General features: G+C 59.5%; 50 protein-coding genes, 4 tRNA genes and 1 riboswitch (2 of these 55 cut by a window edge). Of the genes, 22 read left to right on the top strand and 32 right to left on the bottom strand.

The annotated features are described in order from the left end of the window. From LOH53_RS05175 to LOH53_RS05155, 5 genes are all read right to left on the bottom strand, one after another. Nucleotides 1–226, bottom strand: partial view of a hypothetical protein gene (locus tag LOH53_RS05175; RefSeq protein WP_230066663.1) — the 5' portion only. The gene continues 260 nt to the left of window position 1, outside the view; the window shows 226 of its 486 coding nt (coding positions 1–226); the start codon lies at nt 224–226; the stop codon falls past the left edge of the window. Nucleotides 227–544: 318 nt separating this feature from the next. After that, complete coding sequence (locus tag LOH53_RS05170) at nt 545–3,391, bottom strand: ABC transporter permease family protein (protein WP_230066662.1); 2,847 nt, start codon at nt 3,389–3,391, stop codon at nt 545–547. 64 nt (nt 3,392–3,455) lie between these two features. Next, nucleotides 3,456–4,181: an ABC transporter ATP-binding protein gene (locus LOH53_RS05165; RefSeq protein ID WP_230066661.1), complete on the bottom strand. Its 726-nt coding sequence runs from the start codon at nt 4,179–4,181 to the stop codon at nt 3,456–3,458. Further along, a complete protein-coding gene (locus LOH53_RS05160) occupies nt 4,178–4,795 on the bottom strand; it encodes a PadR family transcriptional regulator (protein ID WP_230066660.1) in 618 nt (205 codons plus the stop codon). Before LOH53_RS05160 ends, LOH53_RS05165 begins: the two co-directional genes overlap by 4 nt. Before the next feature lie 175 nt (nt 4,796–4,970). Then, nucleotides 4,971–5,954 carry an NAD(P)H-quinone oxidoreductase gene (locus LOH53_RS05155; RefSeq protein WP_230066659.1) on the bottom strand — a complete coding sequence of 328 codons (984 nt, stop codon included), beginning with the start codon at nt 5,952–5,954 and terminating at the stop codon, nt 4,971–4,973. A gap of 97 nt (nt 5,955–6,051) precedes the next feature. On the opposite strand from LOH53_RS05155, the gene LOH53_RS05150 reads away from it, so the two are divergent. After that, nucleotides 6,052–6,139 (top strand) — tRNA-Ser (locus tag LOH53_RS05150). Nucleotides 6,140–6,277: 138 nt separating this feature from the next. Next, nucleotides 6,278–6,445: a hypothetical protein gene (locus LOH53_RS05145; protein ID WP_230066658.1), complete on the top strand. Its 168-nt coding sequence runs from the start codon at nt 6,278–6,280 to the stop codon at nt 6,443–6,445. Nucleotides 6,446–6,569: 124 nt separating this feature from the next. On the opposite strand, the gene LOH53_RS05140 is transcribed toward LOH53_RS05145, so the two are convergent. After that, a complete protein-coding gene (locus LOH53_RS05140; protein WP_230066657.1) occupies nt 6,570–8,540 on the bottom strand; it encodes an FAD/NAD(P)-binding protein in 1,971 nt (656 codons plus the stop codon). Between the two features lie 59 nt (nt 8,541–8,599). Between LOH53_RS05140 and LOH53_RS05135 the strand changes: the two genes are divergently transcribed. After that, entirely contained in the window at nt 8,600–10,699 is a 2,100-nt protein-coding gene (locus LOH53_RS05135; protein WP_230066656.1) for a prolyl oligopeptidase family serine peptidase, read from the top strand. 103 nt (nt 10,700–10,802) lie between these two features. Continuing rightward, nucleotides 10,803–10,890: transfer RNA gene (locus LOH53_RS05130), tRNA-Ser, on the top strand. Between the two features lie 357 nt (nt 10,891–11,247). On the opposite strand, the gene LOH53_RS05125 is transcribed toward LOH53_RS05130, so the two are convergent. After that, nucleotides 11,248–13,443, bottom strand: coding sequence for a RecQ family ATP-dependent DNA helicase (locus LOH53_RS05125; protein WP_230066655.1), 2,196 nt, complete (start codon nt 13,441–13,443; stop codon nt 11,248–11,250). 110 nt (nt 13,444–13,553) lie between these two features. Here LOH53_RS05125 and LOH53_RS05120 point away from each other — a divergent pair, with 110 nt between their 5' ends. The 4 genes from LOH53_RS05120 to LOH53_RS05105 all read left to right on the top strand — a co-directional run bounded on the left by LOH53_RS05120 (nt 13,554) and on the right by LOH53_RS05105 (nt 17,161). Continuing rightward, complete coding sequence (locus LOH53_RS05120; protein WP_230066654.1) at nt 13,554–14,966, top strand: phosphomannomutase/phosphoglucomutase; 1,413 nt, start codon at nt 13,554–13,556, stop codon at nt 14,964–14,966. Nucleotides 14,967–14,979: 13 nt separating this feature from the next. Beyond that, nucleotides 14,980–15,426 (top strand): hypothetical protein, encoded by a 447-nt coding sequence (locus LOH53_RS05115; protein WP_230066653.1) that lies wholly within the window; start codon nt 14,980–14,982, stop codon nt 15,424–15,426. A 3-nt stretch (nt 15,427–15,429) separates the two neighbouring features. Further along, nucleotides 15,430–15,879 (top strand): RrF2 family transcriptional regulator, encoded by a 450-nt coding sequence (locus LOH53_RS05110; RefSeq protein ID WP_230066652.1) that lies wholly within the window; start codon nt 15,430–15,432, stop codon nt 15,877–15,879. Nucleotides 15,880–15,988: 109 nt separating this feature from the next. Beyond that, the gene (locus tag LOH53_RS05105) at nt 15,989–17,161 is read left to right on the top strand and encodes a globin domain-containing protein (protein WP_230066651.1); all 1,173 of its coding nucleotides are present in this window, start codon (nt 15,989–15,991) and stop codon (nt 17,159–17,161) included. 130 nt (nt 17,162–17,291) lie between these two features. Here LOH53_RS05105 and LOH53_RS05100 read toward each other — a convergent pair whose 3' ends face one another. Then, complete coding sequence (locus tag LOH53_RS05100; RefSeq protein ID WP_230066650.1) at nt 17,292–19,136, bottom strand: phosphoenolpyruvate carboxykinase (GTP); 1,845 nt, start codon at nt 19,134–19,136, stop codon at nt 17,292–17,294. Between the two features lie 285 nt (nt 19,137–19,421). On the opposite strand from LOH53_RS05100, the gene LOH53_RS05095 reads away from it, so the two are divergent. Further along, nucleotides 19,422–19,494 (top strand) — tRNA-Arg (locus LOH53_RS05095). Nucleotides 19,495–19,709: 215 nt separating this feature from the next. On the opposite strand, the gene LOH53_RS05090 is transcribed toward LOH53_RS05095, so the two are convergent. From LOH53_RS05090 to LOH53_RS05080, 3 genes are all read right to left on the bottom strand, one after another. Next, entirely contained in the window at nt 19,710–21,113 is a 1,404-nt protein-coding gene (locus LOH53_RS05090) for an ice-binding family protein (RefSeq protein ID WP_230066649.1), read from the bottom strand. 10 nt (nt 21,114–21,123) lie between these two features. After that, nucleotides 21,124–21,765: a hypothetical protein gene (locus LOH53_RS05085; RefSeq protein ID WP_230066648.1), complete on the bottom strand. Its 642-nt coding sequence runs from the start codon at nt 21,763–21,765 to the stop codon at nt 21,124–21,126. A gap of 1,346 nt (nt 21,766–23,111) precedes the next feature. Beyond that, nucleotides 23,112–23,843: a FadR/GntR family transcriptional regulator gene (locus tag LOH53_RS05080; protein ID WP_230066647.1), complete on the bottom strand. Its 732-nt coding sequence runs from the start codon at nt 23,841–23,843 to the stop codon at nt 23,112–23,114. A gap of 457 nt (nt 23,844–24,300) precedes the next feature. Here LOH53_RS05080 and LOH53_RS05075 point away from each other — a divergent pair, with 457 nt between their 5' ends. Together LOH53_RS05075 and LOH53_RS05070 are read left to right on the top strand one after the other, a co-directional pair. Then, a complete protein-coding gene (locus LOH53_RS05075; protein ID WP_230066646.1) occupies nt 24,301–25,209 on the top strand; it encodes an ABC transporter ATP-binding protein in 909 nt (302 codons plus the stop codon). Then, the gene (locus LOH53_RS05070) at nt 25,206–27,242 is read left to right on the top strand and encodes a YhgE/Pip family protein (protein WP_230066645.1); all 2,037 of its coding nucleotides are present in this window, start codon (nt 25,206–25,208) and stop codon (nt 27,240–27,242) included. Before LOH53_RS05075 ends, LOH53_RS05070 begins: the two co-directional genes overlap by 4 nt. 19 nt (nt 27,243–27,261) lie before the next feature. Here LOH53_RS05070 and LOH53_RS05065 read toward each other — a convergent pair whose 3' ends face one another. From LOH53_RS05065 to LOH53_RS05050, 4 genes are all read right to left on the bottom strand, one after another. Further along, nucleotides 27,262–27,786 (bottom strand): SixA phosphatase family protein, encoded by a 525-nt coding sequence (locus LOH53_RS05065; RefSeq protein ID WP_230066644.1) that lies wholly within the window; start codon nt 27,784–27,786, stop codon nt 27,262–27,264. A 102-nt stretch (nt 27,787–27,888) separates the two neighbouring features. Continuing rightward, on the bottom strand, nt 27,889–28,743 hold the full coding sequence (locus tag LOH53_RS05060) for a winged helix-turn-helix domain-containing protein (RefSeq protein WP_230066643.1): 855 nt from the start codon (nt 28,741–28,743) through the stop codon (nt 27,889–27,891). Nucleotides 28,744–29,265: 522 nt separating this feature from the next. Next, nucleotides 29,266–30,522 carry an MFS transporter gene (locus LOH53_RS05055; protein ID WP_230066695.1) on the bottom strand — a complete coding sequence of 419 codons (1,257 nt, stop codon included), beginning with the start codon at nt 30,520–30,522 and terminating at the stop codon, nt 29,266–29,268. A gap of 5 nt (nt 30,523–30,527) precedes the next feature. After that, nucleotides 30,528–31,019, bottom strand: coding sequence for a MarR family winged helix-turn-helix transcriptional regulator (locus LOH53_RS05050; RefSeq protein ID WP_230066642.1), 492 nt, complete (start codon nt 31,017–31,019; stop codon nt 30,528–30,530). Nucleotides 31,020–31,210: 191 nt separating this feature from the next. Beyond that, a riboswitch (cyclic di-AMP (ydaO/yuaA leader) is annotated at nt 31,211–31,395 on the top strand. Between the two features lie 4 nt (nt 31,396–31,399). Here LOH53_RS05050 and LOH53_RS05045 point away from each other — a divergent pair. Beyond that, on the top strand, nt 31,400–32,134 hold the full coding sequence (locus LOH53_RS05045) for an aggregation-promoting factor C-terminal-like domain-containing protein (RefSeq protein WP_230066641.1): 735 nt from the start codon (nt 31,400–31,402) through the stop codon (nt 32,132–32,134). Nucleotides 32,135–32,190: 56 nt separating this feature from the next. Here LOH53_RS05045 and upp read toward each other — a convergent pair whose 3' ends face one another. Further along, nucleotides 32,191–32,829, bottom strand: a complete 639-nt coding sequence (gene upp, locus LOH53_RS05040) for a uracil phosphoribosyltransferase (protein WP_230066640.1) — start codon at nt 32,827–32,829, stop codon at nt 32,191–32,193. Nucleotides 32,830–32,914: 85 nt separating this feature from the next. On the opposite strand from upp, the gene tadA reads away from it, so the two are divergent. From tadA to LOH53_RS05010, 6 genes are all read left to right on the top strand, one after another. Beyond that, complete coding sequence (tadA, locus tag LOH53_RS05035; protein WP_230066694.1) at nt 32,915–33,349, top strand: tRNA adenosine(34) deaminase TadA; 435 nt, start codon at nt 32,915–32,917, stop codon at nt 33,347–33,349. A gap of 105 nt (nt 33,350–33,454) precedes the next feature. Then, nucleotides 33,455–33,544: transfer RNA gene (locus LOH53_RS05030), tRNA-Ser, on the top strand. A 272-nt stretch (nt 33,545–33,816) separates the two neighbouring features. Then, nucleotides 33,817–34,566 carry a response regulator transcription factor gene (locus LOH53_RS05025; protein WP_230066639.1) on the top strand — a complete coding sequence of 250 codons (750 nt, stop codon included), beginning with the start codon at nt 33,817–33,819 and terminating at the stop codon, nt 34,564–34,566. Further along, the gene (locus LOH53_RS05020) at nt 34,557–36,062 is read left to right on the top strand and encodes a sensor histidine kinase (protein WP_230066638.1); all 1,506 of its coding nucleotides are present in this window, start codon (nt 34,557–34,559) and stop codon (nt 36,060–36,062) included. The genes LOH53_RS05025 and LOH53_RS05020 overlap by 10 nt, the downstream gene beginning before the upstream one ends. 68 nt (nt 36,063–36,130) lie before the next feature. Then, on the top strand, nt 36,131–36,802 hold the full coding sequence (locus LOH53_RS05015) for a DUF4232 domain-containing protein (RefSeq protein ID WP_230066637.1): 672 nt from the start codon (nt 36,131–36,133) through the stop codon (nt 36,800–36,802). After that, nucleotides 36,799–37,803 (top strand): phosphotransferase family protein, encoded by a 1,005-nt coding sequence (locus LOH53_RS05010; RefSeq protein ID WP_230066636.1) that lies wholly within the window; start codon nt 36,799–36,801, stop codon nt 37,801–37,803. The genes LOH53_RS05015 and LOH53_RS05010 overlap by 4 nt, the downstream gene beginning before the upstream one ends. A gap of 14 nt (nt 37,804–37,817) precedes the next feature. On the opposite strand, the gene LOH53_RS05005 is transcribed toward LOH53_RS05010, so the two are convergent. Next, nucleotides 37,818–38,501 carry a hypothetical protein gene (locus tag LOH53_RS05005; RefSeq protein WP_230066635.1) on the bottom strand — a complete coding sequence of 228 codons (684 nt, stop codon included), beginning with the start codon at nt 38,499–38,501 and terminating at the stop codon, nt 37,818–37,820. A 145-nt stretch (nt 38,502–38,646) separates the two neighbouring features. On the opposite strand from LOH53_RS05005, the gene LOH53_RS05000 reads away from it, so the two are divergent. Together LOH53_RS05000 and LOH53_RS04995 are read left to right on the top strand one after the other, a co-directional pair. Beyond that, nucleotides 38,647–43,494, top strand: coding sequence for a DNA glycosylase AlkZ-like family protein (locus LOH53_RS05000; protein ID WP_230066693.1), 4,848 nt, complete (start codon nt 38,647–38,649; stop codon nt 43,492–43,494). After that, nucleotides 43,487–44,299, top strand: coding sequence for a DNA-formamidopyrimidine glycosylase family protein (locus LOH53_RS04995; protein WP_230066634.1), 813 nt, complete (start codon nt 43,487–43,489; stop codon nt 44,297–44,299). Before LOH53_RS05000 ends, LOH53_RS04995 begins: the two co-directional genes overlap by 8 nt. Here the strand turns inward: LOH53_RS04995 and LOH53_RS04990 are convergent. Continuing rightward, on the bottom strand, nt 44,266–45,444 hold the full coding sequence (locus LOH53_RS04990) for an MFS transporter (RefSeq protein ID WP_230066633.1): 1,179 nt from the start codon (nt 45,442–45,444) through the stop codon (nt 44,266–44,268). The genes LOH53_RS04995 and LOH53_RS04990 overlap by 34 nt on opposite strands. A 207-nt stretch (nt 45,445–45,651) precedes the next feature. On the opposite strand from LOH53_RS04990, the gene LOH53_RS04985 reads away from it, so the two are divergent. Next, complete coding sequence (locus LOH53_RS04985; RefSeq protein WP_230066692.1) at nt 45,652–46,572, top strand: pseudouridine synthase; 921 nt, start codon at nt 45,652–45,654, stop codon at nt 46,570–46,572. A gap of 26 nt (nt 46,573–46,598) precedes the next feature. Here LOH53_RS04985 and LOH53_RS04980 read toward each other — a convergent pair whose 3' ends face one another. From LOH53_RS04980 to LOH53_RS04920, 13 genes are all read right to left on the bottom strand, one after another. Continuing rightward, nucleotides 46,599–46,937, bottom strand: coding sequence for a hypothetical protein (locus LOH53_RS04980; RefSeq protein WP_230066632.1), 339 nt, complete (start codon nt 46,935–46,937; stop codon nt 46,599–46,601). Beyond that, a complete protein-coding gene (locus LOH53_RS04975) occupies nt 46,934–47,515 on the bottom strand; it encodes an Asp23/Gls24 family envelope stress response protein (RefSeq protein WP_230066631.1) in 582 nt (193 codons plus the stop codon). Before LOH53_RS04975 ends, LOH53_RS04980 begins: the two co-directional genes overlap by 4 nt. Continuing rightward, nucleotides 47,512–48,081, bottom strand: coding sequence for an RNA polymerase sigma factor (locus tag LOH53_RS04970; protein ID WP_230066630.1), 570 nt, complete (start codon nt 48,079–48,081; stop codon nt 47,512–47,514). The genes LOH53_RS04975 and LOH53_RS04970 overlap by 4 nt, the downstream gene beginning before the upstream one ends. A 141-nt stretch (nt 48,082–48,222) precedes the next feature. Then, complete coding sequence (locus LOH53_RS04965; protein ID WP_230066629.1) at nt 48,223–48,480, bottom strand: GlsB/YeaQ/YmgE family stress response membrane protein; 258 nt, start codon at nt 48,478–48,480, stop codon at nt 48,223–48,225. 70 nt (nt 48,481–48,550) lie between these two features. Next, nucleotides 48,551–48,778, bottom strand: a complete 228-nt coding sequence (locus tag LOH53_RS04960; RefSeq protein ID WP_230066628.1) for a CsbD family protein — start codon at nt 48,776–48,778, stop codon at nt 48,551–48,553. A gap of 45 nt (nt 48,779–48,823) precedes the next feature. Continuing rightward, nucleotides 48,824–49,435 (bottom strand): hypothetical protein, encoded by a 612-nt coding sequence (locus LOH53_RS04955; protein ID WP_230066627.1) that lies wholly within the window; start codon nt 49,433–49,435, stop codon nt 48,824–48,826. Next, the gene (locus tag LOH53_RS04950) at nt 49,432–50,013 is read right to left on the bottom strand and encodes a DUF6286 domain-containing protein (RefSeq protein ID WP_230066626.1); all 582 of its coding nucleotides are present in this window, start codon (nt 50,011–50,013) and stop codon (nt 49,432–49,434) included. Before LOH53_RS04950 ends, LOH53_RS04955 begins: the two co-directional genes overlap by 4 nt. After that, a complete protein-coding gene (locus tag LOH53_RS04945) occupies nt 50,010–50,441 on the bottom strand; it encodes a hypothetical protein (RefSeq protein WP_230066625.1) in 432 nt (143 codons plus the stop codon). The genes LOH53_RS04950 and LOH53_RS04945 overlap by 4 nt, the downstream gene beginning before the upstream one ends. Then, complete coding sequence (locus tag LOH53_RS04940) at nt 50,438–50,629, bottom strand: DUF2273 domain-containing protein (protein ID WP_230066624.1); 192 nt, start codon at nt 50,627–50,629, stop codon at nt 50,438–50,440. The genes LOH53_RS04945 and LOH53_RS04940 overlap by 4 nt, the downstream gene beginning before the upstream one ends. Continuing rightward, nucleotides 50,626–51,120, bottom strand: coding sequence for an Asp23/Gls24 family envelope stress response protein (locus tag LOH53_RS04935; RefSeq protein ID WP_230066623.1), 495 nt, complete (start codon nt 51,118–51,120; stop codon nt 50,626–50,628). The genes LOH53_RS04940 and LOH53_RS04935 overlap by 4 nt, the downstream gene beginning before the upstream one ends. A 140-nt stretch (nt 51,121–51,260) precedes the next feature. Then, complete coding sequence (locus LOH53_RS04930) at nt 51,261–51,566, bottom strand: hypothetical protein (protein ID WP_230066622.1); 306 nt, start codon at nt 51,564–51,566, stop codon at nt 51,261–51,263. A gap of 150 nt (nt 51,567–51,716) precedes the next feature. Then, complete coding sequence (ppc, locus tag LOH53_RS04925; RefSeq protein WP_230066621.1) at nt 51,717–54,524, bottom strand: phosphoenolpyruvate carboxylase; 2,808 nt, start codon at nt 54,522–54,524, stop codon at nt 51,717–51,719. 130 nt (nt 54,525–54,654) lie between these two features. Then, the gene (locus LOH53_RS04920; RefSeq protein ID WP_230066620.1) at nt 54,655–55,215 is read right to left on the bottom strand and encodes an SRPBCC domain-containing protein; all 561 of its coding nucleotides are present in this window, start codon (nt 55,213–55,215) and stop codon (nt 54,655–54,657) included. 455 nt (nt 55,216–55,670) lie between these two features. Between LOH53_RS04920 and LOH53_RS04915 the strand changes: the two genes are divergently transcribed. Continuing rightward, nucleotides 55,671–56,477 (top strand): DUF1684 domain-containing protein, encoded by an 807-nt coding sequence (locus tag LOH53_RS04915; protein ID WP_230066619.1) that lies wholly within the window; start codon nt 55,671–55,673, stop codon nt 56,475–56,477. A 63-nt stretch (nt 56,478–56,540) separates the two neighbouring features. Here LOH53_RS04915 and LOH53_RS04910 read toward each other — a convergent pair whose 3' ends face one another. Further along, nucleotides 56,541–57,671, bottom strand: partial view of an acyl-CoA dehydrogenase family protein gene (locus LOH53_RS04910; protein WP_230066618.1) — the 3' portion only. Its footprint extends 60 nt past the window's final position; 1,131 of the gene's 1,191 nt are visible here — the last part of the coding sequence; its start codon lies off the right edge, out of view — the gene reads right to left on this strand; its stop codon occupies nt 56,541–56,543.

Below are 57,671 nucleotides of genomic sequence, written 5' to 3'. Positions count from 1 at the left end.
GCTCCGCAAGAACGTCCGCGATGGGGACCAGTTCCGCGTAGGCGTTGGACAGAGCAGCGCTTGCCCCGGGTTTGGACATGTCCGTCTCGACGCCTTCAAGCATCTGATGGAACCTGTCCAACCCCCGACGAAAACGGTCGTGAGAACGGCGCCAGACGCCTTTGCCCAACTCAACGTCGTCGGATCTGCCCTGGCGAGCGCTGCTAAAAAGAGACTTGAAAATCATCGAGTGCCGCTTCCTTGCGGTCAGAGGAATTGGCCGGGACTGCCGGCGTCAGACTTTTCGGACCCGGACGGCATTATCTCGTGGCGCGCTTTTGACGTCACCAACAAGCTTTTTTGCCATGGCCCCATTGTTCATAATGTTGACCAGCGGATCCACCAGATCCGCCACACTGGGCTGATCAACCCGTGCGGGGCGGCAGCGGGATGCGAAATCTGCGTCATAGCTTGAGTCTCTCATAAGGGTTTGGCGCGGCAGTGCCCGGCGGCGAACGCGTTGTTTCGCCCCCGAAGAGGAAGTGCCTCTTCTTGCTCAAGCAGTTTAGGCTAGCGTCTCCCTCTTCGTCATGGGTAGATTGCCTTTTGTGAAGACCCACGCGGCAGCGGCACCAAACAGCGGCACCAAAACCACCAGCACACCCATTTGAAGCCACGGAATCACAATCACGAAGCCACGTTGGAGGGAAAGCAGCACCACGACTGGTATGGTCCCGGCAACAATCCCTAGTACCGTTCCCAGCAACGCACTCATGAGCGTTTGGGCACCGGAGAGAGACTTCCTTAGCCGGGTATCCGCGCCAACACTGGCCAGCGTTGCATGATCGCTACGACCATCGGCGAGCGCCAGACCCGCCGTGATACCAGCAGCACTAAGTGTAATGAGAGCCCCACCCAGAACAATGAGCCACAGGACCAGGTTGATGATTGCCGGCGGCCCCTTTTCTACATTAATGCTGCCGAACGGACCCAAAAAGGGGGCCAGTGAAGCGGACACCCTGTCCCCGGCAGCCGGGCTCAGCGGCCCGTCCAGCGTCACCAAGAGTGTCCGCTCTTCCACGGGCATGCCCATGGCCTTCGCCGTTTCGGGAGAAACTACACCATAGAAATGCAAGGGTTTAGCTGGCGAGTCAACGACGGCGGGCAGCGTTTTGGAGCTCAGTGGCAAGTAACTTGGACGCAGGTACGCCGGGCCGGCAACTGACTCCCCGCCGTACATTCCATTGCTGCGGCTGGTTACAGCGCGGAAGTCAACACTAATCACGGTGGCGTTGCCGCCGTCGCCGGCATAGATCTTGTTGCTCAGGACTATCCCGCCGGTTTTAAGCGCCGTCTTGGCGGCGTCGCTCGGGGCATGCCCGAGCAGAGCTGCGAGTTCCGGTTCACCACCAACAACGATGGGCGGCAGGGCGGTACCAAAGCTGGTATTAGCCATGGCGCCGTTGCAACGCCAATCGGAAAAGTCCTTTGGCCCCCCATCCTTGGCCAGTTCGCAACGATTGGCCGGTGGTTCGGCTAGCACCCAGCCAACACAGGGCTTCTCGGTATAGACGCCGGCCTCGCTCAGAGTGCCAGATGGGCATCTATTAGAAGGCAGCCCACCACGCAGGACATGTGTCACCACATCGGCACCCAGGGAAGTTTTCAATGCCGAAATGACTTTGGCGGAATCCACCGTGACAAGGGTGGGCCCCGCCGCAGCATCCTTGCCCGCTCCCGCCTCCGCTTGGCCCGAATCTTCATACTCCAGGGGCAGGCCGGTTTGGTTGACGTTATATTGCCATCCGTAATAATCACTTGCTTGCTGCAAAGAACTGGCTGCGCCGACCATGAGCGCCCCCGACAATGTGGCGGCGGCCAACACCGCTGCGACGGCGGGCACAGTCCTCCCGCGATTCCGCGCCGAATCCCTCGCCGCCATGCGCAACGCCACCGGGAGCCAAGCAGTCCGCGCCGTCAGAAGATCAATGATGCGACCGGTCAGCGTGATCAGGGCAAAGACCAGTAGCACGGCCCCGGCGATGATGAGCCCTATATATAAGTTCTGCCAATTGGGCCTATAGGGATCGTTGCGTATAACTAGAGCAATAGCACAGCCTGCTGCCATGGCCAACACCGCAAGAATTATCAACCCAAACCCGATGCGCACGGCCCATTTGGAAGAAGCTTGCGCCGTCCGCCCGGACTTCAACGAAGACAGTGATGCCTCCTTGGACACGGAACGGGCTGGTACCAGGGCCGCAAGCCATCCTGCGACGAGCCCCACACCGACGAGCACCAGCACGCCTAACCATTGAAAGTGAAGGCCTGAAAAGAAGGCAAAACCGCCGCCCAGAACTATCAGCACCACAATAGCGGCAGCTACGCTTCCCAATACTGCGCCGACGATCCCACCGGCTAAACCTAGCCACAGGCCGCTAGCCGTCACGATCAACCGCAGCATGCTCACCTCTGCTCCCGATGCGGCTATCAGTGCCAGGTCCCGCTGCTGTTTCCGCGCCCCCACAGCAAACGCAGCACCGGCCAGTAAACCCACCTCCAGAAGTGCCAGCACTCCGATAAGTGCGCCCATCAAAACAAAACTCACAACAGTTTGTTCTCGTGAACTTGAGTCCATGTCATTGGGTTGAACAGGCCGCTCAGCACGCGAGGGTGGGTTCAATAGCAAACTACGCGAGGTGACCTGAACGCCGCGGGTATTGAACACTTTCGCGTCGGCCCAGGTGAGCGGCCGTTCCCCCACCAAGTAGACGGTGGAATTAGCACCATTTGAGGACAACGCCGCTGGAGCCTGTTGCGGAGTCAGATACAGCACAGAATTACTATCAGCAGTCCCTGCGTCGCGGACCTTGCCCACCATTTCAAAAGTGCCGGCCGACGTCGTCAGCTTCTGTCCTGGGGTGAGGCCGAAACGGGTAAAGAGCCCAGGCGAGCCCAGCGCCTGGGCCACACCTGTGGGCGCTGCCCCGTCCACTAAGCTGAACTTCCCTGCAAAGGCCGGGTCTAGGACGGTGGTGACAGTGGTCTGCAGTTTCACCTGGGCTTGGCCGACGGGACTAGTCACCTGTGTGGCATCGAATCGGATGGCCCGGTACCCCGCCGGAATGACGTCCCCGGGAGCCGCGGCGACAAACTTTTCGTCAGGCTCGCCCGATCTGGAGGCAAACGCCAGATCCCCGCGTACTGACTGAACGGTGGTGGCATTGATTGCCTGAAGACTACTGAGGCGCCCTTGCGTTTGCCCCAGAGAGTGCAGCGCCGTTTCGGCAGGGGTCGCGAGCAAGCTCTGCCCTGCAGTCGCGGCGAAGGAGAGTCCAAAAATCGGCAACGCAATCAGAGCCAGGATCAACCCTGAGCGGCCCTTGTGGCGGAGGATATCCCGCCAAGCCATGGTCAACGCCAAACGTAGGCGTTGCTTTGCACCCCCCTTTACGGGGGTAAGATCCAGAGCCATCTCAGTGTGCCAAACCAGTCAGCAGGACTGCGGGGTCGTGCTGGGCGGCTGCTTCATCAACGATCCGCCCGTCACGCAGGAAGACTACCCGGTCCGCCCAACCTGCATGCCGCGCTTCATGAGTGACCAGTACGACGGCGGCACCTGCTTCCGCACGCCCGCGCAGCACTTCTAAAATGCTGTCACCGGTATTTGAATCCAAGGCGCCCGTGGGCTCATCGGCAAGGATCAGCCGGCGTTGGCCCACAATGGCACGGGCTATGGCCACCCGTTGCTGCTGCCCCCCGGACATTTGGTCCATGAAACGGTCGGCCAACTGCTCAATATCCACTAGCCGCAGAGCGTCCATGGCCTGCCGGCGGGCCTTCCGTGCTGGTATGCCATCCAATTCGCGTGGCAACGCCACGTTCTCCACAGCTGTCAGCGTGGGCACCAAGTTAAAATCCTGAAACACGTAGCCCACCGCTCGGCGACGCAGCCGGGCCAGTTCGTTGATGCTCAGCCCGCTCAGCGGAGTACCTTCGACGAATACTTCGCCGCTGGTGGCTTTATCCAGCCCGCCCGAAAGCGTCAGCAGGGACGACTTTCCCGATCCTGATGGACCCATAACGGCCACAAACTCGCCAGCATGGATGGTCAGGTTGACGTTGCGCAACGCCGCCACAGCCGTGGCACCTGCACCGTAAGTACGGTTGACTCCCGCAAGTTGAAGAACTTGGCTGCTCATTTGATAACCGCCGCGTCGCTGGCGATAAGGCCAGGTTTCCTGCTGGTCACTCCCGCACGTTGGTTCACTCCGGCACGCTGGGCCATCCAGCCTTCACAATGATCTAGCCAGCGAATCTCCGCCTCGGTAGCAAAGATGAGAGAGTCCAAGACCAGCAGCCATGCGGTGTCGTTGCTCCCACGCGTGAACGAGTTGGCTCCCGTAGTGCCCACGGCCGCCCGTCGCTGACGGGTGTAATCCTGCAGTTGCCTTATGGAGGCGGTGCGCTGGGTCTGGATGACCGCGGTGACGTTGACGCACTCGACGGTCAGCGCAAGGGCCAGCTTGATGGCGAGTTCATTGCGCGGCGGATTAGTTTGTGCCACCGGCGCCGCAAACCACTCCGCCACTTCGGCCCGCCCCGTGTCGGTGACGCTATAGACCACATGGCCTTCGCCATCGTCACCGTCTTTTTGCACCAGAGCATCACGTTCTAAGCGGTCCAAGGTGGTGTATACCTGACCAATGTTCAACGGCCAGGTGGCTCCGGTTCTCTCTTCAAACTCGCCACGCAATTGGTAACCATAGCGCGGCCCTTCTTGCAACAACGCCAACAACGAATGTCTGATGGACACATCTACTCCTGTGTTTGGCGCGGCCGCCCCCAACGACGCCCGCAACAACGGCATACATACCGAGTATGTTCTAGAGTAGCTACCGGGTATGCATTGCGCAACACTAACTGTTTGCTTCCGGAACGACGCCGGTATTCGGCGCAGCTGTCCGCTCTAGCTCCTACCTGCTGCAGCGTTAAAGAGTGAGCAAGACCTTGCCGACGTGCGCGCCGGAGTCAAAGTACGCGTGGGCGGCCGCAGCCTGCGCCAGCGGAAACGTTTTATCGACGATTATTTTCAACCCACCGTCTTCCACCAGAGGCCAGACATGCTCACGTACACCGTCCATAATCTTCGATTTTTCCTCCGCGGGACGGGCTCGCAACGTAGTGCCGATGACGGCCGCGCGCTTGGCCATGAGAGTGCCAAGATTAACCTCCGCCACCGCTCCGCCTTGCAACCCGATCACTACGAGCCGGCCGTAGAGTGCCAAGGCGTCGACGTTCTGTGCCAAATACTTGGCCCCGACGACGTCGAAGATCACGTCCGCGCCAAGACCGCCCGTAAACTCTTTCACCCTCTTCACGAAGTCTTCGCTGCGGTAGTTGATGGCAAGATCAGCACCCAAATAGCTGCTGAGCATCGACACTTTTTCCTCACTACCAGCCGTGGCGATGACACGAGCGCCAGCGGCCTTAGCCAGTTGCACTGCCATGACACCGATGCCACCCGTGCCACCGTGGATCAGCACTGTTTCTCCCGGCTGTAGTTGGGCCGTCATGAACAAGTTGGAATACACGGTGGCAGCAACCTCCGGCAACGCCGCTCCCGTGACAATGTCCACACCGGCTGGCAGTGCCAGGACCTGGCCAGCAGGGACCGCAACCTGCTGGGCATATCCACCCCCGCTCAGCAAGGCCAGAACTTTATCCCCAAGGGAAAACGGCCGGGTCACATTGGACCCGAATCCTGCAATACGCCCGGAGACTTCAAGCCCTAAAATATCCGACGCACCAGGAGGCGGAGGGTAAGAGCCTTGGCGTTGAGCAACGTCTGCGCGGTTGATCCCCGCAGCAATAACATCAATGAGGACTTCGTCAGCACCCAGCGCCGGCGTGGGCACATCTGCTAGTTCCAAAACCTCCGGACCCCCGGGATGGCGGGCAATTACTGCCTTCATGGCTTTCTCCCTTTGTTCCTTCACGAGCAAAAATACAGCCTGGTTCAGACGGTCACTTTGGTAGCACCGCCCTGCTTATGAAACACTACTATCGTAAGGAAGGTTGTCCGAGCGGCCGATGGAGCTGGTCTTGAAAACCAGTGTGCGGTAACCCCGTACCAAGAGTTCGAATCTCTTACCTTCCGCGCAGACGAAGAGCAGCGGCCCCGGCACCGGGGCCGCTGCCCTTTTTGTGTCAAATCATCAATGATTCTTTGGTTCGAAAAACACTCATTTCCCGACAACCATCCAGCGTTTACTTGAACGCAAGGTTGCGTTCATGAGTGGCTCACGTCGAGGTGCTTGGCTCGAATACGTTCCTGCAGAATCGTGCGAGGGATCTCGCCACCACGGGAGCTTCCATCTTTCCCCTGGGACTGGGCGCCCTGGTCTTGCTCGGCGCAGGTGTCGGCGTTGCCATGGCTTCGCGCCGCAAGACGGCACGCAGCTAGTCCGCTCGTTCTGAGCGCTCGCGGAGAGTGGCGGCGTGCCAAAATGGTGGCGGCGTATGAAATTTCATACGCCGCCACCATTTTGGCACTCCCTCAGCAAAAGGACGATCCACGCCGGACCCAATCAGGCCAAAATGTCCGCCGCGATGGCGTCCGCGTCCAGCACAGTGCGGTATCCGCTGCGGTATTGCGCGCCAGCCTGAGCGGCGATTGCCGTCCCCCACTGCACCGAGGAAAGTTGCAATCCCAGCACGTAGAGCCCAGGGACAGGTTTGCCAGCGCCATCCAATGGCCGGTACGGAGGGGCTGAAACGTCCAGCCCGCTCGTGACGACGGCACCGCCGTCGGCCGCCAACATGACGCGCGGGCGTACCAAACCGTCCGCCAGCAGTTTGTTCAGCAATGCCGACGCCGTACCCGCTACACGGTTGGCGGGGGCCAGCGCTTCCACCAGGTGCCGGGCCCGCCACGGTGGCGCATCCACCCACGGCGAACTCGCCTCGAAGAGCCCGTGCTTGACTCCGAATATCGGGTCTGGGCCCACGAAGTGAACCACACCGGCCCGCACCAAGGCGGCCAGTTGCTCCACGCGCAGCGCCGGCGGCCCACTCGCTAGCCCCTCCACAAATCCTTCAAACCATCCGCGCAATTCGCCGAGCCAAGACTCCTGGGTGATCCCGCTGTCAGCGACAAGTGATTTGATGATTGCTCGGCCAGCGTTTAGCGCACCAATGGCCATCTTCACCGGGTCTTCTTCGCCGCGAGCCGAGCCCGCAGCATCCTCGATCAAATAGTCCAGAACGGCCGCATCCAACCCAGCCTGCGAACCGAAACGATGCGTTCCCCCAGAGGTCAGAGGGCGCCTGGAAAGCGGCCTGGCCAGCGCCGCAAAATCCAGGGCGTGACCCTCGATCACACCTCTGCTGGTGAGTTCCTTGAGGCGGTCGGCCCAGTCTCGGGAGCCGTCCTCGAGCCCGGAATGGAGCAGGGCATCCAGCTCCACCAAGAAACCTGGTGCCAACGCGCGCTCACGGGTGCGAGCCAGCGTGGTGTAGTAAGCCCACAGAGTGTCCCTGTGCAGCAGCGGCCAAATATCGTGGTCGAATCCGGCGGTGGCACCCATGTCCCGAATGGCAGACACCGCGTCCTCGCACAGGAAACGCAACTGGACGCTGGCCGGATAATAACTCTCCAGCTTGGCCTTGGCACGGTAAGGCGTACCCCGGCGCGAGGCCCCGACGATCACCGGCTCCCGACCCGAGGGAACGTATTCCACAGCATCCCCGGCACCACGTCCGGTGGACTCAAAACGGCCGCCTCTGCCTTCCGTGAGCTGGCCCAGAACATCAAAAAAGTTCAATCCCATGCCACGGACAAGAACTGTTTCGCCAGCGGGGAGTTGCTCCCAGTCAACGTCATTGGGCACAGCGGGCGGCAGATAACTTAGACCATTGGCCCTGGCCTCCTCGCGAAGCTCACGCTGGACCGGACTCATTTTGGCCTCCACATGGCCCAACGCCAGCACCACGTAATCTGCCCGCAGCGATCCGCCGCTTAAAAGTTCGACGTCGTACCCGCCGTTGGCGTGATTCCGCGCCACCCGCTTGGCTTCCGTGGTGTGAACTTCGAGAGTGACGCCGTCGGGCAGTGATTCTCGCAACTGGGCAAAGCACCATTGCAGATACCGCCCGTAAAGTGCACGGCTCGGGAATCCGGTAGCGGCGAGCGCTGCCAGTTCCTCGCGGTCCCCACAACTGAGCTCCGCCGCGGCAATTGAGCGCATTCGCTCGCGCCATTCGTTGAAACTACAGCCAGCTACTGGCAGCGCCGCAACTCCCCGATCCGGGATTAGCGTGGGAAAAAACGATTGTGTATTCATCAAGTAAAGCCGCGACTGGTCAGTGCGCCAGACGTGCCCTGCACCCGGTGGGAAAGGATCAACCAAGTGGATGTGGAGGGCAGGCTTATTTTGGCGGGGCGCAGTGGCTGCCATTGACTGCCTAGCCGCGAAGTGGGCTAAGAGCCGTTCCATGACTGACGTCCCGCGGGGCCCTGCCCCCACAATAACCACCGACGTCCCACCCAAAGTTTCCACTCCTTGAGCTTAACGGAAAGGACCCTCCGGCGTACCCATCCCATGCCTAGGATGGGACCATGACTGAATCCTTCCCCGAGATTGCCGAGCAGCCCCACGACGAAAACCTGTGGCTGGAGGACATCCACGCGGAAGCGGCCATGACTTGGGTCCGCGAACGCAATAGCCGCACTGACGCAGCCCTCATAAATCCCGCCTATACGGCCCGGGAAGCGTCCGTAGTGGAAGTGCTTGATTCCACTGACCGGATCGCCATGGTCTCCAAACGCGGCGCCTGGTACTACAACTTTTGGAAGGACCACAGCAACCCACGAGGACTGTGGCGGCGCACCGACTGGGCAAGTTACGCATCCGGAGCCCCTGCGTGGGAAGTGTTGCTTGACGTTGACGCGCTGTCTGCCGAGGAAGGCACAGACTGGCTGTGGGCAGGGGCGTCCATGCTGCGGCCCACTCCAGGAGAGGAATACCGTCTGGCCATGGTGGCACTGTCACCGGACGGCGGCGACGCCGTTGCCTACCGCGAATTTGATGTGACCACCGGGGCGTTTGTTCAGGGCGGTTTCCAGCTCCCGACGGCGAAAACTCGCCTCTGCTGGGTGGATGCTGACACGCTGTTCGTTGGAACGGACACCGGCGATGGTTCCATGACGGCGTCCTCATATCCTGCCGCCGCACGTGTGTTGCTGCGCGGAGAAACAATGACAGCGCTGGCAGCCAAAGAAGCAATGTTTTCAGTGCCCTTGGACCACCTCAGCGGTGGAGTGTCTCATGACAGCACTCCCGGCTATGAACGGGACTTGGCCTACGACGTCCTGGACTTCTTCAACAGCCGCAGCTATCTGCGGGTCGGGTCTGACTGGGTGCACATTGACGTTCCGGATGACATGAACGTTTCTCTCCACCACCAATGGCTGTTACTGCGCCCACGCACAGATTGGGTGGTGGGTGACACCGTCCACTCTGCGGGAACCCTGCTGGGCATTGAACTCGCTGCCTTCCTGGCTGGCAACCGGGAAATCGTCACCATCTTCACTCCCACACTTTCTCAGTCACTGCAGTCGTGGAGCTGGACCCGAGACTTTTTGCTCCTGAACGTGCTCGCGGATGTTTCCTCCTCGATCCTGGTCGTGGACCCGGGTGCTAGCTGGGCAACTGCACCCTTAGACGCTTGCCCTCCGCTGCACTCGGTGGAGGCGTACGCCGTCGATGACGAGGACACAGAAGGCGGCAATGACTACTGGCTGGTCGCCACAGGATTTTTGACCCCCACCACGGTATTGCGCGGCACTGCGAGCGCACCTGGCACCCCATCCGGGCAACCGGCACTGGTCCGGGAGGCGCCGTCGTTCTTCAATGAATCCGACTACAGCGTGGAGCAACACTTTGCCACGTCCTTGGACGGAACCGACATCCCTTACTTCCAAGTTGGCCCCAAAGGACTGGTCCTCGACGGGGAGAACCCGACCCTGTTGAGCGGCTACGGCGGCTTTGAGGTCTCGCGCACGCCCGTGTACAGCGGCTCCGTGGGGCGCACGTGGCTGGAGCGTGGCGGCGTATACGTGGTGGCGAACATCCGAGGTGGCGGTGAATACGGACCGCGCTGGCACACGGCGGCCCTTCGAGAAAACCGTCACCGGGCCTATGAAGACTTCGCCGCGGTAGCACGCGACCTCTCGACGCGTGGAGTAGCCAAGCCAGAACGCTTAGGCTGCGCCGGCGGCAGCAACGGCGGCTTGCTGGTAGGCAATATGCTCACGCGATACCCATCCCTGTTCGGCGCGGTTTCTTGCGGTGTCCCACTCCTGGATATGCGCAGGTACACCAAACTCTCCGCTGGAGCCTCTTGGATTGCTGAATATGGCGACCCCGATGTGCCGGCAGACTGGGAATTTATCAAGACCTTCTCCCCGTACCACCTCCTTCAGGCTGGAACCGCTTACCCTCCCACGTTCTTTTGGACCGCCACCTCGGATGACAGGGTGGGGCCCGTGCAAGCGAGGAAAATGGCGGCACGCATGACGGCGCTGGGGGTTCCAGGAGTCTGGTTCCACGAGGCCTTGGAAGGCGGCCATGCGGGTGCTGGCAACAACGCACAGGCCGCCAGGCTGCACACAGCATCACACGAATTCCTGTGGCGAGCGTTGACGGCGCAACTCTAGAATTGTGCTCCTAGGTGCCCCAGCAGCAGCCGTTTTGCTTTGTACCCCTTTCACTAGGTAAAGTTTGGGATGCTGGCGGGGGGCTTCTACCCCCTCCAGTGCTGGAGACGTGCCAGAGCGGCCGAATGGGCTTCACTGCTAATGAAGTGTGGGGCACAACTCCACCGGGAGTTCAAATCTCCCCGTCTCCGCCCGTAGAAAGTACCCCCGACCCGTTCGGGGGTACTTTTTTCTTGCCCTGTTGGCAGCCTGTCTGTTCTCAACAACGAAGAGCCCACTGCCTTCCTTGCCCAAAGCCCACTGCCCTGATGGACCACCGGAACCTCTATCGCCGTCGACGGCGGCCTGCAAGGCCTCCGCCCGCTCCCGCCGGCCAGTAACAGTCAGTAACAGGGGTCCGGCCACCCCCAACGCTCGGTTACTTTAGGGTCACTTTTCCCTGACGCTCGGTTACTTTAGGGTCACTTTTACCAAACGCTTTCTCACCAAGTAACCGAGCGTTCCCAAAAACACACCCGAAAGTAACCGAGCGTTGAGCCGTGGGGGTTTTACCCGGCTTGGGCTATAACCAGAGGCAGGACTTGGTCCACACCTGCCAGGCGTAGTGCGCGGGCAGCAACTGTCAGGGTCCACCGGCTATCCACAAGATCGTCGATGAGTAGTACCGGTCCACGTCCGTAACCGGCAATGGCGGCCTCAAGTTCCGGACCCACAATAAAGCGATCCCACACCCCGGCCAAGCGGTAAGCACTATTGCCGCCACGCTGCCCGGTGGGGCCACCAAAGTCCAGTGTCAACTCGCCAAGATACGGCAGCTGGCCCACTTGGCACATCGCCGCAGCTAGGGAGCGCACCAGCTCAGGCTTGGAGCGTGATGGCATGGACACCACGGCTACCGGTCTCCCCTGACCTGCCCAGCGGGACTGACCCCAGTCGCGCAGAACGGCCACCATTGCCTGCGCCACACCGGAATCAATGGGCGCGTCCGGAACGCCTTGGGCAAACATCGCCCTCAGCGTGTTTCCCCAGCCAAGATCGGTCAATCTGGCCAACACACGCCCTGGACCCACCTGTTCTTCGGGCTTGATTTTGCCCTTCACGGGCACGCCTAACCGGTCCATTCCAGTGGGCCAGAGAGTACGCGGATCAATGGGCAGACCCGCATGGCTTAGCGACTCACTCGCGGCTTCAACGGCACCGGTGCCAATATCTGTAGGGAACCAGCGCCCGGCACAGCCGTCACAGCGGCCACAGGGAGCAGCCGTTGAATCATCAAGTGCGGCAGCGAGGTATTCCATCCGGCAACCCGTCATCTCCTCATAGACGATCATTGACTGCTGCTCGTCTATGCGGGCCTGCGCAATCCTCGCGTAGCGTTCGGCGTCGTACACCCACCGTTCACCCGTGGATTCCCAGCCTCCCTGAACCCTCTTCACGGCACCGTCCACGGCCAGGACCTTCAACAACAGCTCCAACGGAGTCCGCCGCAAGTCCACCCGAGCCTCCAACGCCTGCGTGGACATGGGCCGAGCAGTTTGGGCCAATGCCGAAAGAACAGCCGTAGCCTTATCCTCGGACGGCATGGATGCTGTGGCAAAGTACTGCCAGATGTCCGTGTCTTCACTCCCGGGCAACAAGAGTACGTCCGCGTTGGCACTGCCACGCCCGGCACGCCCCACCTGTTGGTAATAGGCCACGGGCGACGACGGCGCTCCGAGGTGGACCACGAATCCGAGGTCTGGCTTGTCAAAGCCCATACCAAGGGCACTTGTAGCCACGAGTGCTTTGACGTCGTTGTTCTTCAGGGCCTCTTCCAGAGCTTCCCGTTCCATGGTGTCTGTGCGCCCGGTGTACGCCTTGACCACATGGCCGGCCTCGGCCAATAGCCGCGCAGTGTCCTCTGCGGCGGAAACCGTCAGAGTGTAAATAATTCCGCTGCCCGGCAGCTCCTTTAGATGCGTTAGGAGCCAGCCAAGCCGATCGCGAGAATCCGCCAGCCGGAGCACGCCCAGACGTAGTGATTTACGGGCCAGAGGTCCACGGATAGTGAACACTCCCGTACCCAACTGTTCCTCGATGTCCGCAACAACCCTCGAATTGGCGGTGGCGGTAGTCGCCAGGACAGGCACCGTAGCCGGTAACTGGGCGATCAAGTCCGCAATTCTGCGGTAGTCCGGACGGAAATCGTGACCCCAGTCTGAGATGCAGTGGGCCTCGTCAATCACCAGGAGGCCGGTGCGTCGGATGAGCGTGGGCAACTGGTTCTCTCTAAAGGAAGGATTGGTTAACCGTTCAGGGGAAACAAGCAGCACATCCACTTCATCCGCAGCCAACGCCTGGGAGACCAGATCCCATTCGGTGGCGTTGGCTGAGTTGATGGCCATGGCCCGCACCCCGGCTCGTTCCGCCGCAGCGACCTGATCGCGCATCAACGCCAGTAAGGGCGAGACGATCAGGGTGGGCCCTGCCCCACGGGCACGCAACAGTAGCGAGGAGACAAAATACACGGCCGATTTACCCCAACCGGTGCGCTGGACCACCAAAGCCCGCCGTCCGGCGTCGACCAGTGCCTCGATGGCCTCAAACTGGCCGTCGTGAAAGTCCGCGTCATCCCGCCCGACCAACCTGCGCAGGACCTCGAGGGCATTGCCGCGGGTGGAAGTTGGATCGTGCGGCGAAGTGCCCTGCTGCGTCGAGTCGGAGAGCGAAGCGGTGGCCGATGAGGTGAACTGGCGCGAAGTCATATATCCAGTATCCCAGTGGAGTTGTGACACCACCGCCGCAAAGGCACAGACCTGTGGATAACTTCGCCAGACGATTCTCTGTCCGCACACGGTCCCGGTAATATGGAAGAGTGACTACTGCAAAGAACGTACCGGTTGACCTCTCTACGTCGTTCAAGGCCTATGACGTACGCGGAATTGTGGGCGAATCCATCACGGCCGAATCCGTCAAGGCTGTTGGCGCCGCATTTGTCGACGTGCTGGGTTTAGCTGGCGAAACCGTGCTCGTAGGCGGCGATATGCGCCCTTCTTCTGCCGATTTCTCACAGGCCTTTGCGGACGGTGCCGCAAGCCGGGGGGGCAACGTTTCGCTGTTGGGACTAATTTCCACCGACGAACTGTATTTTGCTTGCGGTGCTCTCAAAGCAGCCGGCGTCGTTTTCACGGCCAGCCACAACCCGGCTGAATACAACGGCATGAAGATGGCCAAGGCCGGCGCGGTCCCGGTCTCATCCGAAACCGGCCTGATGGATATCCGCGACCTGGCGCAAAAATACCTCGCAGACGGTATCCCGAGCGGTGAAAAAGGTAGCATCAGCGTCACTGACGTCCTGAAGGAATACGCCGAATATCTGCGCAAGCTCGTTGACCTTTCCGGCTCACGCCCCCTGAAAATCGTGGTTGATGCTGGCAACGGAATGGCCGGAATGACCACCCCCGCAGTCCTCGGCGATACCCTCTTGGCCGGGCTGCCGTTCGAGATCGTGCCTCTTTACTTTGAACTCGATGGCACCTTCCCGAACCACCCAGCCAATCCCTTGGAGCCGGCCAATCTACTTGACCTTCAAGCTGCTGTCGTCAAACACGGCGCTGACATCGGTTTGGCGTTCGACGGCGACGCTGACCGCTGCTTCGTCATTGACGAACTCGGCGCACCCCTCTCCCCATCCGCCGTCACGGCACTGGTGGCTCGGCGCGAAATCGCCCGAGCACAGGCCGCCGGCGAGGAACACCCCACCGTCATCCATAACCTCATCACCTCCCGTGCCGTGCCTGAATTGATCGCCCACGACGGCGGCCGGGCAGTGCGCACCAGGGTGGGACACTCCTTCATCAAAGCCACGATGGCCGCAGAAGGCGCCGTCTTTGGTGGCGAGCACTCCGCCCACTACTACTTCCGCGACTTCTTCAACGCAGACACGGGCATGCTGGCCGCCATGCACGTTTTGGCCGCACTTGGCGAACAGGGCGAGCCGCTCTCGGAGCTTGGGCGCGAGTATGAGCCCTATGTTTCCAGCGGCGAAATCAACTCCCAGCTCGCTGACGTTCCGGCCGCTGTGGCCCGGGTACGCGCCGCCTACACCAACGACGACGTCGCCATTGATGAGCTCGATGGCCTCACTTTCACCGCCAAAGACGGGCGCTGGTGGTTCAACCTGCGCGCGTCCAACACCGAACCATTCTTGCGTCTGAATGCCGAAGCCGTGGACGCCGTCACGATGGCAGACATCCGCGACGCCGTGCTTGAACTTGTTCGCCAATAACCCAAGGAGTCCAGTGGAAAACGATACAGAAGCAGCGGACGCACTAGTTCAAGAGGATCTGAACAAGCTCATTGGGACGGCCCTTGGTGTTGCTGGTGAGCAGATTCAAACTCATGGAGCATTTGTCCCGGTGGGCTTGGTGGTAGCCAACGACGGCGGCATCAGCTTGGTCGCGGTCTCTCCTAACACTATGGACGGCGAGGAAGAAACAGAGCTAGACGCCGACGCCATGATCGCAGATCTATTTGAGGCCTTATCCGCACAAAAGGATCAGAACCGAGCGGCCGCCGTCGTGTGTGACATCCATTTACCCGACGACTCCACTGACGCCATTCATGTCATGGCTGAGCACAGCAGCGGTGTTGGGGTCTCAGCAGTTCGTCCCTACCGGCAGGCACCCAGCGGATGGGAATTCGGCAATCCGTTCATGGAGCCCGGGGATCGGCAAATCTGGGCCTAAACCATGCGGCTTAATTCATTTTCTGACGTCAGCCTCCGCATCCTAATGGTGCTGTGTGTGGCTCCGGAAGCAGACCTATCTACTACCCGGGAACTTGCTGACGCGGTGGGCACACCGTACAACCATGTCAGCAAGGCGGTCTTGAAGCTACGGCAAATGGGGCTCATTGAAGCTTTCCGTGGGCGCAGTGGTGGAGTGCGTATCACTGCGGCCGGGCGGAATGCCACGGTGGGTGGTGTGCTGCGCATTCTCTCTGACCATTCAGACGTGGCGCAATGCCACGGCAGTATGGGCGATTGTCCCCTTATGCCCGCATGTGGTTTACGAGGTGTCCTGAACCATGCCCGCGAAGCTTTTTACGTTTCATTGGACCAGGTCACTATTTCCAGTCTTTCCGAGCCTCCGACTTCAGGGCCCATCACTGTGACATTGAACACGTCTCGCGTGCACTAATCCGCGCCGTTCCGGTGCTTTTCTACGACTTGTAGAAAATGTCGAATTAATTACGCATTTGAAATGCTACTTTGGTTAAGTCACCTCAACTTCGACCCAAGGAGTAACGATGCTTTCGGAAAAGTCTCGCCCGTTAATTTCTGCAACCCTGCCGTTGGTAGGCTCCCGAATGGGTGCAATCACACCAAACTTCTATTCCCGGATGTTTGCCGCACACCCAGAGCTTCTCGATGGGCTCTTTAGCCGCGCCAACCAAGGCAACGGCGAACAGCAGAAGGCTCTGGCTGGATCGATCGCAGGCTTCGCCACGGCTCTTATCGCCAATCCGGACGTCATCCCGGAGCAAATGCTCAGCCGAATCGCTCACAAGCACACCTCTTTGGGTATCACCGAGGACCAATACCAGATCGTCTATAAATACCTCTTCGAGGCCATTGCGGAGGAGCTGGCCGATGTGATCACAGCTGAGATCGCTGAGGCCTGGACAGAGGTCTACTGGCTCATGGCGGACGCCCTGCTCAAGATTGAGAGGGGTCTTTATGCCCTCCAAGCCAATGACAAAATATGGATGCCCTGGACCATTGTGGAAAAGATCCCCGCTGGTACCGACTGCATCACGTTTGTGCTCGAACCAGCCGATGACACCCCCGTGACAGTCGCCCGCCCCGGTCAGTTTGTCTCGGTGAAAGTCCCCGTCAGCGATGGTCTGCTCCAGTGCCGGCAGTACTCACTTTCCGCTGCCGTGGATTCCACCACGCACCGAATTTTTACCACCAAGCGCGACGACGGCGGCGAGGTCTCCCCCGTGCTGCACAACGCCATCAACGTCGGCGACGTCATCGAGCTCTCCAACCCTTACGGCGATGTCACCTTTGACGACGGCGACGGTCCGGTCGTGTTTGCCACCGCCGGTATCGGCTGCACTCCCTCAGCTTCTGCTCTGCGCTCACTCGTGGATAACGGCGGCGACCGCGAGGTACTTGTGCTGCACGCTGAAAAGAATTTAGAGGCTTGGGCTCTGCGTGAGCAAATGACCTCCGACGTCGACGCGATCGACGGCGCTCAGCTGCAATTGTGGCTCGAAGAGCCCGCCGATGGCTTCCATAAGGGCTTTATGACCCTTGAGGGTTTGGACATCCCGGCCGATGCTTCCATGTATGTGTGCGGGCCGTTGCCGTTCATGAAAGCTATTCGGAACCAGGCCATCAACGCTGGAATCCCGTCCACGAAGATTCACTACGAGGTCTTTGGTCCAGACCTTTGGCTTGCGGGCGCAAACTAATTCGCAGATAGTGTCAGTGATCAAGGCAAGAAGGGCCCCGGTGTTTCCCACCATTTGAATTGCTGGTGGGGAACACCGGGGCCCTTCTCAATGCGCACTGGTCTCAATGCGCACTGCGCAGCGCTGTACCTTACGCGCTAAAGCGCGTCTTCAGCGCTGCCAGCTGGTCAGCCATCTCCATCGGGAGGGACTCGCCGAAGCGGGCGTACCATTCGTCGATTCCTTTGAGCTCTTCTTCCCATTCGGACGGGACTACTGCCAGTGCGTCCTTTAGGTCTGCCGCATTTAGATTCAATCCCGACAAATCCAAGGATTCTGGGGTCGGTACAAATCCAATAGGTGTCTCCACTGCGTCTGCGGTGCCTTCAATACGCTCTATGGCCCACTTGAGCACGCGGCCGTTTTCGCCGAAGCCAGGCCAGGCAAACCCTCCGCTAGAGGTGCGCCGGAACCAATTGACAAGGAAAATCTTTGGCAGTCTGGCCTGATCTGCCCGGGCAGCGATACCAATCCAGTGCTTGAGGTAATCACCGGCGTCGTACCCGATGAATGGCAACATGGCCATAGGATCCCGGCGAACCACTCCCACGGCGCCGGCCGCAGCTGCCGTCGTCTCCGATGAAAGCGTGGATCCCATGAAGACGCCATGGCTCCAGTCACGAGACTGCGTCACCAAGGGAATGGTGGTCTTACGGCGCCCGCCAAAGAAGATGGCGTTGATTTCCACACCCTCCGGAGAGAAGTAATCCGGGGAGAGCATGTCCACCTGGTCAATCGGCGTGCAGAAACGTGAATTCGGGTGGGCCGCCTTGCGTCCCGACTCCGGCGTCCAGCTGTTGCCTTCCCAATCGGTCAGATGCGCCGGGACCTCGTCGGTCATCCCTTCCCACCACACGCCGCCGTCGTCCGTCAAGGCAACGTTGGTGAAGATGGAGTTACCCTTGGCGATTGCCACCATGGCGTTTGGATTGGTGGTCCAGCCAGTGCCTGGTGCCACGCCAAACAGGCCAGCCTCCGGGTTCACTGCACGCAGTTCCCCGGCTTTACCAAAGCGCATCCAGTTGATGTCATCGCCCAGGGTCTCAGCTTTCCAGCCCTCGATCGTGGGGTTAAGGAGCGCTAGATTGGTTTTGCCACACGCGGAAGGAAACGCCGCTGCGACGTGGTAACTCTTGTTTTCAGGGCTGGTGAGTTTAAGGATGAGCATGTGCTCGGCCAGCCATCCCTCATCGCGGGCAATAACCGAGGCGATGCGCAGGGCAAAGCATTTCTTACCCAGCAGCGCGTTTCCGCCATAGCCGGATCCGTAGGAGAAGATCGAGCGCTCCTCGGGGAAGTGTACGATCCACTTCTCATCGCTGCAGGGCCAGGTAACATCTTCTTGTCCATGCTCTAGCGGGGCCCCCACGGAGTGAAGTGCTGGGACGAAGAACGCGTTAGTGGCTTCGATTTTCGCCAGGACATCGGCGCCAATAGTGGCCATGATGCGCATGGAAGCAACTACGTAGGCGGAGTCGGTAATCTCCACACCGAACTTGGGGTCTTCCGCATCCAAGGGACCCATAACGAACGGGATGACGTACATGGTGCGTCCGCGCATGCTGCCGGCGAAGCGATCCTTGAGGATGCCCTTCATTTCCGACGGGTCCATCCAGTTATTCGTGAACCCGGCGTCGCGCTTCTTTTCCGAACAAATGAACGTGCGGGCCTCGACTCGGGCCACGTCTTTGGGATCCGAGAAGGCGGCAAAGGAGTTAGGGAAGAGTTCCGGGTTGAGTCTGGTCAATGTCCCAGCCTCTACCAACTCGTCTGTCAGCTCGGTATATTCACCAGATGATCCATTCACCCAACGAACGCTCTGCGGCGCGGTGAGCTCAGCAACTTCATTAACCCAGGCGGCAAGGCCTGCGTGGGTTGTCATTACCTGCTCAACAGATTCCTGCACTGGCGCGTGGCCCATCATGTATCCCTTCATTGGGTCAGTCAGTTGGTGTGTTCTAAATCTATGGCCCGCCAAAGCGCTAACGTGGATTAGGGACATGGGACGTCCGCCCGCCTGCCCTGACAAGAAGGCCTAGATCACGCGGTTTTTGCCTATTCTCGCAACAAAGATTTGTGATGTAGATCACCTAGACCGGTCTAGTGTCTAGGAACACCGCTCGGTCGATTTGTACACATCGGCACTGACGGGTTAGAGTTGTTCACGGCCCGAGAGGCGGAAACAAAAACTTTTGTCTAACTCTTGCTGATAACAAAATATGCGTGCGTAGCTCAACGGATAGAGCATCTGACTACGGATCAGAAGGTTGGGGGTTCGAATCCCTTCGCGCGCACTTTATAACAAAGAGTCCCAAGCTTCGGCTTGGGACTCTTTGGTTCTGCCATAACCGCAATACCAGGGTTAGCGGTTAGCTGCAGGTAAGTCCCGGCGTCGTACGCATGATGTTCATAACGAACTGAACCGGCCGGCACCCATCGTGAACCGGTCCCCCAATACGAACCGAGGGCTGGTTCTGGCTTGCTCATAGAACCATCAGATCCGGCTAACCTAAGGGATGGTGACAGATGTGGATACCGTGCTGATGGAACCAGACAAAGAGAGTGCGTGTCCGGCAAGGCTGCTATTGCTCTGAAATGCGATGTTTCCTGTGGCAATATAGTGACCCACGCTGGTGCTGTAGCTGCTGAAGGTGACGGCACCGGCGATCCGCCAGTAGATATTTTTTGCCGACGCCCGGTTAATAAGCCTCACGGTGCTATTGGCGGCAGCGGTGAAGGAATTGGCCTTGAAAATGAAGACAGCGCTAGGGTCACCTCGAGCATCAAGCGTAAGAGTGCCGGGAACCGTAAAGCCACCACTCGAGGATGCATAGACACCAGGGGTGATAGTTCCATTCAGTGTCTGGGACCTTGTCGTCCCAGTGGGCCGTGAGCCTGCGGCCGCATAGAGAGTCGCCGCATCAGTCTGAGCGTTTCGCGCACTCGCCGTGTCAGTATCTTCACTTCCAGACACATTCCAGAAATAGAAACCTGTGATGGTCGTGCCAGGACTTGTTCCAATACTGCCGCCAATATCCGTTCCACCGCCAAAAAAGCCGGTATTACTAATTCTTGTAGAGGCCAACAACGCGTATCCTGCCGCACGTCCCAACGACAATGGAGCCTGTGCGGCTATTTTCCAACTACTCGCTACATTCGATGTCCGCGTTGTGAACGCGGCAACGGTGCTAGGACGTGAGATCGCAAGAACCGCAGCAAGTGCGCCAGCACCCGTAAGCGCAAAGAACGCACGACGCGTGGAAACCCGTGAACTGTTTCTCGGTCCGGGGCGCTCTGGGGGCTCTGCGGGTTCGTCGAATATCATCGCACATAACGCTCCCAGCGTGAACAGAGCCCAGAGGAACAGCGGTAAATACTTCCCAATGCCCATCCAGTACCCCGGTAACCCCACGAAAGGGACGAGCACCCGTGCCTCACCAGTGATTTGCGCTCTGTTCAACGGCACGCTGTCCACGGACTCATTTGCGTCTCCGGCGGTGACGAAAGTGCCATCATCTCCCGCTGCGACCACGCGATGCAGCCGAAGCTTCGCGATACCGTCAACTTCCGCCTCTGGTGGACTGCGGAACTGGACCACTCGCCCCAGAGAAACCGGGGAACCCTGGGGCAGGGCAGTGGTAAGAACCACGTCTCCTGGCCGAATATGGGGCCGCATGGACCCACTTTGGACCACAGACGCATTCATGCCGAAGAGTGCTGGCACTAAAGCAAACGCGGCAAGTGTTAGGAGAAGAAACAGATAGATTCTGGCGCTGGTGACAAGCGCCAGCCACGTCCATCCCTGACGGAACGTGCTGCGTCGGACCCGAACACGCGACGGCGCCTCAGCGACCCCATGTACCTCAATGTCCTCGTTTGCCTCAGTGTCCTCAGTGTCCTCAGTTGGACTCATGAGCTAGAAGTTACGGCGTAGGGGCGTTGCTTTGAAGTTCCCAAACCAAGTCCACACTAGTTTGGGCACCTTGCAGCGCATCAATCTCCGACTGAGTCATGGTCGTAGTGTCGAAGGTCCAGGTCGCTCGGTAAGACTTTGATTCCCCAGGTGTTCCGGCAGTCTGCCACGACGTCCCGCCATGGGCGAAGTCTCCATTAGCAGTTGCCAGGGTAGACAGCGGTTGCGCTACGATCGGGGCCGACGTCGGAGTGAACCCGGTGCAGTCATTGAACGTACCGCCAGTCCCCAACTCCATCGTCATCTTTAGATGATCATCAAGTCCTTGGGGAGACTTGGCAAGGTTTTGGATATAGGTTCGCACTTCACCAGCGACCGAAGAATTCGAGGTCACCACGATGCATTTTTGACCCGTCTGATTCGGTACCAAGTTGTTCACCGTAAATGCAGCCCGTCCGGTGTCATCGTCAGTCAAGGAGACCTGACCAGAGCTCCAAGAACTACCGGAGTTTCGCGTCGTCGCAGAAAACGCCGCATATGATGCCTGCCAAACCATCCCACCGGCAAGAAGAATGGCCACCGGAGCGGCGCCGAAAGCAGCAATCTTTCGAGCACGGATTTTCCGGGTGGACGGAGCTGTTGAAGCGTTCATGAGAGACCTCTTCGTAGAGACGACGTCGTTCTTAGAATCGCCAGTGCGGTGTACCCCCAGTAGCCGGAACCCGCACCCAACGTGTTTAAGATGCTACTCAGAGTCTCATTGAAGTCAACTGTTCGACGAGACTCAACTAAAGTGCTCGCGAAACGGGGGCGTGCCTCATTTGGGAAATGCTCCCGAAGTTTCTGGCGAATGTTTGGGTGGGCTGGTGGGATGTATGGGGTTGTCATTGTCTGCGCGCAGGGAAATCACCAAGAAGGAAGCCGGGGAGTATTCTCGGGCGTCGAAGAAGACCTAGGGCGAGATCCTTGGTCGGTTAGTCGTCGAGTTCAGGTGGTCCGGACAAATAGATGCCCGTCGTCAACTCTTCAACGCCCGACAGCGGCGCCGGCCGGCTGCGGGAGCGGAGCGAACGCGCCGTAAACGTAGCTACAGCTACGACGCTCTAATGGTATTGCACCAGGCCTGTGTGATCGCTGGGCAACCGCGCAGGAAATACCGGTCCCGGCCAGGACAGCCCCACTAGCGAACACGATCGACTGGACTGGTACCCGATCCCCATCAATATGCTCGCGAACTGCGGCAACAGTGCCTAGTGTGAGAATGCGTTCTCACTCACCATCACGGATGCCTCTACCAGCTGGACGGTGAATCGGTCGATCAAGAAGACCGCCTCCGAACCAGTGGCAGCCGCGATGGCTGAAATTCAGAACTATTACCCGCACTCCATCTGCCAGAGTTTCCCGACGCGGCGATCACTGTTTGGTGCGACGTCCAGAACGTTCGCATGACCAGATCCCGCCCCACCGCTCCAACGACAACCCGTTCGTGGAGCAGATAACAGGTGCATATCTGCCAGGTCGGCGTCCAATTACCGTTTCAGCACCGTTACCGAACCAGCCTTACCCACAACACCGGCGGCGTACTCGCAGCCATCTAGGTAATATCCCAAGGCTCCGGGACGGACGCAAAGCACACTTTTTGCGTTGAATCAGACGGAGAACGCCGAAAAGAGTGTAGCGCAGCGTCTGACTCGACGGGCTCCGTCTCCTTCGACGTCTGGGGCGTCCACCAGCAACAGAATACTTCCGGAAAGCTAAGTTGTTGCCCTATTTAGGAACCCTTGCCCAGGTACCCTTTTCCACTAGGTATTGGCATGAGCAACCACGCAATTTAACGACGCTGATGTTAAGCAGCTAGATAAGTACTCACCCGGACTCGATCGCGCGCCTGAGCCGCGCGATTTTCGCCTCAATGATCCCCAAGTTTCCGCGCTGGCCCCAAAGCAACTGCGGGTCAGTTCCCTGCGGGGAGTTTGTTATAAGCGCAGCACAGACACCCTAAACGGTATCGACGAACAGCTGGATCTTCGCTCGGATTCCGTCAAAATGACCACTGAGCAGTTTCGAGGCTCGGATGGCGTCTCCGGCAGTGACCGCATCTAGTATTGCGCGGTGCTGCGCAGCGGTGTCTAAAAGATCAGCGCTGTCCACGCCGATCTCCAGATGAATTTTGCGGTAGACCTGCCAAAACACGTTCATAAGATTCATCAGCAGATCGTTGCCAAGGGGCTCAAAGAGAAGCCGGTGGAATTCGGCGTCGGCGTCGGGAAAGAGCTCTCCCTGGGACGCCAGTGTCTCCATGCGTTCAACCGACCCCTCAATAAGCTTCAGGTGCCCGGGCGTGACGTGGGAGATCGAGCTTCCAATCAGACCGGCCTCCAACGCCTGGCGAATATCCACCAGCTGTAGCGCTTCCAGCCCCTCATGCCGCAGCGACAAACGGCCACGGAACGTGAGAGCGTCTGCCAGCGCATCGAAATTACTCGGCGCAACGAACATGCCAAAACCATGCCGGATCTCCACGACACCCAACGCTTGAAGCACTTTCAGGGATTCGCGCAGCGTGTTCCGCCCTACCCCCAGCACCTCGGAGAGCTCACTCTCCGTCGGCAACGGGTCGCCGGCGTCCAAATCACGATCCAAAATGAGTTCCATGATGTCTGCCTGCAGCGCACGAAGGCGCACTTGGGCACTAAACCGGGCTTTTGGGGCTCCTGTCGAAGTGGACAACTCTTCTCCTTGTGACGCGTGCGTGGGCCAATGCCGACAACTATTCCTCGGGTGAGAAGGCCTCTGGTGCTTCACTGAACTCACCCGCGTGACGTTGACCATAGAATATCGGATGTCGGATGACCTCCACCCTTAGTGACGGATCAATTCTCCCCAACTGGCCCGCAATTGTTGTCGGAAAATCGTCGTTTTCGACCGATTTTCGACAACAATTGCGGGCCAGTTGGGCGGTGGGCGGGGTTTGACGTAGCGCCGCAGCAGTCTCCAAACCACCGGCTGGTTCAAGGCCGTCCTGCAGGCATAATCCACACCCGTCCAACGAAAACCCGCGTCCCACGCACGCCAGCGCAGCACATATGGAAAGCTGGCTATTAGGCCAGATCACACCGCTTTGCACCGACCGGTCAGTTCTGGTACTTTGGTCCAGCTCATCCCACGGCCTATAGGAGCTTCCATTTTGCTCACCGCAAACGAGTTACACATTGAGGGACGCCGGCACACGCTTCTCCCGTCCACCACCTTGGAAGCTAGCCGCGGGGAAGTAACACTGGTCCAGGCCGATGGGCAGGAACGCCGAACGGCCCTGGCTTTGGCCTTGACTGGCCGAATGAAGCCCTCCTCCGGCACCGTGGCCCTTGGACATTCCGAATCGCTGGCTGCCCTTCGCCACCGTAGCGTTATTGTGGACTCACCCGAGGTCAACGCCCCAGAACACCACCTCACAGTCCGCTCCCTGGTTTCAGAAGACTTAGCACTGGTTCCCTTGAAGTTTCGCGACCGTACCCGTCCCACCGCTTGGCTGGTCAACCACGGATTCCGCGACGTTCTGGATAAATGGGTTGAAGAACTTGAACCCGAACGGCTGCTGCACCTCCAACTCGAGCTGGCACTCGCCGACCAGTTCGTGGAACTAGTAGTGGTTGACTCACCGGACCGTCATACGGCAGACCCTTCCGGCTGGCTCACGCTTTTGGAACACACCGCTGCTGGGAAAATCGGACAAGTGACTGACTCTCCGGCCGACACGCCAGCACGGCAATTGGTGGTGGTTGTGGTGGTAGGACGGATTCCAGACGGTTGGAACGGCCCAGCTTTCCTCGCAGGAGACGAGCCTGAGCAGCACCACCTTGAATCTGAGCCTTCCGAAGGCGAAGCAGCAGAATCGGCACCGTTAGAGCCAGAACTGGCCGACGTCGGACCGGAAGATGAAACTGAAGCTGCAACTGGACCAAAAGGTGAAGCTGAACCCGAGCTAACCCCAAAGCCGGACCCTTACCCGAACGCAGCCCCCGAACCACAGCTGGATCCAGCACCAGAAACAGCATCCGAGACTGAAATTACTGGGGAAGAAGGTGGCGACAAATGACAGTTTTCCGTTTGGCGTTGTCCGAACTTAAACGTATGACTGGCGGGATGCTGCCGAAACTGACGATCGTTGCCTTGGTCATGGTGCCACTGCTCTACGGCGCCGTTTACCTCTATGCCAACTGGGATCCCTATGCCAACCTCAGCCAGCTCAAAGCGGCAGTGGTGGTCCAAGACACCGGCGCTGTAACCAAGGACGGCAAGGCGCTCCACGTAGGCCGCGATGTCGCCACAAATTTGGTCGAGGGGAAGAAGTTCGACTGGCAGCTGGTGGATACCCCAGAGCAAGCCAACGCGGGAGTCAAGAGCGGCGACTTCGCCTTTGCGTTGACACTCCCTAAGGACTTTTCCGCCAATTTGGCCTCACCGGAAAACTTTGACTCAGCCACTCAGGCAATGATGAGTGTGACCACCAATGACGCCAACAACTATTTGCTGACCTCGATCGTGGACAAGGTGACAACACAGGTCCATGCCTCCGTGGCCCAACAGGTGGGCGAGCAAAGCGCTAACGCACTGCTGACTGGCTACGGAACAATCCATGCCCAGTTGGTAAAGGCCGCGGACGGCGCAAAACAGCTGGCCACTGGCGCAACAAGTTTGGGGTCAGGCACTCAGACCTTGAAGGATGGCACCGCGGATCTGCTGAAAGGAGCGGACGCACTTGCTGCTGGACAAGTAAAACTTCTGGCAGGCACCAACCAGCTGGTTGCCGGGTCGGCAGCACTGAATTCGGGCCTGGCGCAGCTTCAAAGCCAAACGACAACACTGCCGGCGGATACCAAGACGCTTTCCGACGGCGCCGCCGCCGTTTCCGCAGGCAACGCCACCCTCAACAGCAAAGTCCAAAGTGCTGTTGGCACCGCCGGTGAGCTAGACGGCGTCGTCACCTCCGCTATCACGGACAGGCTCGATTCCTTGGTCGTCGCCGGGACTATCACCTCAGCACAGGCGGATCAGATCAAGTCCTCGTTGGCAGGTGCGGCGGCCAGTCCTGCTGTCACTGATCTAAAGAACAAGCTCACGGTAGACGCCGGTGACATTCAAAAACTCGCTGACGGCTCACAAGCAGTCGCGGCGGGTGCCGCAAAACTCGCTGGTGCAACTCCCACGCTGACTTCCGCGATCTCCCAGGCGCATGACGGTGCGGGGCAACTTTCCACAGGAGCCTCCACCTTGTCCATTGGTCAGGGTTCCGCGCTGGATGGGGCTAATGAATTGGCCGCTGGCGCCAAGAAACTCAATTCCGGTGCCGGTGACCTCAACGACGGTGCTGCCAAGCTTTCCACCGGTGCCACCGAGCTCTCCACCCAGCTTCAAAATGGGGCCGGTTCGGTGCCCAATCCCAGTGACAAGAGTAAGCAAAATGCTGCGGGTGTCATCGCGGACCCCATCCGAGTCGATTCGCTCTCTCAAGCGAAGGCCGCCAATTACGGCTCTGGACTGGCGCCCTTCTTCTTGGTGCTGGCCCTGTGGATCGGCGCGTTCATGCTGGTTCAGGCCATGCGTCCGCTGACCCTGCGTGCCCTGGCTTCCAACGCGCCCTCGTGGAAGATCGCCTTGGGCGGTTGGATACCGTTCGCCGCTGTATCCACGGCTCAGGCGCTGTTACTTTACGCCGTGGTGGTGCTGGGGCTTGGGCTGTCCCCTACTTATCCGTGGCTAACCTTGGGACTGTTACTGCTGGCCTCCATGGCGTTTACGGCACTGATTCAGGGCATCGTGGCATTGATGGGCACGCCGGGGAAGTTTGTGGTTTTGATCCTTCTGGTTCTGCAGTTGGTGTCCTCCGGAGGCACCTTCCCGTGGCAGACTACACCTGAGCCCTTGCATGTGATGCATCAGATTTTGCCTATGGGGCACGTGGTGGAAGGCATGCGTCACTTGATTTACGGCGCAGATCTGGCGCCGCTGTTTCCCATCGTGTTGGGTCTGCTGGGCTACACAGTTCTAGGATTACTCTTCGCGTGGGCAGCGGTGCGCAAGAACAAAACGTGGACGCTCAAGACCCTCATGCCGGAGATAGCCGTGTAGCCGGACCCCATTTCCGCAGCTACGCTCGGGGCACCATGAAATGGGTGACCCGGGCATCTTGGCCGTCCAATGTGGCCCAGTCACCTAAGTATTCAAGGACCGTCAGAGCGCTGGTGGGGTAATCATTGGCTAGGGACATATAGGCATCCTGATCAGATTCCCGCGACGCCAAACGAAGGCCAAGATCCTGAATCCCGGGCATATGGCTAATGACCATCAGCGTGGTTACGGTTTCTGGGACGTGGTTGATCACGGAGAGCATTTGCGTTGCTCCGGCAGAGTACAGGCCGTTTTCTAACTTGGGAGTTGGCGCCTTGTCCGCGAGCTGCTGGCATACCCAGGTACAGGTTTGCCTGGTGCGCAGCGCAGAGGAACACAGAATAAAGTCCGGCACAATCGCGTTCTCAACGAGCCATTTTCCGGCCAGCGGCGCTTCGTTGTGGCCACGTTGGGCCAGCGGCCGGTCCCAGTCTTCCACGCCCAGGGGCCACGCGGCCTTGGCATGGCGCATCAGAATCAGCCGCTTCACATGGTGTTCACTCATGCTGATTAGTTTAGTGAGCAAAGTGCGACGCCGGCCGCACAAGGTGAGCAGCCGGCGTCGCACTTTGGAAAAGTTGTATTTTGGAAAAACTAGAGTGAAAACTCAGATTGAATATTCCGGGGCGGCCCAGACGACGACCTCGGGGTGTTCGTAGAAGCGGTAGCCTTCGCCGCGGACGGTGCGGACGGTGTTCGCCAGTCGGCCCAGTTTGGAGCGGAGGCGGCGTATGTGCACGTCGATGGTGCGCTCATTGGGGACTTCGTCGGCATTACTCCAGAGTCCTTCAAGGAGTTCGTCGCGCCCCACCGTGCGGGTGCCATTTTCAACCAGGTAATTCAGCAGCTCAAATTCCTTGAACGTAAGGTTCAGGGTCTCGCCATCCAGGTGGACTTCACGTCGGGCTAAATCGATCAGGACGCCGGACGGGCGCTGTTCTGCAACTGCTTGGATCCGCACAGCGTCTTGGCGTTGTCGTGTACCGACGGTGGGATCACCAAACGTGGAGCGGACCACGTCGAGCGGGGATCCGGCGGCATCTGAGGGCGCAATGGCCACCGCCGCATAACTCTGGGCCTGTGGGACCAGAGCTTGGGCGTAGGCACGGATGTCTTGGGCCAGTTTGGCCAGGGAAGTTCCGGCGGCGGCTGCGGTATCTTCATCCACACCTACGTAGAGGACAAATCCGCGCGCCACATTATCTGCAGTGACGCCACGGAGCTTCTCGCCTCCCGCGATCACGGGAGTGGGCGCGGTCATGGGGTGGTGGGATTCGGTGCTGGGGACCGCCCGCAGGCGAGCAGCGGCCGCGTCAGCGTCGCGGCTATAGACTGCCGGGTTGCCGTGACTGTTGTGGTCCTGGTGCAGTCCGCGGCTCAACGGGTTTTGGGAAACCCCGCGGGCCACGGCCTTGGCTGCGTTGCGAACAGAGATGTGGACGTATCCGGATGCTACAGACATTAGGCTACCTAAGTGTATGGCCGTAGGACACGGCGCGAATGCTTTTCTCGTGTTCTGAAAATCAGAACTTAATTCCCTGGTGAGGGCTGGCCCAAGGGCCGAAAATGCCTAAATCTTAGGGGTGCGAGCTAGGCGTGCATTCGAGAACGACACGGGAACAATCCGTTCACGGAGATGCGGAGCGTTGCTGCGGCGCCAGAATTCACAAAATAGGGGTTCACATAGGTCAGTGTGCTACGTAACAAACGAAACTTGCAAGTAACAAAGAGGTCAAACGTCCACATTATGAGATTCTGCCGTCCATTGTGATGTAAATAACATTGAGCTACAAGTCTCAAATCACGTCAGAGTTACGCAATGCGTCAAATTAAGTTACAAATAGTCATAAAAACTTGAAACTAAATTTGGCAAAATCATGTTTTCTGTAGAATATATTCATTGAATGAAAATGCACGTCACCGGATCCTCTGGCAAGCCCGTTTTTGCGCCCAGCTTTCGTTCAGCAAAGAGCGCTACAGGCCTTCATCGGTGCAGGGCTTGCGCTAGGGCAAAGGATCGCAAACCCTTGAACTGATCACGCATGCGTACGTGATTGCGGCGGTTCATCATGATCAGCGCTACCAGAGCCGAAACAACTGCCACGACCGCGCCAATTCCCAAGGACCAACGTGCTCCGTATTCGGTGGCGATCCAGCCGACCAGTGGAGCGCCGATCGGCGTCCCTCCCTGCAGGACCACCATGTACACGGCCAGAACACGTCCACGCATGGCTGCGTCCGTGGTGAGCTGGACCGTAGTGTTGCACGCATTCATGAACGTCAGTGCGGCCAATCCCACAGGGATCAGGGCCAGCGCATAGAGTACATAGCTGGGCATAAAAGCGGCCACCGCCACCGTCAGCCCAAAAGCCAGCGCGCCTCCCACAATGTAGACCATGCGCATGTTCTTGCGCCGGGCTGCCATCAACGCTGCGGCCAGAGTTCCGATCGCCATCACGGACCCCAGCAAACCGTACTCGCCAGGGCCAAGATGGAACACTGTGGTGGCCATCAGCGCGTTGGTGATCTGGAAGTTCATCCCAAAGGTACCCACCATGAACACCAACACCATGATCATCATCAGGTCCGGGCGTTGGCGGATATAGGCGAATCCCTCGCGAATCTGGCCCTTACCACGCGGAACTTTCATCACGGGCTGCAATTCGGAGACTCTCATGCGCCACAGCGACACGATTACTGCCAGGAAGCTCGCAGCGTTAATCAAGAACGCAGGCCCGGTGCCAAAGAGCGCAATCACAAGCCCTGCTACTCCGGGGCCAGCCAACCGCGCAAGGTTAAACGAAGCGCTGTTAAGTGCGACGGCGTTGGGTACGTCCGCTTTTGCGACGACTTCAGAGACAAAAGCCTGCCGCGACGGCGCATCAAAGGCGCTGGCCACACCCAGAACAAAAGCCAGTACGTAGACGTGCCACAGTTCCACTTGGTTGGTGACGACGAGCAGGCCGAGCAGAAGGGCGCAGAATCCCATGGCCGCCTGCGTACACAGCAGCAGCTTGCGCTTGTTGACCCGGTCACCTAATAAACCGGCGAAGGGCCCGAGGAAAATGATGGGTAAGAACTGCAGCCCGGTGGTGATGCCGGCTGCTGTTCCGGAATTGTGCGTCAACACCGTCAGGACCAACCAATCCTGAGCTACACGTTGCATCCACGTGCCGATGTTGGAGACCAGTGCTCCACTGACCCACAGCCGGTAGTTGAACACCTTGAGAGCGCTGAACATCGAATTCACTGGCTGCTGATTTCCGCCAGAATTGCAGCTGCCTCGCGGAGTGTGGCACGTTGTTCGGCGCTGAGCGCGGCCACGCGCTTAGCTAGCCACTGCGTTCTCTTGAATCGGTCCCGGCGCAGGGTATCGGCGCCTTCCACCGTGATCTTGACCAACACTTGGCGTTTGTCCAGCGGATTCTCTTCCCGGGTAACGTATCCGGCTGCCGTCAGGCCATTAACAATGCGCGTCATCGACGGGGCCTGAACCTGTTCGCGCTCCGCCAACTCCCCCACGGTCAGTGAACCGTTGAGAATTCCGGCCAGCACTGCACACTGCGCGGGGCTGATCTCACGAGTTGCCGCTTCGACGCGAAGTCGGCGCGACGTACGCATCACCGCCACCCGGAGTTCGGCGGCCAGCACACCAGCTCCCACAGCACGCTTACGTGCGGGGGCTGTCTCCGTCGGGACCGCCTTCGTCACAGTGTATGTCTCTAAAGTTTCCGTCATTCTTTCCTGTCAATCAGCCTGCAAAACTACGCGTTCTGTCTTTAGTTAGCATAAGTCATTAGCCTTGCTAAGTAAATATGAAAATCGTCACGTCGTTACCAAAATGTGACATTTTCAGCATGCTTCTGTATCGTGGAAAGGTGCCTGCCGAGCCGCCCTTGGCTCTTTGGCATAAACGGGTGGTTCGCCGAGCTCTGCCGCTGCCCGTTTCCCGAACAGATTGATGGCAGAGACGGGGGACCCATTCTTTGCGGGCCTCTTCCTTAGAAGCCCTTGGGGTTAAGCCAGTGCTACGCGCAGATACTTGCCCGCCAGTATGGCCGGATGCTCTAGTCCGTTCCCGACAGCTCACCTCGCAGGCGTAGAGAGGCTATATCTTTATGTCAGAAACACCCCAGCACGGCCGTCGCCGCGCAGAGGCACTACGCCCAATGAGTCGCCGTGACCTTCGAAGCGCAGCGCGTTCCAATGCCAAACTTCCGCGTCCCGCCCAACGCATGGCGGTTGTTGCCATCGCCGCGGCCCTGCTCGCTGGGGGCGGGCTTGCACAGGCGTCTTCGCACAACGCCACAAATAACTTGGCTGGCACTATGCTCTCCACCGGTCCAAGTTCTGCGACTGGCGCAAGCAGCGCGGAAGCCGGTGGAACACCCACCGCCGTCTCGGCGCCGTCGAACATCGCCTTAGACTTCCCGCGGTTCAAGATCAGCCCGCCTGCTCCCGCTAAGCCCAGCACACCGGATGTCGCCGCCCAGGGCGCCGCCATCACTGCCGAGCCAAGCCCCTCCGAGAATGCGGCACCCGTCGACGACCCCGCCGGCGCACAGCAGTACGCCACCGGAAAGTTGGCCGGGCATGGTTGGGGAGCGGAACAAATGAGCTGCCTGACGCCGTTATGGACTAGGGAATCGAGCTGGTTGACGTCTGCGGAGAATGCGAGCAGCGGGGCCTACGGTATTGCGCAGTCACTCCCAGCGGAGAAGATGGCTATTGCCGGCGCCGACTATCGCAGCAACTACCGGACCCAAATTGACTGGGGCCTGACGTACATTGCTGGCCGCTACGGCACCCCTTGTGGGGCGTGGGCTCATTCAAATGCCGTCGGTTGGTACTAAAAAACTGTACTAAAAAGCCGGCCTTCCCCAGTGTGGAAGGCCGGCTGCGGAAAGAATTAGTCAACGACTCCATAGAGGCGATCGCCGGCGTCGCCCAGGCCGGGCACAATGTAGGACTTCTCATTCAGGCCTTCGTCGATGGACGCGAGCACCACGTGAACGTTGTCCCTGGCGCCATGGACCGCTTCGAGCTTCGCTAGGCCCTCGGGAGCGGCAAGTAGGCAAATACAGGTGATGTCCGCCGCGCCACGATCAAAGAGGAACTTGAACGCCTCGATCAGGGTCCCGCCTGTTGCCAGCATGGGATCGAGCACATAAACCTGACGGCCAGTGAGATCCTCTGGCAAACGCTCGGCGTACGTGATGGCCTCAAGCGTTTCTTCATTGCGAGCCATGCCCAGGAACCCAACCTCGGCGGTTGGCAGGAGGCGGGTCATGCCCTCCAACATCCCAAGACCGGCGCGCAGAATGGGAACCACCAGCGGAGTGGGTTTGACTAGACCGGTACCCACCGTGGAGGTCACAGGGGTCTCGATGTTCACCGGCTCAACGCGCACTTGGCGGGTCGCCTCGTAGGCCAGCAAGGTGACCAATTCCTCGGTCAGCTGGCGAAAAACCGGCGATGGGGTGTTCTTGTCCCGTAGGACTGTCAATTTGTGGGCAATCAGCGGATGATCCGCAACCAATACGCGCATAGATAAAAGCTACCATTGAGCCGTGCCCTCTTCATCGATTTCCCCGTCAACGCAGCCGACTTCTGCTGCGCTCCACGCACGGTGGATGGGTTTGGCCTTGCAGGAGGCGCAGGGCGCTTTAGTCACGGAGGACGTGCCGATTGGCGCCGTCGTTCTGGGGGCCGACGGCGGTGTGCTTGGTGTGGGGCGCAATGAGCGTGTAGCGCATGTAGATCCTACGGCCCACGCGGAGGTAGTGGCGATCCGGATGGCTGCAGCGGCCTTGGGGAACTGGCGGCTGGACGGCTGCACGCTGGTGGTGACGCTGGAACCGTGTGCCATGTGTGCCGGCGCCATCGTGCTGGCGCGCATACCGAAGGTGGTATTTGGGGCGTGGGATGAGAAAGCGGGGGCCGCTGGCTCCGTATTTGATGTGCTCCGAGAACGCCGGCTCAATCACTGGGTAGAGGTGTTCCCGGGCGTGCGGGAAGACGAGTGCGCGGCGCTATTGCGCAACTTCTTTAGCCAGCACCGCCAGTAAGGACGGGGTTAGCGCCCGCAACTATCGCCCAGCGTCCAGCCACGCAGATGGCTGCAAATCCCTCATTTTTGTTGTGACGCCCTGACCCGGTAAGGTAGTCGAGTTGGTGACGTGTCCGAGCGGCCGAAGGTGCAACACTCGAAATGTTGTTTAGGTGAGAGCCTAACGTGGGTTCAAATCCCACCGTCACCGCCACTGAACAAGGCCCCTGCTTCCCTTTGTTTACAAGGGAAGCAGGGGCCTTTGCTTTGTCTCAAATGGTCTCGTTGGCAACGAATTCGCAAAAGTTCTATTTTGCATTCTCCTCATTACCCAACGATTCCTCAGAAAGCTAAACATCCCCGGGGGGCTCCGTGCGCTTTGTTGCGCGTCCGCCGTGCGTAGGAGCGATCGCATGCCACCAATATCACAGCTAACCCCCAGCAATCATTCAGCTATCCCCGTGTCAGAGGTCAGATAATGAAGGCATGTCCCTACCTTTCCATGCCAGCACCAACGCCAACGGCCTCGCCAGGCTAACCCGGCCCGGCGGAGAACCAATCCGAGCACTCGTGGTTGACGATGAGCCCGCATTGGCGGATCTGATGCGCATGGGACTTGAGCTAGCGGGCTGGCAGATCGCGGTGGCCCACGAGGGCCAGTCAGCGCTGAAGACTGCACGCTCATTTCATCCTGACGTCCTGGTGCTCGATGTCATGATGCCCGGCATGGACGGGGTGGAACTCTTGGGCCGTATACGCACTATCTACCCGGACATTCCGGCCTTGTTCCTGACAGCGAAGGATGCTGTGGCAGATAAATTGACTGGCTTGGCCGCCGGGGGTGACGACTACGTTACGAAGCCCTTCAGTATGGAAGAAGTCCTGTTACGCCTGCACAGGATTGTCCAGCGGGCTGGCGTCACCGCCGCCAACTCCTCCGAACTCACCGTAGGGGATTTGACGCTGAATCGGGAGACCCGGGAAGCCTCCCGCACCGGGAATGAAATAACGCTCACCAGCACAGAGTTTGACCTATTGGAATACCTCATGGAAAACCCCCGCCATGTCCTGAGCAAGGCCCGCATCCTTGACCGGGTCTGGGACTATGACTTTGGCGGCCAAAGCAACATCGTGGAGCTCTATATCTCCTACCTGCGCAAGAAAGTTGACGCGAACAACGAGCCCATGATCCACACTGTCCGCGGCGCCGGCTACGTCATCAAACCATGTCCGTAAACACCAGCCGCCAGTACATCACACGCAGAGCCCGTGACACGGCACTCCATTTAGCCCATCCCGGCCGCTGGCACCTGCGTACCCGTCTTGTTGCCGTGATGGTAGCTCTCCTGACCGTCATCTGCATCCTGGTTGGCATGGTCAGCTTCACCACCACTAGCGTGACCCTCAACAGCCAGCTCAACGCAGCCGTCCGGGCGGCTACGCTACGCACCAATCAGTTCTCTTCCGGGCTATCCCCCCGCGAAGGCAGTACGCCCAGGGACCCACTTACTGCCCGGGCCACCAGCGCTGGTCAGCTAAGCGCTGTCATCAGCGACGGCGTCGTCTATGCAGGAATCCTTGCCTCCAGCGGCAACCGCCAGGAACTGAGGCCTGCCGATGCCAAAATTCTTGCCGCGCTACCCACCACCGGCATTTTGACTGACCGGCAGCTCACGATTGGTCACTACCGACTCCAGGCCGCCATAGGTCCGCACAACACCGTGATGATCACCGGCTTGCCTCTCGCCGCCACCGAGCAGACTCTCGCCACCTTGGTCCTCACCATGTCCTTGGTATCACTGGCAGGCCTGGCCATCCTGAGCCTGGCCGGGACCGTCATCATCCGGCGCAATATGCGTCCGCTGGAGAAGCTCTCCAGCGTCGCCACCAGGGTCGCTAATTTGCCGCTCGACGCCGGCGACGTTGCCTTGAGCGTGCGCGTCCCGGAAAGCGCCGCGCATCCCGGCACAGAAGTGGGCAATGTGGGGTACGCGTTCAACGCCATGCTCGAAAACGTCTCCCATGCCCTTCAAGCCCGCCAGCGCAGTGAAACGAAAGTGCGCCGTTTTGTGGCCGATGCCAGCCATGAACTACGCACACCACTGACGGCAATCCGCGGCTACACCGAACTGATGGCGATGACAGAGTCCCTCACCCCGGACGGCAAAATCTCCCTCGGCAGAGTCACGGCACAGTCGCTGCGCATGAGTCGATTGGTGGAGGATCTGCTCACACTGGCCCGGCTCGACGACGGCCAACCACTGGCGCTGCGCACCTTAGACCTCACACCCCTAGTCCTTGACTCCATCAGTGACGTCCGCGTGGGCGCTCCCTTGCACCACTGGAAATTTGAGGTTCCCGACGCTCCCGTCAATGTCAAAGGCGACGACGGCCAACTCAAACAGGTACTGCTCAATCTGCTTTCCAACGCAGCCAAGCACACACCAACTGGCACCACCGTCACCACCACCTTGTCCCGTGAACCCGATGGGACGGCAGTGGTGCAGGTCAGCAACGATGGTCCCGCCATTGATCCGGCATTCTTGGAGATCATTTTCGACAGATTCTCCCGCGCCGACCAAGCGCGGGTGGGCGCCCAAGGCAGCACAGGTCTAGGCCTGAGCATCGTCCAGGCCATCATGACCGTCCATGACGGAACTGCCAGCGCCACCAGCGTGCCGGGCAAGACGTCTTTCACGCTACGGTTCCCACCGCTACACGGTCATGTTTAGGGTAAGTGTGCCGCGCCGCGCCGCGCTCCACAGTTGACTTGAACGTCTCAGACGCGAAAAGTGGAGCCATGAGCGCACACCAGGAACACATGCACACCGCCTCCGGTCAATCCAGCCGTCCTCTCTCCCGGACAGCTGCTGGCATCTCAACGGCCGCCGTGGCACTGGGTCTGGTGCTAGCCCTTTCCGGATGCGGAGCATCGACGCCCAAAACACCAACCTCCGTCGATACCACGGCGAGCGCTGCAGCAACCAGCTCAGCCGCAAAAACGACGTCGGCCGCTCCGAGTCCCACACCGACACCAGCCGCCCCCGCCGCCCCAGCACTGTGTACTGCGGCGTCCTTAGCCGGCTCGATCGACAGTTCCGGTGGCGGTGCGGCAGGGCACGTCTACATGAAGTTGATTGTCAAGAACACCTCCACCGCGGCCTGTATTCTAGATGGCTACCCCGGTGTCTCCATGGTAAAAGCAGGCACAGACACTCCCCTTGGGGCGCCTGCCGTCCGGGATGCACAGGCCCCGTCAACCGGGCCCATCACCCTTACACCGGGACAGAGTTCGGCGGCAGTGCTGGCCTACACCCAGTCTGGTAACTACCAAAATTGCATGCATGTGAGCGCTGATGCCATCATGGTCTACCCGCCCAGCGCCACCGACAAGCTGGAGATCGCGCACCCCTTGGATGCTTGCAGCAACGTTGACATTAATCTGCTGAGCATCGGCGCTTTCCAGCCGTGACCCCCACCCCGGGAATCACCGTCTTCCCCGGCGCCCCGGATCACTTGATGCGAATGGTTCACGCCGCCTTTGGTGATCCTGCCCATCCCGGTACGCCCGGCGTTGAGGGCGTAAAAGTCCTCTCTGCCGCGGAACAAAAACTAACCTTCCAAGTGGATCTCTCCTCACGGGCGCCGGTAGTGCTGCGGGTGTGCCCTGAAGCAAGCCGTGAGATTCGAAGCGACCGCCGGCAGACTCCGATTGCCGTGGCTGGCGTGGATTCTCCGACGCCCCTTGCCGAGTTCATGCCGAAAATTCTCTTGACCGACTTCAGCCAAACTGTCATTGAGCGAAGCTTCCGTTTTGAGGAGTTTCTTCCGGGAGGTACGGCTAGCGAACTGTTGGACGGTTTTGCGCAGACCGAACCATTCTTCGAACAATTTGGCGGCATACTTGGACGGCTTCATGCTGTGCAGGGCCCCGGATACGGTCCACTTCAGGGGCCACTGTTTGCGAGCTGGAGCCAGGCTCTCAGAGCTAGGTTCGCTGCCATGGTGACGGATTTAAACCACGCCGGGTTGGCGTTCAACGATATTCGCACCGTCTCCATGCTGCTAGAACGCAATGCGGAAACGGTTGACGCCGCAGCCGATGCTGCCGGTGGGCCCCGACTTCTGCACGGGAACTTATGGCTTAGGAACGTTCTGTTGGAACCCGACTGCCCGCATCCTAGGATTACGGGGCTGGTTGGCTTGGACTGCGGATCATGGGGCAGCCCGCTAGAAGATTTTTCATTGCAGCAACTGCGGCGCCGTAATCCCGACGAAAGGGCCGCCTTTTGGCGTGGCTATGGCACAGCGGCCGGGGAGGGGGCCCGCACTGGAGCTCAGGAGTTCTTTCTCCTGGCCCGTCGGGTAGGAGAGGCCAGACTGGAGTACCACCGTCTGGGTCAGGACAACAAAGTTGAAGCCACCTACCCCAGGCTGGAACACGCGCTAGACGTATTCCTCTCGCAACGTTGAGTCGCCAAGGGTTCCTACTTCGAGGAACTCCAGAAATTTGGCCGCTCGTTGTTGTCGAACTCTTCAAACAAGCCAACAAAACCTGGATCACTGTCCAAGGACTCGCGGCGGCGTCCATGCCGGAGCACAAAGAGTCGGTTTGCACTGAACGCTAGGAACGTGGCGGCGACCAGATGCATGGCGCCACCCCACACGTCCACCGCAACCACCATGGCCAAGAACCCCGTCACGAACACTGCGCCCCCGGCAGTCACGAGCAGCCTCAAACGCTCAAAATAGCCGTAAACTCCCAGCGCTGCGCCCAGTATCACCCACGGCCCACAGCCGTTGAGAAAAGGGATGAAAGAACTCAGAACCACACCGAGTAACGCCCCACCAGCTAGATACAGATAGTTATTGCGCGGGGCCACCCACCAGGAAGGATTGCGCCATAGCCAGGCGGAACTTATGCCCCCGGCGATTAAAGTTCCCACTACGAAGACGCTGGCGGAAGAGCCATTTCCGCGGTCCGCCATCATGCTAACGGCCCCCGCGAACAGAAGAAGAGCAGCTAAACAAAGAAGGGGCACCCAGTTGTTCCCCACATGCCGTGTTTGCACTGCCGCTTGCCTTTCCCTCTCAGTAGCACTGTCATGGAGCGCTGTCATGGAGCACTGTCCGGGCGCCACCAGAGGACGAGGATCAGCAATGGCAATCATTGCCACTCCTACGGCAAGATTACAGCGCTACACCGACACCCCCTGAACGGACGGGCCGACGCTAGGAGAATCGTTATGGACTCGCGTCTTTGTCAGAGTTGTGCGGCATGATGGAGCCGTGAGAACAAAAGTGTCCAAAGCTGTGATGAGTCGATTCACGCCATCAGCCCGTGAATGGTTTCTTGGCGCTTTCGCCTCCCCCACACCCGTCCAGACGGAAGCTTGGGAGTCAATTGCCCAAGGTGCACATTCCCTCGTTGTGGCACCTACGGGATCCGGCAAAACACTGGCCGCGTTCCTTTGGGCTCTGGACGGCCTCATTGCAGGACGTCAGTTGCCCGGTGCTACGCCGGCGGAGCCCACCCACGATCCCACGCCCTCAGTTCCGGCAGCAGCCACGGTCCGCGCAGCTCCGGCCGCCAAAACTGGTGGGACTTCTGTTCTGTATATTTCTCCGCTGAAAGCCTTGGGAATTGACGTGGAACGTAACCTTCGCGCCCCGTTGGTTGGTATCACGCAAACCGCAAAACGGCTGGGTCTAGACGCCCCCAACGTCAGCGTAGGAGTTCGCTCCGGAGACACTCCCGCCAACGAACGCCGCCGGTTGCTCAGCCATCCACCAGATATCTTGATCACCACACCCGAATCATTGTTCCTGATGCTCACCTCCAAGGCACGAGCCACCTTGACCGACGTCCACACCATCATCATCGATGAAGTCCACGCCGTGGCAGGAACCAAGCGGGGCGCACACTTGGCTGTGTCCTTGGAGCGCCTCGATGCTTTGCTGGAGCGACCAGCACAGCGGATAGGCCTGTCCGCGACTGTGGAGCCGCGCGAAACCGTGGCCGGTTTTCTCGGCGGCTGCGCGCCTGTGCGGATAGTGGCCCCTGCCAGCCATAAAAACTGGAACCTGAGTGTCACCGTCCCTGTGGCAGACATGACTCAACTTCCTGAACTGGCCGTCGCTAACCAGCAAGAACCCTCCTCCGGTCTGGCGGCGAACGCCTCCATTTGGCCGCATGTGGAGGAGAAAATTGTGGACGCCGTCCTGGCCAATAACTCCACCATTGTCTTCGCCAACTCACGTCGTCTCGCCGAACGGCTCACCGCGCGACTCAACGAGATCTATGTTCAGCGCCTGGAAGTGGCTGAGCTCAGGCATGACGGTGCTGCCGCGGCAAACAGCGAACCGTGGCATGCTCCGAGGAACGCACAGAGCCCGGCTAGATTACCAGCGCAGATCATGGCGCAGGCCGGCGCCGTTGCCGGAGCACCCGATGTGCTGGCCAAGGCGCACCACGGATCTGTCTCGAAAGAACAGCGAGCACTGATTGAGGACGACTTGAAGTCAGGCCGCCTGCGCTGCGTAGTGGCCACATCAAGTCTGGAGCTGGGTATTGATATGGGGGCTGTGGACCTGGTCATCCAGGTCGAGTCCCCACCGTCGGTGGCCAGCGGGCTCCAACGCGTGGGACGGGCAGGCCACCAGGTGGGCGAGGTCTCCCAGGGTCTGCTCTTTCCCAAGCACCGCGCAGACCTGCTGCACTCCGCCGTCACGGTTGAGAGAATGCTCGCAGGGCACATTGAGCCACTCAAAGTTCCCCTGAACCCACTGGATATATTGGCCCAACAAACCGTGGCCGCCACCGCACTGGAGACCCTCGATGTGGACACGTGGTTTAACACCATCCGGCGCAGCGCCCCGTTTTTAGCCCTCCCACGCTCCGCCTATGACGCAACGTTGGATCTGTTGGCCGGCCGTTACCCCTCCGACGAGTTTGCCGAACTACGCCCGCGCATCATCTGGGACAGGACTGCCGGCACTATCACCGGTCGCCCGGGCGCCCAACGCCTGGCAGTCACATCAGGCGGAACCATCCCGGACCGGGGACTATTTGGCGTGTTCATAGTCCCCTCCGGTTCCCAAGCCCCGCAGGCCCGGTCCGGGTCCCTTGCCGGCGGGAGCCCAGCGGACGACGACGCCGGTTCCACGTCTAAAGCTGCCAACGCCGCCAACGCTTCCAAGGGCGGACGTCGAGTAGGCGAACTCGACGAGGAAATGGTCTACGAATCCCGTGTGGGGGACGTCTTTGCCCTCGGCGCCACCAGTTGGAAGATCGAGAACATCACCTTTGACCGCGTGCTGGTCAGCCCTGCCTTCGGTCAACCCGGCAAGCTACCTTTCTGGAAAGGTGATTCCCTGGGCCGCCCGGTGGAACTGGGCCGGGCCTTGGGAGCGTTCATCCGCGAACTCAGTGCAGCCCCGCGCAAGGATGCACTGGCACGATGCCTGGCCACTGGACTGGACGACTGGGCCGCCAGCAACCTGCTCGGCTACCTTGATGAACAAAAAGCTGCCACCACTGTGGTCCCGGATGATCGCACACTCATGGTGGAGCGGTTCCACGACGAACTTGGCGACTGGCGCGTGGTACTGCACAGCCCCTTTGGCATGCCAGTGCACGCACCCTGGGCACTAGCTGTCGCTGCACGCCTACACGAAAAGTACGGGATGGACGGCTCAGCAATGGCCTCCGACGATGGGATTGTGCTGCGCGTTCCCATGATGGACGACGAACCCCCGGGAGCTGACCTCTTTCTCTTCGAATCTGAGGAACTAGACGGGATTGTCACGGCCGAGGTGGGCGGCTCCGCGTTATTTGCCAGTCGCTTCCGCGAGTGCGCCGCCCGTGCCTTGCTCCTGCCACGACAAAACCCCGGCAAGCGCTCACCCTTGTGGCAACAACGCCAACGCTCCGCCCAATTATTGGATGTGGCCCGTAAGTATCCTAAATTCCCCATCGTGTTGGAGACTGTGCGCGAATGTCTCCAAGACGTTTATGACCTCCCCGCGCTGAAGAGTATTGCTACAGCGATCGAACGACGCGAGCTGCGAATCGTCGAAACCACCACAGCTCAGCCATCCCCCTTCGCCCGCTCCCTACTTTTTGGCTATGTGGCATCTTTTCTTTACGAGGGTGATTCTCCCCTAGCTGAACGCCGCGCTGCGGCGCTCTCACTAGACCCGGCACTGCTGGATGAGCTGCTGGGCAGGGCCGAACTACGTGAGCTTTTGGACCCACAGGTCATTGCAAGCACCGAAGCGCAACTGCAGCGACTGGCTCCGGACCGCCGCGCCCGGGGGCTAGAAGGTGTGGCCGATTTGCTGCGCCTGCTCGGTCCGCTCAGTGTTGAGGAAGTGACGGCACGGCTAAACCCCGATGACACGGATGCAACGCCCGCTGCTTCCCATCTTCGCGAACTAGTCACGGCGAACCGCGCACTGCGTGTGAACATGGTCGGGGAGGAACGTTTCGCCGCAATTGAGGACGCAGCACGGCTCCGTGACGCATTGGGCATCCCGCTCCCCATGGGCGTGCCGTTGGCGTTTATAGAACCAGTTGAGGATCCGCTGGGAGATCTAATCTCTCGCTATGCCCGCACTCACGGCCCTTTCACCGCTGCACAGGTGGCTGTACATCTGGGCCTCGGCGTTGCAGTGGTTCAGTCAGGATTGGCACGGCTGGCCGCAGACAAGCGAGTCAGCGAGGGTGAATTCTTACCAGAAAAATCTGATTCTGGTGCCTCGGAATGGTGCGATGTTGAGGTCCTACGCAGGCTTCGACGCCGATCACTTGCGGCTCTACGTGCCGAGGTAGAACCCGTGGACGCGGCCACGTTCGCCCGGTTCTTGCCTGCATTCCAACATGTAGGTGCAGCTGCCAGCGCACCCGCATTGCGTGGTTTGGACGGTCTGCTCACGGTAGTTGATCAACTAGCTGGTGTGCCCATTCCAGCATCAGCGTGGGAGCCGCTCGTCTTAGCGCAACGCGTGGCGGACTACCGCCCTGCCATGCTCGATGAACTGATGGCGACAGGGGAGGTCATGGTCTCCGGATCCGGCGCCTTGGGTGGCAGCGACGGTTGGTTGAGCCTGCATATGGCGGAGTCAGCCGAACTGACGCTGAACGCTCCAACAGACTTTGCACCCACCGATTTAGCGCAGCGGACCCTCTCCGGGCTATCCGGCGGCGGCGCATATTTCCTCCATCAGCTCCGCGAGATGGTGATGCAGGGACCTGCAGAGGTTCCCTCCGATGCGGAGCTCACAGCTGCCCTCTGGGAACTTTTCTGGGCTGGGCAGATCACCAACGACACCTTTCTTCCAGTCCGCGCCCTCCTTTCCGGTGGGCATACGGCACATAAGCAAAAACCCGCCCCATCACGTTTGCGCCCGGCCCGTTCCGGACGGTACGCCAGGCTGTCAGGCAGGGCATCGGGCATGCAGCGCAGCGCACCACCCCAAGGGGCTGGCCGGTGGAGTGCGCTTCCCGCGGCATTCGGACCAGAAAGCACAGAACCGAGCACCCACACCACGGTGCGCAGTCACGCTCTGGCTGAGCTGTTCCTTGACCGGTATGGGGTAATCACCCGCGGTTCCGTCATGAATCAAGGGGTCCCCGGAGGCTTCGCGCTCATGTACAAGGTACTGGCACGGCTGGAAGAATCCGGAAAATGCCGCCGTGGCTATTTCATCGAACATTTGGGCGCAGCTCAGTTCGCGGTCTCTGCCACGGTGGACCGGCTTCGCACTTTTAGCGAAGACGCCACCTTGAATCCGCGCCCGCCGCAAGCATTGGCGCTCGCCGCCACCGACCCCGCGAACCCGTACGGTGCCGCCCTGGGGTGGCCGCCCCTGGATTCCGGACATAGGCCCGGGCGCAAGGTCGGCGCGCTGGTGGTGATGGTCGACGGCGCCCTGGTCCTGTACGTAGAACGAGGCGGCAAGACGCTGCTGTGCTTTAGCGAAGACGAGGCCGCAATATCCTTGGCAGCCCAGGCCCTGGTTAAGATTGTCCAGCGTGGAGCCGTAGACAAGCTGGCGATCGCCAAGGTCAACGGAGCAGGTATTTTGGACACTCCACTCTCCGCGGCTTTGCTGGCCGCCGGCGCCTATTCCACGCCGCAGGGGGTGCGGATCCGTGCCTGAGGGCGATACCGTTTGGCGCCAGGCCCGGGACCTTCGGGCAGTCTTAGCCGGAGAAGAACTAATTTCCTGCGATTTCAGGGTGCCTGCATATGCAACCCTTGATCTGTCCGGAGAGACTGTTGACGCCGTTGAGTCCCGTGGCAAGCATTTACTCATGTTTGTGGGTGGTCTGGTGGTCCATTCCCACCTCTCCATGGAAGGCCACTGGGACATTTACCCGGCACCGACCGGGGGCAGGCCCACACGCTGGAGGAAGCCCGCCTTCGCTGCCCGAGTGGTGCTCGTTTCCCATTTGGCCACAGCCGTGGGATTTTCTCTGGGCAAGCTGGAAGTCCTGCGGAAGGAAGAGGTAGAAAACGCCGTCGGACATCTGGGACCAGACTTACTGGGACCGGGCTGGGACACTGACCAGGCCCTGCTACGGATACTCGCTGATCCCACAAGAGCCGTAGGACTGGCACTTCTGGACCAGCGAAACCTTGCCGGAATCGGAAATATCTACCGCAATGAGCTGTGCTTTTTAGGCAAGGTCCACCCTGCTGTGCCCGTAGCCCAAGTACCTTCGCTAGAGCGCATGATCGATCTCGCGAAGCGGCTCCTGGAAGCCAATAAAGACCGTCCTCGTCGAGCCACCACCGGCGGTCCTGCCCAACGCGACGCTGCACTGTGGGTTTACGGACTAGCGGGAAAACCCTGCAAAAAATGTGGTTCGATTATTCGACATGACACCATGGCAGATCCGGAATTCCCCTTGCGGGCCGCCCGCGATATCTACTTTTGTCCGCGCTGCCAGCCCACACTCTGACGCGGCGTGGTTGGCACATGCAAAAATGCCGAAAGGATCAGTGCCACGACCGGTACGCCAATGAGCACAGTGAGCGTCAAGTGCAAGTTTGTGGCGTCGGCCAACGCCCCGAGAACGGGGTTGAAAAGCCCACCCACTGTCACTGCCAAACCAACCGTGACACCGCTGGCCGTCCCCACACGGTTGGGCAGATAATTCTGTCCCAAGATGACGAAGACGCTAAAGGGAACGAAAATGCACACCCCGCTCAGTGCCACAAAAATGAGTGCAACGTGCCATTCGGTGGCACTGACTAAACCGATCATTACAGGGATGGCGAACGCGAAGCCGTAGCGGATGGAGACCAGCGCACCAAAGCGGTCTGCAAGCCAACCGCCCAACAGTGTCCCGCACGCACCCGAAGCCAAAAAGACTGTGAGTGCGGCCCCGCCAATCTCCTGTGACGTCCCCAGATCATGAATGAAGTACAGCGCCAGAAAAGAACTTAGCCCAAAAAACGCGATAGAGCGCACCACGACGATTGCCGTTAGTTTCAAAAACTCCGGCCAATTGTCCTCGCCTTTAGGCATGGTGGAGGCAATCCTGGCCCCCGCCGGCCCGTCCAGTACCGGGCCCAGCCGTTTAACCAGAATCCCTGCCATCACCAATGCCGGCAATACCAGCAGAGCCGTTCCCTTCAGGCCACACCACAACAGCACCGGCGTGGCAATGAAGGTGCCCAAGGCGAACCCAATATTGCCGCCCAAAGCAAAGACACTCATGCCACGATTGCTGTCTCCTGATGCGCGTCTGGCGGCACTGGCAGCGGAGGGGTGGAATGCGGCGATACCCAGACCAGAAATGGCAATCATCACCCACGTGAGCGCATAGCTGGGGAACAAGCCAGCCAAGCCCACCCCCAAAGCAGCCGTGGTCATTCCTGCAGGGATGAGCCAGCGTCGGGGCTTCTTATCGCTCCACACGCCAAAAGCCGGCTGTACGACCGATGAAAGCATGGTGGCCGCCAAAGTTAGTCCGGCCACAGCCGCGTAGCTGTAGTGCCTCTCTATAACCAAGAAGGGGAGCATCGCTGGGACGATCCCCTGATAGAGGTCATCAACTAGATGCGCGGAAGACATCATGGCGATGCCCCGTCGATTTACCACTGAAAAGGCCTCCTCGCCGTGCCAAAGCTCCGGCGAACCATTTTGCCCGTACCGTCGCCCTAAATTTTACTCCGTCCTGGCCCGCACGGCGTCACGACCCATTCTGGCCCTGGACACGTCTCACGTCTCACACCGTCCGGCGTCCGGCGTCCGGCGTCCGGCGTCCGGCGTCCGGCGTCCGGCAATGGTGGGTACCCTTGGAAGGTGATGAAATCCCCCCTTCCCGTGCGCGACGGCGTTAATGCCACCCGCATGCGCATGCCTGAAGACGGGCCCTGGGCCACCGCCATGGAGTATGTACTGGACAAATTCGGCCACGTGGACCCGGAGGGGATCGTATCTCGATTTGAACGTGGAGAAGTCAAAGCACTTGGCGGTGAAACCCTGACACCACAAACACCCCTGAACGAGCACTTGTTCATCTGGTACTACCGGGAATTGCCCGTAGAAAAGCGTCTACCGGTGGAATTGACAGTCCTACACCAGGATGAGGATCTAGTGGTGGTGGATAAACCGCATTTTCTTCCCACCACACCTGGAGGCATGTACGTCCAGGAATCAGCACTGGTTCGCCTGCGCGTTCTGCTAGACGCACCTGATCTGATCCCCATTCACCGTTTGGACCGTATGACAGCTGGCGTTTTGCTGTTCTCCGCAAACCCACAAACTCGGGGCAAGTACCAGCTGTTGTTTGAAAAAAGACGCATTCAAAAGTCGTATCGGGCTGTGGCGCCGGTACGCCAGGAACTTGAGTTCCCACTGGAAATAAGTAGCCGGATGATCAAATCCCGTACCTACTTACTGGCCCAGGAGGTGACCGGGGAGCCCAATGCACACACGCGGATCGAGCTACTGGACACCCGTACGGACCCAGATTCGGGACTCACCCTGGGATTCTATAATTTGCAACCGCATACGGGGAAAACACACCAGCTGCGCGTTCATCTGGCATCTTTGGGCATCGGCATTTTGAACGACTCATTTTACCCTGTCCTTCACGAGCAGGCTCCGGATGATTACAGCAAGCCACTGCAACTACTGGCCCACAGCATCTCCTTCACCGACCCCCTTACCGGCAAAGCGGCGTCGTACTCATCCAAACGCAAACTCTCCGCATTCCCCCGCTAAGAGACCCTATTTTGCGCTGGGAAGCTCTACACACTGATCGCGGAAATCTCCACGGCCGCAACGACGTCCACATCCGGCTGTACGGACTTTACGTGGGTGCGGATCGTCGCTGCGACTGCGCGTGCCAGCGCTGGAGCCGGAACAGACCCGTCCGCTCCGATCCGGAGCCGGACCGTCATCACCGGGTTGGCGCCGCTCCTATCCGTGGAACAGTCCACAAATTGTAGCTGTCCGCTGGCTCCGTCTTGGCCCAACAAGGACCCCAATTGGCTGACCACGTTTTTCCATAGTGGATCGACCACGAAAACAGCGCTAATGCCATCCATCCCAAGGACGAGTTGGTGAATTTCTGCTTCCACGCTCACTGAGGTTCTCCTTCATCAACGGCGCCATCAAGTGGAGCGCGCACACCGGTGAATGCCACGTTCACCGCCACAACGTTCAAATCGGAGTGTACTAACAGTTCGGCCAGCACGGCGCTACGGAGTTCCTGTGCCACCGTAGGCAGCCGATACCCGTACTGCGTTGACACATCAATGTTCACCTCGACCGGAGCGCCAGCGACTGTTACGTCCCCGGCTAACCGGCACCGCCCAATCAGCACTCCGCCTAAGGAGTCGCCCACAGCGCGAATCATGGCAATCACGGCCCCTTCCGTCTCCGTCAACGTATCCAACGCCCCACCATCGAGTGGAATCGAACGTCCGGCACGCGTTTCAAGTCGCAGATTGGCCACCACCGAATCTAACCAACCAGCCTCGCTGGCCGTGGCAATGTCATCGTGAAGCAAGTCCTGGGCCAGCGCTCCCAGACTGCGCAGTCCGGCGAGCCGTGCCTGGCATTGTGGGCAATTCTCAATATGGACAAAGTCCGTGGAGATCCCAGTCTCGAGATAGTCACTGAGGTCTTCGATGCTCCTGCCGCAACTTTCTGTGGGGTTCATCGCCATTCCTCCATTTCTTTCACAAGCGTGGTTCGAGCCCTGGCCAGCCGGCCACGGACACTAGCGGCGCTGATACCCAGCGTCTGGCCGATTTCCTCATAGGAGGCACCACCAAATTCTTTGAGCACCCAACATCTTCGTTGTTCTGCTGGTAGTCCCCGGAGCGCACGGTTCAAGGCCGCTCCCTGGGATCCGGCCACGGCCAATTGTTCCGGCGTGGGCATGTTATCCGGAGCCTCTGGATGATCATCAACGTTCCCGTGCGACTTTCGACGCCGCCCGGCATCGACTGCCCGGTTCGCCACAATCCGCATGAGCCACGCTTTGACGGCGGTACCCTCGCGCAACTTGGACATATCTGTCCAGGCGGTGATCAGCGCGTCTTGAACGACGTCGTCGGCCTCATCTACCGAACGTGTCAGGCGCCGCGCATAGGCGCGCATCAGCGGGCCGTACCTGCGGGTCAGCGTTTCAAAAGCAGCCACATCTCCGTCCGCTGCTCGCTCCGCCAGCAACGCGTCCGGAGCCTGCGTCAGGACATCTTGCCGTTCTTGGAATTCTTTCACCAGCTCGTGCCCTTTCCTGGTGTTCTCCTATAGATCTCGCCTATAAGGCTATGAGGTTAAACGGTCACTAGCCTGTGAACGGCGTAGGCCGGCAGAGCGAATATCTCTGCCGGCCTACGCATTTATTCATTTTTCGTGATCCTACTTGCGACCTCTGATGGCACCGTAAGCGGCGGCTACAACCAGCCCACCCACTATTGCCAGCAGCCACGTGCGCAGGTCAAAGAACGAGCCGAGGTCGGTGTTGAAGATCAGCGAACCGATCCAGCCACCAACAATGGCACCAACCACGCCGAGGATGATGCTGGTAACCCAGCCGCCTCCCACTTTGCCCGGCATAACGGCCTTGACAATGGCTCCAACGATGAGGCCAAGAATGATGAATCCAAAGAATCCCATGAGGTTCTCCTTAAGTGCTAAGTGATGATTTTTCTAATTATTTCTGACGCACGCAATTACTTGATGAAGATTACTTGGTAAAACCGTCTTTGAGCTTATCGGCGGCATCCTTGATGTCTTCGCTAACTTTATGCGCGGCGTCCTTGATTTTCTCGCCAGCCTGTTTGGCCTTGGCAGAAACCTGATCTGCGCGTCCCTCATTCTCCAGCTCAGAATCACCGAGCAGCTTGCCAGCGCCTTCCTTGGCCGAGCCGATACCTTCTTCAGCGCTGTTATTGAGCTTCTCATGCAAACCCATAATGTCCTCCTTATAAGCAATTGTTTATACAACGTCAGTAATTGTTTATGCAACCCGCATGGTGCGGGAGAATTTTGCCCGAGTGCCAGCAGTAATACGCACCAGCACCGGGAGCTGAATACCAAGCAATCCATCCAGCCCGTCCACTACCTGGCCGACGGCGTCCATCAGCTCAGTTGGTGAGGCGCCAGTGCGCGCTTGAATAGTGAGCTTAAGCCCGGTCTCGCCGTGGCTGGACCTTACTCGCCAAGACTGAGCCGATGCGTAGAGCACCGCCGCGTTAGCAGCCAATGCTGCTTTGACAGCTTGGTCCGCGACGTTCGCATCCACGGCGGTGGCGCCATCTGGAGCCTCTGTCCGAGCCAGTTGATTACTGCGCCCGGAACCTTGGGAAGCAATCCACCAGACCAGCAGTGCCCCCAACGTCAACAAGAGCGCAACTACGGCCGCCGTCCACCAGCTAACGTCCGACTCGAGTATCCGGGCCGCACCCAGTTCTTCCTGGATGCGGGCCCAGACCCGGGTTCCGGTCCGGGTCCAGGCTAGGGCGAATCCCCTGCTGGTCCCGGCTACTGCGGCGAGCGCGCCTGCTGCGAGCAGGAGGACACCGAGTACACCCAACAATGCCCGGTTCAATCCGCGATGGGTGCTGTTCATGCGCCCACCGCCGTATCCTGGGCATTGGTAACCGACACCGCCAATGGGCGTCGGAGTTCATAGCCCGACGTGTGCTTCTGCACAGCCGCACGCACGGCTTCCGTATCCACAGCCCGGCCTGAGGCGGGGTCCAGCACCACATGAACGCGCTTGCGGCCCACGCTGCTGGTGACCTGTTCCGGTGCTAGCCCTGCTGCGTTGCGGGCGATGCGTGAAATGGCGCCCGCTAGCACTTGAGAGTCAACCACGACGGCGGACCTTGGGTTGGCAAGGACGTGTCTGGACTTGCGCCCAGGCAGGATCGCGGCAGAGACGAGCACCAGTCCCAACAACACCAACACAGCAGCGGCCCCCCACAGGGCTGCGGGAAGAGTATCAGTGGCCAGCGCAGCCGTGCGCTCAGCAAGCTCGGCAGGAGAGAGGGTCAGTGGTGCATTGCCCGTCATCGAGAGCACCAACTCCACTACCAACCACAGGATCAGAATCAGTAGAACTGCCCCCGAAACGATGGAAAGCGCCGAGCGGGCCGAGTGTGTTTCACGCCGCGATAAACGTCGAATCAGTGTTGACTGGCTCATGCAACCCTCCTTGTGCGTGTGTGGTGTCCGTTATGGATGCCGGTAAACCTGACGTCCACGCGACTGACGATTGTTCCCGCTAGTTCTTGCATGCGGGCAGTCAGCACTGCCCTGGACGCCGCCGCCCGCTCAAACACGGTGGCACCGCCCGTCTCCGCTTCGGCTAAGTAACCTGGGCCACGGTTTTGGCGCCCGTCGCCACCTGGGCCAGGCAGGGACAAAGCTAGAGCCAGCGAGACGATCAGGGAACCCTGCTCATCACCGAGCACTGCGCGTACTTCACCCCGGGGAACATCAAAGGCGTGGGCCGCAATGGCTGCCGCAAGATGCTCCATGGCGCCGGTGGAAATGCTGGTGTAACCGACACGCGCGCGGTGGTGATTGTGGGAATTTCCGCGCTCCACCGCCGTTGGCGTGCCGACGGTCATGACGAAGTGCGCTTGCCTTGAAGGGCGTCCAGCACCCCGCGCAGGTTCAACTTGCCATCCATGACACGGCCAACGATTGCCCCGGCGGCCATGAAGAAAGCCACCAGTAACATCGCCCAAAAGCCAAAGGCTAGGGCCGTAATGGCCAGCGTGGCACCGATGAGGGTGCCTGCAATGGCCCCCGTCATGAGACGCGAGATTCCCGTGCGGCGAGCTGGCCGGCGTCATCGGCGCGCTTGGGCTGCGCGGGCTTGACCTGCGCGGGCTTATCGTCGGCGTCATCGGATTCAATGTGGATATCCGTGATGGTCACGTTGACCTCCGTGACATCCATACCCACGACGTCCTCAACGGCTGCGTAGATAGCCTCGCGGACGTCGTCGGCCACCTTCTGCAAGGGATGCGGGTACTCGACCACGATGGTCACGTCGACGGCGACTTGAGTCTGCCCAACTTCGACGTTGATACCTTGGGTCAGGTCTTTCTGACCGACAGCCTCACGCAGTGTGCCAAGGGCGCGGGCAGCCCCGCCGCCGAGCGCGTAAACACCGGGGATGTCGGCTGCAGCGATACCTGCAATTTTCGCTACGACACCGTCGGCCACGGTCGTGGTGCCACGGTTTGCGTCTAAGACCTTTGCCGCGCTCTGCGGGTTCTTGGGCTGAGGCTGAGTAGTCAAAATAATCACTCCTGATGTGGCTGGCTTTGATAGTTCCTTATGGTCTGCGTCGATTGACGCCTACACAAGTAAGTCGTAATGGGAACTAAAATCGTCACGGTCGCATTTATGTGATCTAGGTCACAACCAAATTCAGGGTGTCAAAGGGTTAGCCATTTACCCGCAGAACGACGGTAGGTACGCAGCACACCGGTGGTCGCGACGGAGTTAACCCCGTGTGCCAAGGAGGCAGCCGTATCGCGTGCACTGCGGTTCTCGGAGTCGTATTCGCTAGCCTCCACCATGAAACGGATGGTGATGCGTGGGACTCCAGCAACAACGTCGAGCTGGTTTGCCTCCACCACATGAGAGGAGCCAACGACCGCGATGGCCATATCCATGACCTCACCCGGGGCATGGCCGGGGCGCAGGCCGGTGATCTGAAGCGTGGCGCGAAAAGAAGGCATGGTTCCAAGCTTAAGGGTTGCCAACCGGGACGCCTGCCGACCCGCAGTAAGGCAGGTTTTGGCGGTGGGGTGGGCGTCGCCGCGGACACCCGACGAAGTCGCGTATTGCGCGGTGCGGGCAGCAGCTCCTACCCTGCGGAGCGGCGGTTCTTACCCCGTATTGCGCAGACCGGCCGCCACACCGTTCACTGTGATGAGCATGGCTCGCTGCAGACGCTCGTCAAGCTCAGTATTCGTTTTCTCAGCGTCCCGAATGCGGCGTAACAGCTCCACCTGAAGGTAGGAGATGGGGTCCAAATATTGATCCCGCACATCGAGGGAGCGCTTGAGCACCGGCTGGCGATCCAGCAGCTCTGTTTCGCCGTTCAAGAGTCGAAGCTCGGCCACGGTGAGCTCATACTCGGCGCGGATAGTGGTGAACAAGTGTTGTAACGGTGCCGGAACAAGGGTACGCACATAGTGGGCTGCGATTTCCATATCCGTCTTGGCCAGCGTCATCTCCACGTTGGAGAGCGTGGAGGAAAAGAAATGCCAGTTGGCGATCATTTCCGCCAGCTCGTCTCCGCGGCCTGCTTCCCGTGCCGCCTTTAGACCGGATCCCACACCAAACCAGCCCGGCACTATCTGCCGGGACTGGGTCCAGCCAAACACCCACGGGATAGCCCGCAGTCCGCCAAGTCCAGCTCCGGAGTCCGGGCGTTTAGAGGGCCGGGAGCCGATGTTCAAGCTGCCAAGCTGCTCCACCGGCGTGGAAGCCATGAAGTAGGCGGGCAGGTCCTTGTCCAAGATCAAGTCTCGATAACTGGCGAAGGCGGCGTCGGAGACTATTTCCATGACGTCCCCGTACCGCAATAGATCGTCCTCACCATGGCGAGGTGCCCGGTGCAGCGCCGAGCCTTGCATAACAGCTGCCAGCGATAACTCTAGGTTTTCTCGGGCCAGCTCGGGCAATGAGTATTTATCGGAAATAACCTCACCCTGTTCTGTGAACTTGATGGCACCTTCAAGAACACCATTGGGCTGAGCCAAAATGGCATCATAAGTGGGGCCGCCACCACGCCCTACGGAGCCACCCCGACCGTGGAACATGCGCACGCTCACACCGTGTTTAGTGGCAACTTCACGCAGTTTTCGTTGCGTTTTGTGGATTTCCCACTGGCTGGTCATGACCCCTGATTCCTTATTGGAATCCGAGTATCCGAGCATGATCTCCTGGACATCACCGCGCAGGCGCACCAATTCGCGGTACGACGGGTCAGAAAGTAGCTGGTCAACGATCTGCGCCGAGGATCGAAGCTCATCCACCGTTTCCAACAGCGGAGCAAAGCCGATCTTCGCATACCTGTTGGGCCCGGTCAGCGCGATCAAGCCAGCCTCGCGGGCCAGAACAGCGGGCGCCAAGACATCGTCGGCACCCCTCGTCATGGAAATAATGTAGGTCTCCACAACATCTGGGCCATAGGTACGCAGTGCCCGGCGCACCACCCGGAAGACGTCGTACGTGCCGTTCGCACCGCCGTCGAGCTTAATGGGGTGACCAGAAAGTGGGCGGCGGCTGGCCAGTTCGACGCTGAGCGCGTGGAGGCGTTCAGCCCGGTCCAGGTCCGCATACGGCTTAGCCAAGTCCCCGACGCGATCCATGAGCTGGCCCACGGCCTCATGATGATGATCAGCATGTTCGCGAATGTCCAAAGTGGCAAGGTGCAGGCCGAAGGAGGAAATGACACGAACGACGCTGGCGAGGGCTCCGTCAGCTACGAGCGTGGCCCGATTATTGCGCAGCGAGGAATCCAACAATTGGAAGTCTGCGATCAGCTCGGCAGTGCTCGCATAATCGCGCCCATGTTCATGGTAGGCATCCGCAGCGGCGCGCTTGCGTGTGTTCAAGAGTTTTGCCTTGATACAGGTGAGCTTGAGACGGTACGGCTCTTGCGCATTTAGCACCAGGACACGGGCATCCAAGCCGGGAAGATTCGCCAAATCTGTGGCAATCGAATCGGTAAGCTCCGCGTCTGCACCCGTGAGAGTGCTGGAGTTGGATAAGACACTAAGTAATTCATCAATCAAGGCAATACTGATCTTGATCGCGTTAGCGTTTTGCAACACCAGGACCTCCCTGGTGACCTCAGAAGTCACATTCGGGTTGCCGTCGCGGTCACCGCCAATCCAGGAGCCAAAGCGCAACGGTGCAGCATTCGGTGCGAGCACCACGCCGCGCTCCGCCAGCAGTTCGCTGAGCTCTGTAAGGACCTCGGGCATGGCATCGCTAAAAATATTCTTCAGGTAGTAAATGGCGTTGCGGGCCTCGTCCAGAGGAGTCGGTGCAATCTGGCGCAGCTCATCCGTCTGCCACATCTGGTCTATGACTTCGGCAAGTTTGCGGTCCTGGCGACGCCGGATGGTGCTGCCGTCCACGGACGGAGTCGCAAGGATGTCAGAGATCTTGCGGACTTTATCCAAAACGGAGCGCCGCGACGCCTCCGTCGGATGGGCGGTGAAAATAGGCCGAACATCCAGTGCGTTAACAACTTTTTGCAACGTTTCGGTGCCGGCCTGCTCTGCGATCTCTTTGACAGTTCTGGCGAGCCAACCATCTTTGTCCTCGCGCGTCCGCAAACTGCGGACGCGATGGACCTGTTCGGCCGCGTTGGCCAGGTGAAAGTAAAACGCGAAAGCACGCACCAACTCTGTTGCCTGCTCAAGCGGCAGGGACGCAAGTACCTCGCGAACCTGCTCAGCGACGTCGTTGGCGCTCCAGGGCCCAGTGCCAGTTTCGCCCCGGGCAGCTTCTTTGGACTCCTTGGTCAGCAGGCGCACCTGCTCCACCAAGGCCAGTAACTCGGGTCCGTGCTGGCGGACCAGTGACTCACCGAGCAGGGTACTGACCCGCCGCACATCACGGCGTAGCTCCGTGTCTTCGGTGGTCTCGGCCGGGGTGGCAGGGCGTTCTGAACTCATGAGTGCGCGTCCTTTACGGTCTGTAATTGCCAGGATCGTATGCTGCGCTGGATACGGTGTAAGTCAGTGGATAGACACTTTGGATACTACTGTGCCAACGCTCACACGGGCCAGACCGTCTCACATAATGTCAGCGATCAGCGCTTTGATAGGCGGCGTGAACCTGCTCCCAGCAAGGGTAGAAATCATCCCACCAGTGCGCCCAGTCCACTTTTTTACCATCCAGTGCTTCTGCCAAGTGATCGAGGTGGACATGCCAGCCAGAGAGAGACATCAGTGCCACATCCTTCGGCACGGAAATAATGTTGGCGAACACCATCTTGGTGCCGGTGCCGTCGGCTGAAAGCTCCACACGGATGGTGCCGTGCATGGCGTTGGAAATTTCGAGCACGTCCGGCGCCTGCCCCTGGATGACCCTGCCATTCCACCACTCGGTCTCATCAGCATGGCCGTGCTCATCCTTCACGTTGAGCCATTTGAGATCGAAAGGGGAGCCTGTCTGGGCCTTGCCGCGTACTTTGGCCCACCAAAGTTCCGTCTTTTCCGGCTGCGTCAGCATTGCCCACACGTCCGCTGGCGCTGCTGCGTAGGTGCGCGTAAGCGTCAGGACCATGCTGCCGTCCTCTTGCACATCCACTGTGCCCGGCGCGAACCGCTTCATGTCCTTGTTCAGATCAGTATTCGATTCCATCGAATTATTCTCCCACCCCCAGAGCAGTGCTTATAGGATCCCGGGCTGCCTGTCACCAACGAACCGCTCTGACCTGCGACGATGCGCGGACAAAGATCACTGAGATTCTCAATTTCCTGTCACTTTCCTACAGACTGTTTACCGTCGATGAAAATGAAGGCGATCTGCTCCGGGTTCGACGACCCAACTATCCGGGTCCGTTGGGTATTGGCGTGGTCCCCGAAAGTTGGAGGGGTTAATCAAAAGTATCCGGCTGCCACCCCTCTACCCAATGCAACATGGCACGGATCTTTTGATCCTGAACAAGGACCCTGACAATGCGGCGGCTGGTGACACAAAACCGAGAAAAGTGACATCCAAAGCGAGAACCTACAGTGCTGCTCGGTTGGAATACGGGGCCCACCGCTTCCGTTGTGTCTACAGTGAAACAAGACACCTGAGCCGCTAGGAGCACCATGACCACTCAAACCGCCGAACTGACTCGCCTAAGCGAACGCTGGAACCGATTCCGGACGGGTCGTAACGCGGCCCTGGCTTCCGATCACGGCTGGCTAACTCTCAGCTCATTCCAATGGCTTCCCACCACCCCTTCGGCACTGGCCGGTGTTCCAGGACTGTGGAGTGCCGACGGCGTGAGGGCAACTCTCACGGTCGGTACGGAAGATGCACTCACGCTGGTGGATGGCGGCACCGTGGTCAGCGGAACTATTACGGCCACGTTGGCGGATGAGGAATCGATCCGGTGGGTACGCTCCGGATCCGTCGTGGTGGAACTGGGCATGCGCGCTGACCGCTACATGATCCGCACACGCGATTCGGATTCCCCCACTTTCGTCAATTTTTCAGGTGTACCGGTCTTTGACTACAATCCAGATTTGGTATTCACCGCTACTTTTGAACGTTACGAGCAGCCGCGCACTACAGTCGTCGCCACCGCCAACCCAGAGGTGCCAGGACTCACGATCCTTGTTGGAGACGTCGTATTTGACCTTGACGGAACCACGTACCGCCTAGCCGCCCAAGAGGCCGCCCTGGACTCGCTGATCGTCACGTTCTACGACGAGACGAACAATGACACCAGCTCCCATTGGCGCAAGCTCGAATTGACCAAGCCGCGCCCGGACGGAACCGTTGTGGTGGACTTCAACCGCGCCATTAATTATCCCAGCGCCTTCACCGACTACGGCACGTGCCCATCCCCCGTTGCCGGCAACACTATTAACGCCCCCATCGAGGCTGGCGAGAAAGATCCGCGCAAGTAGAGGAGTCCGGTAGAGGAATCCGTGAGGCGGAGTTGGAATCTGCTCCGCCTCACGGTCCGCGCATCAAACGATCGCGGAGATTCCTGTGATAGTCCGCCCGGCAATCAGCGTGTTGATCTCATGCGAGCCCTCGTAAGTGTAAATAGCCTCAGCATCGGAGAAGATCTTAGCCATCCGATAGTCGCTCACTATGCCGTTACCGCCCAGAATGGAACGGCCCATGGCGACGGTCTCGCGCATAGCGGCGGTAGTGTGCGCCTTCGCCAGCGCCACCTGCGCCATGGTGGCGTCAGATCCGCCCACAGCCCCTTGGTCCTGGAGGGTGGCAATCCGTGCCATCATGGCCAACGAGGACGTGGCGTTGCCTAACATTTTCACCAGTTGACTCTGGATCATCTGAAAGGAAGCCAACGGTTTGCCGAACTGTTGGCGTTCCAGTGCATAGGCCCGGGCCACATCAAAGGCGGCAAACTGCTGCCCTACAGCCTGCCATGCTACGGAGATGCGTGATCCGCGCAGTAGCTTGTTGGTGTCGCTAAAAGACTCCACGCCACAGAACCTGTCCCGCTCCTCTACCCGTACGTTCTCCAAAACGATGTGCGCGTTCTGTACTGTGCGCAGGGCAATCTTGTGCTCTATTTTTGTCCGGGTCACCCCCGGCAGCGACCCATCGAGAATGAAGCCACGCACCTTCCCCGAGTCAGCGTCCCGGGACCACAGCAGCATGTGCTCGCAGAACGTCCCGTTGCCGATCCACCGTTTGGCGCCATTGAGTACCCAGTGGGTGCCGTCCTCGTCCGTGACTTTGCGCGCGGTCGTGACCATTCCGCCAGCAACATCGCTGCCATGATCCGGCTCGGTGAGCGCAAAAGCACCCGTGGTGCGCAGGGCGATGGCGTCCGGGAGCAGCCGCTGCTGTTGCTCCTCGGAACCGAAATCGATCAGTGCTTGGACAAAGAGGTCATGGTGAACCAAAAAGAACGTGGCCAGCGACGTGTCCGTGCGTGTCATTTCGGCTATGACCAGCCCGGTGAACAGGTGGCTGAAACTACGACGGTCCGGAGCCGCCAGCCCCAGGGCCGCAATCTTGGGTAAAATGTGGGCCGGGAATTCGGCATCGTTCCACCACTTGGTCGCATGAGGAGCCACCTCGAGCGTCAAGAATTCACGCAGCTGCACCAACTTGGCGACTTC

The organism is Arthrobacter cryoconiti (assembly GCF_020905375.1).
In the GTDB taxonomy this organism is placed as follows: domain Bacteria; phylum Actinomycetota; class Actinomycetes; order Actinomycetales; family Micrococcaceae; genus Specibacter; species Specibacter cryoconiti.
The sequence above is the reverse complement of the archived record's forward strand: the minus strand, read 5'-3'. Positions and strand labels throughout refer to the sequence as shown.

Excerpts from the sequence above, each read along its gene's own strand:
- LOH53_RS05050 (WP_230066642.1), bottom strand. The coding sequence starts at position 31,019 with ATGACGGAAACTTTAGAGACATACACTGTGACGAAGGCGGTCCCGACG.
- LOH53_RS05100 (WP_230066650.1), bottom strand. The coding sequence starts at position 19,136 with ATGAAGGGATACATGATGGGCCACGCGCCAGTGCAGGAATCTGTTGAG.
- LOH53_RS05170 (WP_230066662.1), bottom strand. The coding sequence starts at position 3,391 with ATGGCTTGGCGGGATATCCTCCGCCACAAGGGCCGCTCAGGGTTGATC.
- LOH53_RS04955 (WP_230066627.1), bottom strand. The coding sequence starts at position 49,435 with ATGAACAGCACCCATCGCGGATTGAACCGGGCATTGTTGGGTGTACTC.
- LOH53_RS05015 (WP_230066637.1), top strand. The coding sequence starts at position 36,131 with ATGAGCGCACACCAGGAACACATGCACACCGCCTCCGGTCAATCCAGC.
- LOH53_RS04945 (WP_230066625.1), bottom strand. The coding sequence starts at position 50,441 with ATGACCGTCGGCACGCCAACGGCGGTGGAGCGCGGAAATTCCCACAAT.
- LOH53_RS05055 (WP_230066695.1), bottom strand. The coding sequence starts at position 30,522 with ATGTTCAGCGCTCTCAAGGTGTTCAACTACCGGCTGTGGGTCAGTGGA.
- tadA (WP_230066694.1), top strand. The coding sequence starts at position 32,915 with ATGGGTTTGGCCTTGCAGGAGGCGCAGGGCGCTTTAGTCACGGAGGAC.
- LOH53_RS04940 (WP_230066624.1), bottom strand. The coding sequence starts at position 50,629 with ATGACGGGGGCCATTGCAGGCACCCTCATCGGTGCCACGCTGGCCATT.
- LOH53_RS04920 (WP_230066620.1), bottom strand. The coding sequence starts at position 55,215 with ATGGAATCGAATACTGATCTGAACAAGGACATGAAGCGGTTCGCGCCG.
- LOH53_RS05045 (WP_230066641.1), top strand. The coding sequence starts at position 31,400 with ATGTCAGAAACACCCCAGCACGGCCGTCGCCGCGCAGAGGCACTACGC.
- upp (WP_230066640.1), bottom strand. The coding sequence starts at position 32,829 with ATGCGCGTATTGGTTGCGGATCATCCGCTGATTGCCCACAAATTGACA.
- LOH53_RS05060 (WP_230066643.1), bottom strand. The coding sequence starts at position 28,743 with ATGTCTGTAGCATCCGGATACGTCCACATCTCTGTTCGCAACGCAGCC.
- LOH53_RS05135 (WP_230066656.1), top strand. The coding sequence starts at position 8,600 with ATGACTGAATCCTTCCCCGAGATTGCCGAGCAGCCCCACGACGAAAAC.
- LOH53_RS04930 (WP_230066622.1), bottom strand. The coding sequence starts at position 51,566 with ATGCCTTCTTTTCGCGCCACGCTTCAGATCACCGGCCTGCGCCCCGGC.
- LOH53_RS05005 (WP_230066635.1), bottom strand. The coding sequence starts at position 38,501 with ATGATTGCCATTGCTGATCCTCGTCCTCTGGTGGCGCCCGGACAGTGC.
- LOH53_RS05000 (WP_230066693.1), top strand. The coding sequence starts at position 38,647 with ATGAGTCGATTCACGCCATCAGCCCGTGAATGGTTTCTTGGCGCTTTC.
- LOH53_RS05065 (WP_230066644.1), bottom strand. The coding sequence starts at position 27,786 with ATGAGTGAACACCATGTGAAGCGGCTGATTCTGATGCGCCATGCCAAG.
- LOH53_RS05085 (WP_230066648.1), bottom strand. The coding sequence starts at position 21,765 with ATGAACGCTTCAACAGCTCCGTCCACCCGGAAAATCCGTGCTCGAAAG.
- LOH53_RS05105 (WP_230066651.1), top strand. The coding sequence starts at position 15,989 with ATGCTTTCGGAAAAGTCTCGCCCGTTAATTTCTGCAACCCTGCCGTTG.
- LOH53_RS05090 (WP_230066649.1), bottom strand. The coding sequence starts at position 21,113 with ATGAGTCCAACTGAGGACACTGAGGACACTGAGGCAAACGAGGACATT.
- LOH53_RS05070 (WP_230066645.1), top strand. The coding sequence starts at position 25,206 with ATGACAGTTTTCCGTTTGGCGTTGTCCGAACTTAAACGTATGACTGGC.
- LOH53_RS05165 (WP_230066661.1), bottom strand. The coding sequence starts at position 4,181 with ATGAGCAGCCAAGTTCTTCAACTTGCGGGAGTCAACCGTACTTACGGT.
- LOH53_RS04915 (WP_230066619.1), top strand. The coding sequence starts at position 55,671 with ATGACCACTCAAACCGCCGAACTGACTCGCCTAAGCGAACGCTGGAAC.
- LOH53_RS04975 (WP_230066631.1), bottom strand. The coding sequence starts at position 47,515 with ATGAACCCCACAGAAAGTTGCGGCAGGAGCATCGAAGACCTCAGTGAC.
- LOH53_RS04950 (WP_230066626.1), bottom strand. The coding sequence starts at position 50,013 with ATGAGCCAGTCAACACTGATTCGACGTTTATCGCGGCGTGAAACACAC.
- LOH53_RS04965 (WP_230066629.1), bottom strand. The coding sequence starts at position 48,480 with ATGGGATTCTTTGGATTCATCATTCTTGGCCTCATCGTTGGAGCCATT.
- LOH53_RS04960 (WP_230066628.1), bottom strand. The coding sequence starts at position 48,778 with ATGGGTTTGCATGAGAAGCTCAATAACAGCGCTGAAGAAGGTATCGGC.
- LOH53_RS05020 (WP_230066638.1), top strand. The coding sequence starts at position 34,557 with ATGTCCGTAAACACCAGCCGCCAGTACATCACACGCAGAGCCCGTGAC.
- ppc (WP_230066621.1), bottom strand. The coding sequence starts at position 54,524 with ATGAGTTCAGAACGCCCTGCCACCCCGGCCGAGACCACCGAAGACACG.
- LOH53_RS05155 (WP_230066659.1), bottom strand. The coding sequence starts at position 5,954 with ATGAAGGCAGTAATTGCCCGCCATCCCGGGGGTCCGGAGGTTTTGGAA.
- LOH53_RS05110 (WP_230066652.1), top strand. The coding sequence starts at position 15,430 with ATGCGGCTTAATTCATTTTCTGACGTCAGCCTCCGCATCCTAATGGTG.
- LOH53_RS04985 (WP_230066692.1), top strand. The coding sequence starts at position 45,652 with ATGAAATCCCCCCTTCCCGTGCGCGACGGCGTTAATGCCACCCGCATG.
- LOH53_RS05025 (WP_230066639.1), top strand. The coding sequence starts at position 33,817 with ATGTCCCTACCTTTCCATGCCAGCACCAACGCCAACGGCCTCGCCAGG.
- LOH53_RS05125 (WP_230066655.1), bottom strand. The coding sequence starts at position 13,443 with ATGACTTCGCGCCAGTTCACCTCATCGGCCACCGCTTCGCTCTCCGAC.